Consider the following 53448-nt stretch of genomic DNA (forward strand, 5'->3'; position numbering starts at 1 on the left):
CGATTAAAGCCTCACCGACGCTGCCAACAAAGCTCACGCCTCAAACCCCGCGCCCCTCCCGCGAGCGGGTTCGTTCCCTGGCGCAACTACGCCCTCAAGCGCGGTCGCCGGTGTTGTCCGCTGTAAGGCGGTGGCACAACTAACTTTAACGGCCGACCTTGGGGCGCGTTGCAGACCGGCAGCCTCGGGGCCGATAGCGGAATGGCGGCTTTAACGTTTGAAGAAGGATTGCGGACGTTCAGCCCGACGGGACCAAGGTCTGCTCCCGGGTCTAGCCGTCCCGTCTCAATGGCGTCCCGGACCGCCCGGTGGATCTGCGTTGCCAGTGGCGGGTGGCGGGGCAGCCACAGGGTGGACATTTCGGCCTACATGGAAAATGATCATGTTGCCATGCACAACACTGCAGTGCTCTGATCTCGACGAAAAGCCTGAGCGTAGAAGCGGATCAACCGACCTCCGGGTCCAGCGAGCGAGGACGCAAATGGACACCCCAGAGAATGGGCAATTGCATCGCGACGCGGGCGGGCGACCCTGTCGATCGGCCGGCTGGCTTCCCCGCGCCGCCGTGTCGGCGGCATTCCTGCTCGGCATGGCTTTCAGCAGCACTGCGTTTGCGCAGGACCAGCAGCTACCCGTGGTGACAGCGGCCAAGCCGGTGGTCCGTGAAATCGTCGAAGACGACGAGTTCGTCGGGCGCTTCGAAGCCGTCGACCAGGTCGCCATCCGTTCGCGCGTCAGCGGCTATCTGGACAAGGTCAGCTTCCAGGACGGCGCACTGGTCAACAAGGGCGACCTGCTCTTCACCATCGACGAGCGTCCGTACCAGGCGGCTTATGATGCCGCCAAGTCGCAAGTGGACGTCGCCAAGAGTCTGCTCGAATTCTCCAAGATGCAGCTGGATCGCGCCGACGAACTCGCCAAGACCGGCAATATCTCAACCGCGACGGTCGACGACCGCCGGCGGGAATACCTTTCGGCGCAGGCGCAGATGCAGGGCGCGACGGCTGCGCTGACGACGGCCAGCCTGAACATGGAATTCACCGAGATCAAGGCGCCCTTGTCCGGCCGCATCGACCGCCGGCTGGTGTCGGTCGGCAACCTCGTGCAGCCGGATTCCACCTTGCTGACGACCATCGTTACACGCGATCCGATCGACTTCTATTTCGACGTCGATGAGCGCCTGTATTTCAGCTATGCCCGCGACGCGAAGGAGCGCGGCGGCAGCATGCAGGAAGGCGCCGGCGGGCTCGAGGTGGTGGTTCGTGTCGCCGACCGCGCGGAGGCGGTATTCAAAGGCAAGCTCGATTTTGCCGAGAACCGGATCGACAACGCGACCGGCACCATGCGGGTGCGTGCAAGGTTTCCCAACGCCGATGGCATTCTCCAGCCAGGCATGTTCGGGCGCATCAACGTGCCGGGGTCGCTGCCGCATAGCGGCGTGCTGGTGCCCGACGAGGCGATCGGCGCCGATCAGGATCGCCGCATCGTGTTCCTGGTGGATGAGGCCGGGATGGTGTCGGCGAAGCCCGTGCGCACCGGCCCGCTTCTCGACGGCTACCGGGTCATCCGCCAGGGCCTGACCGGCGACGAGACAATCATCGTCAAAGGGCTGATGCACGCCAGGCCCGGCACCAAGGTGAAGGTCGAGATGGTGACGTTGCCGCCCAAGGCCGAGACCGCCGAGTTGCAGCAATGAGGTTCGCACATTTCTTCGTCGACCGTCCGATCTTCGCATCGGTCGTTTCGATCGTCCTGCTGATCCTCGGCGGGATTGCTTATACCCAGCTGCCGGTCGCGCAATATCCCGAGATCGCGCCGCCGACCATCGTCGTTCGCGCGCAGTATCCGGGCGCCGACGCCGAGACGGTCGCAGCGACGGTGGCAACGCCGATCGAGCAGGAGATCAACGGCGTCGAGGGCATGCTCTACATGTCGTCCTATTCGTCGGGCGACGGGGCGATGGCGCTGACCATCACCTTCAAGCTGGGCACCGATCTCGACCAGGCTCAGGTGCTGGTGCAGAACCGCGTGTCGGTCGCCGAGCCGCGCCTGCCCGAAGAAGTCCGCCGCCTCGGCATCACCACCACCAAGAGCTCGCCCGACCTGATGATGGTCGTGCACATGCTGTCGCCCGACAATACCTACGACCAGCTCTACGTCTCGAACTACGCCCGCTCGCGGGTGCGCGACATACTGCTCAGACTAGACGGCGTCGGCGACCTCATCATCTTCGGCGAACGCGAATACTCGCTGCGCATCTGGCTCGATCCGGAAAAACTGTCCGCCCTGGGGATGACCTCGGGCGATGTGGTGCAGGCGCTGCGCGACCAGAACGTCCAGGTGTCGGGCGGCTCGATCGGCGCGCCGCCGACCAGCACCGGCACGGCGTTCCAGTACACGGTCACCACGCAAGGCCGCTTCAACGACGCACGCGACTTCCGATACGTGATCGTCAAATCGACCGACGACGGCCGCCTGATCTCGCTGCAGGACGTGGCGCGCATCGAGCTCGGCGCCAAGGATTACGTCACCAACTCCTATCTCAACGGCAAACCGGCGGTGGCGCTCGCCATCTTCCAGCGGCCGGGCACCAATGCGCTCGCCGCAGCCGCGGAGATCCAGGACAAGATGAAGGAGCTTTCCCGCGACTTCCCGAAGGGGTTGAGCTACGACATCGTCTACAATCCGACCGAGTTCGTCGCCGAGTCGATCCAGGAGGTCTACAAGACGATTCTCGAGGCGATGCTGCTGGTCATCATCGTCATCATCGTCTTCCTGCAATCGTGGCGCATGGCGATCGTGCCGATCGTGGCGATCCCCGTGTCGCTGATCGGCACGCTGGCGGTGCTTTACGCCGCCGGCTTCTCGCTCAACATGCTGACGCTGTTCGGCCTAGTTCTGGCGATCGGCATCGTCGTCGACGATGCGATCGTCGTGGTCGAAAACGTCGAGCGCAATATCGCCAGAGGGCTGGCGCCCAATCCGGCGTCGCACCTGACCATGGACGAAGTCGGAACGGCCGTCATCGCGATCTCGCTGGTGCTGATAGCCGTGTTCGTACCGACAGCCTTCATCCCCGGCATTTCTGGGCAGTTCTATCTGCAGTTTGCGATCACCATCGCGGTGTCGACGGCGATCTCGGCATTCAATTCGCTGACGCTTTCGCCGGCGCTGGCCGCACTGCTGTTCAAGCCGCATCACGCCGCGGCGGCGCCGCCGCGCTTTTTCCTGGCGCGGTTCGGACGGGCGCTCGCCGACGGCTTCAATCGCGGCTTCGACAGGGTCGCCCATTGGTATTCGAGCATCATCCGCGTGCTGGTCGGCTCGTGGATAACGATCGCCGCCATGCTGGCCGTTTTCGCGGCCCTCATCTACGCCACGGTCTACATGGTGCAGTCGGTGCCGCGCGGTTTCATTCCGTCGCTTGACCAGGGCTATGCGATCGTCGTCATCCAGTTGCCGGACGGCGCTTCGCTGTCGAGGACCGATGCGGTCATCCAGCAGGCGTCGCAGATCATCCAGAAAACGCCAGGCGTCGACTACGCAGTCGCCTTCGCCGGCTTCTCCGGCGCGACCTTCACCAACGCCAGCAACGCGGGCGTGATCTTCGCCAGATTCAAGCCGTTTGACGAGCGACTGAAAGCCGGCCAGTCGGCGACCCAGGTCATCGGCAATCTGTTCGGCAGCCTGCAAAGCATCAAGGAAGCCTTCATTATCGCACTGCCGCCGCCGCCGATCCGCGGCGTCGGCAATGCCGGCGGCTTCAAGCTGCAGATCCAGGAGCGCAACAGCGCCGACATGCGGCAGATCCTGGCGCTTGCCAACGAAATCGCTGGCAAGGCCAACAAGACGCCGGGGCTGACGGGCGTGTTCACCACGTTCTCCGCGTCGAGCCCGCAATTCTTCCTGGCGATCGATCGCGACAAGGCGCGCATCCTGAACGTGCCGATCCCCAACATCTTCGAGGCGCTGTCGATCAATTTGGGCACCGCCTACGTCAACGACTTCAACGCTTTCGGGCGCGTCTACCAGGTGCGGGCGCAGGCCGACCAGGCGTTCCGTCTCGATCGCGCCGACATCTTGAAACTGAAGGTGCGCTCGGCGACCGGCGCGCTGGTTCCGCTCGGCACGTTGGTCGAGATCCGCGACGTCACCGGCCCGGCGCTGGTCCAGCGCTACAACATGTACGTTTCGGTGCCGTTGCAGGGCAACGCCGCGCCCGGCGTTTCCACGGGCGACGCGCTGGCATTGATGGAAGGGATCACGGCAAAGACGCTGCCGGCCGGTACCTCCTATGAATGGACCGAGCTCGCCTATCAGGAGCGCAACACCGGCAATGCCGCTGTCTATATCTTCGGACTGTCGGTGTTGTTCGTGTTCCTGGCGCTGGCGGCGCAATATGAAAGCTGGGTGCTGCCGTTCGCCATTGTGCTGGTGGTGCCGCTCGGCGTGCTCGCGGCGTTGCTCGGCGTGTCGTTCCGAGGGCTGGACAACAACATCCTCGTGCAGATCGGCCTCATCGTGCTAATCGGGCTTGCCGCCAAGAACGCGATCCTGATCGTCGAATTCGCGCGGCAGGCGCAGGAACGCGGGCTGTCGGCCGCCGAGGCTGCCGTCGAAGCCTGCCGGCTCAGGCTGCGGCCGATCCTGATGACCGCTTTCTCGTTCATCCTCGGCGTCGTGCCGCTGATGATCGCAACGGGCCCGGGCGCAGAAATGCGCCAGTCGCTCGGCACCGCGGTATTCTCCGGCATGCTCGGCGTCACCTTCGTCGGCCTGTTCCTGACGCCGGTGTTCTACGTCACGCTCAGGTCGCTGTTTTCACGGCGCAAGCCCCGTGCCGAGGCCGAGCCTTCGGGGTCGGCAGAGGCGCCATCGGAGACGGCCGCCGAGTAGGGTTACGAATTCGCCGCGTCGGGCGCGGCTTATCACTCCAGAAAATCGGCGCGGCGCGGCAACGGCCACGATCTGCGCGACCTCGGCGTCGAGGTGCGGCGGAGACCCTGCTCGGTCTGATCCAGCCTAACAGCCGCATCCAGCTCAGCGAGACGATGCCGGGCGGCGAGGCCAATGCGATCTTCTATCTGGTCGACCGGGCGGGGCTTGAGGGCGCAACCGCGACCTCCGGAGTCCTCGCTTGCGATGTCTGCTTTCAGGACGCGGAGAAGCTGATCTCTACGGCCGAGATCGGGCGCGAAGCGGTCATCCACGATCTTCAGGTTTTGACCCAGGACGGCCTTTCCCCGGTAGTGAGCGGGAAGGGCGCGGTCGTCGAGCGAGTGTCAGCCGCCTATTTCCGCAGCCCATTAATGTGCAACTTGGGAAGCTGCTGACATCAATTCCTCCGGATTCGGCGCCTTGACGGTATTGAGGCCAGCCTCCAGAACTTCAGTGAAGCTCCAGCGTACAATACCGCCTCGGTCGATGAGAAACTGACCAACCAGCAGCTCCTTAGCGGAAGCCATCATCTGCTGATCGGCTTCCGTAATCTCATACCCCTCCTTCTTGTTGAGCAACTCGTTTATTGCGATGGGGTCCATAGGCTCGGGCAACTCACCCGGGAGATCGATACGGATCCCCATGACCTTGTCCATCCCGATCTCGCGCAAGCCGAAGGCACGGTGCGAGGCCCGCTCCGGGTCGGACGCGGCGAGAAGATCGGGTGTCGGATGGTAACGGAAATAGAGCCGTGCGCGCTCTACCGGCGTATTGACGACCGCCAGGCATTCGACGCCTTTCTCAGCCAGAGCCGGCTTGAGTTGCGCCATTGCCGCGACATTGCGCCGGCAGAACGCACAGTGCAGGCCTCGAAACAAGCCGATCAACAATGGGCTACGACCTCGAAAATCAGTGAGCGCGATTTTGCCTTCGCGGGAGATCGCATCGAGAATAATATTCGGCGCGCGGTCGCCCGGCTGCAGCGGGCGTTCGACATTACTCGTGGACATGGACAACCTCCTCGCCCCGGATAAGCACACTCAGCCATCCGGAGTTGAGTCCGTGCTGGGGGACGCCAGGGCAAAAATTGCTTTCGACCTTTGCCATATTGCCGAGGTCGAGATTACGCGCGTTGCAGGTGCATAATAACACGAAAAAAGCCTCTGCGGGTCGCCCGTTTCGCGAGCTGTCGCGAGCGCTGTGGTAAAACAGTGTATCGTCTCATCCGTGCCATGGGACGACACAGCGGCGGGACCGATTGGATCTTCACATGCTTGCGGTGTTCAAGTCTTGAAACTTGGGCGGCTTCGATGTGCCCGGACGTCAAATGCCGACCGCACAGATCGCAGATCTCTGCCCTCAGCGGAACCGAGCGCCGTGCAGCCGGTTAATCGGCATGAAGCCACCACCAATCCAAGCAGCATCATGAGCATTCTGCAAACCACGAAGAAAGCCGTCGAGCAGGTCACCGGTGCCGCCAGACCGGGCCGGCGAGAGGTCGTCGATCTTCTCCGGCCGCGCAAAGCGAATGAATTTCGGTTCTGGGATGATGGCCTTGTGCCCAACCATCCGTTCTGGCCGCTTGTCGTCTATCGCGGCGCCGTGAAGCTGCCCGAGGAATTCGATCCTGCGGCTGTCATGGAGGCGCTTTTCGAGGCAAATGGCTGGGGCGATAGCTGGCGCAACGGCATCTACGACTACGTCCACTACCATTCGCGGATACACGAGGTGCTCGGCGTCGCGCGCGGGACGGCGAAAGTCCGCTTTGGCGGCAACAAGGGACGAACGCTCCCCCTGAAGGCCGGCGACGTCGCGGTGCTTCCGGCCGGCACCGGGCACCAGCGTCTTTCCGCGTCCGACGATTTTCTGGTTGTCGGCGCCTATCCTCCATCCGGCACCTATGACCTGTGTACGACCGCCGCCGACCATGCCAAGGCAGTCGTCACGATCCCCAGGGTTGGCCGTCCGCGCAAGGACCCTGTCTATGGAAGCAACGGCCCGTTGCTCGCAGCCTGGGAAAAGGATTGAAGCCGTTCCTTTCTTGCGAGTTGGCTTCGGGGCTAAAACCGGATCCTTGACCCGCCGCTCTACGCTGCCAGCACCGCCGCATCCAGCCCGCGGATGATCTTGGCCAGTTCGACGCATTCGTCGTGGCGCACCTTGTTGCGCCGCCAGGCGAGGCAGATCGTGCGCTGCGGCATCGGTTCCTGGAACGGCACGATCTTCAAATCGGGGATAGTGCTGGCTGGCCCGGCCGCCATCTCGGGGATGAGCGTGACGCCGAGCCCATGCGCCACCATCTGTAAGAGCGTCGTCAGGCTGGTCGCGCCGTAGCTTGCCATCGCCACCGGCCGCACGCTGCCGCAGACGGCGAGCGCCTGTTCGCGCAGGCAATGGCCTTCCTCCAGCAGCATCAGCCGCTCCAGCGCCGGGCTTTCCGGCGGCACCGGCGGCGAGGCGAAGGCGGGGTCGCCGGCCGGCACGGCAAGGAAGAACCGGTCGGAGAAAAGTTCCTCGGTGACCAGGCCGGGGTAATCGAGGGGCAGTGCCGCGACGAAGGCGTCGAGCTTCCCCGAACTGGTGTCCTCGACCAGCGACGCGGTCACCGCCTCGCGCAGTTCCAGCTGCAAGGCCGGGAAATGCCGTTTCAGCTCCGGCAGCACATGCGGCAGCAGATAGGGCGCCACCGTCGGGATGATGCCGAGCCGGAAGCGGCCTTCCAGCGCCGGGCGGCCGCGCCGGGCCGTCGCCTCGACGTCGCGGACGTCGGCAAGAATGCGCTCGATGCGCGGCAGCAGGACCTGCGCTTCGTCGGTCATGCGCACCGATTTGCCGCCGCGCTCGAACAGACGGCAATTGAGCCGCAGCTCCATCTCGGCGATCTGCGCGGACAGCGCCGGCTGGCTGACGCCGGCGAGTTTTGCGGCACGGCCGAAATGCAGCGTCTGCGCCAGCGCCTCGAAATAATGCATCTGCCGGACGGTCAAACCGATCATAAGGAAAACCTATCAGAATAAACAGCAAAGGCAATTTGTCTTTATCGGCTGGGCGGGCTAGTCTGGAACCATTCCAGAATGGCGCGGCCGCTGGCCCTGCCCGGAAAATCAACAAAATCCCGGAAAATCAACAAATCGGAGGCAAAGATGGACGCGAAAACCGACGACAACAGCGCCGGCAAATGCCCGGTCCCACATGGATCGGCCAGGAGGAGCAACCGTGACTGGTGGCCGAACCAGCTCGACCTTGCCGTCCTCCATCAGCAGTCCAGCCTCTCGGACCCGATGGACGAGGACTTCGACTACGCCAAGGAATTCAAGAGCCTCGATCTCGATGCGGTGATCAGGGATCTGCACCAGGTGATGACCGATTCGCAGGATTGGTGGCCGGCCGATTTCGGCCATTACGGCCCGCTCTTCATCCGCATGGCCTGGCACAGCGCCGGTACCTATCGCATCGGCGACGGCCGTGGCGGCGCCGGCGCCGGCCAGCAGCGTTTCGCGCCGCTCAACAGCTGGCCGGACAACGCCAATCTCGACAAGGCGCGCCGGCTGCTGTGGCCGGTCAAGCAGAAATACGGCAGGAAGATCTCCTGGGCCGACCTGTTGATCCTCACCGGCAACGTCGCGCTGGAATCGATGGGCTTCAAGACCTTCGGCTTCGCCGGCGGCCGCGCCGATGTCTGGGAGCCGGAGCAGGACGTCGACTGGGGATCGGAAACCAAGTGGCTCGCCGACGAGCGCTATTCCGGCGACCGTGAACTTCACGGCCATCTCGGCGCCGTGCAGATGGGGCTGATCTACGTCAACCCGGAAGGGCCGAACGGCACGCCCGATCCATTGGCCGCGGCGCGCGACATTCGCGAGACCTTCGCTCGCATGGCCATGAACGACGAGGAAACCGTGGCGCTCATCGCCGGCGGTCACACCTTCGGCAAGACCCACGGCGCCGGTGATGCATCGCTGGTCGGGGCGGAGCCGGAAGGCGCCGGCATCGAGGCACAGGGCCTCGGCTGGTCGAGCAAGCATGCCACCGGCATTGCCGGCGACGCCATCACCTCGGGCCTCGAGGTGACCTGGACCACGACGCCGACCAAATGGAGCAACAACTTCTTCGACAATCTGTTCAACTACGAATGGGAGCTGACCAAGAGCCCGGCCGGCGCCCATCAGTGGACGCCGAAGGGCGGCGCCGGTGCAGGCACCGTGCCGGACGCGCACGATCCCTCGAAGCGCCGCGCGCCGGCGATGCTGACCACCGACCTCGTGCTGCGCGTCGACCCGGCCTACGAGAAGATCTCGCGACGGTTCCATCAGAATCCTGATCAGTTCGCCGATGCCTTCGCCCGCGCCTGGTTCAAGCTGACCCATCGCGACATGGGTCCGGCCGTCCGCTATCTCGGCCCGCTCGTGCCGAAGGAAGAGCTGATCTGGCAGGACCCGATACCGGCAATCGACCACGAGCTGGTCGCAGAACAGGACATCGCCTCGCTGAAGGCGAAGATCCTGGCCTCCGGCCTGTCCGTTTCCGAACTGGTCTCGACCGCCTGGGCCTCGGCCTCGACTTTCCGCGGCTCCGACAAGCGCGGCGGCGCCAACGGCGCCCGCATCCGCCTGGCGCCGCAGAAGGATTGGGAGGTCAACCAGCCGGCGCAGCTGGCCAAGGTGCTCGAGACACTCGAAGGCATCCAGAAGGGCTTCAATAACTCGCAGTCCGGCGGCAAGAAGATCTCGCTTGCCGACCTGATCGTTCTCGGCGGCGTCGCCGCGGTCGAGAAGGCGGCCAAGGACGGCGGCCATGACGTGCAGGTTCCTTTCACGCCGGGCCGCATGGACGCTTCGCAGGAACAGACCGACGTCCAGTCCTTCGCCGCGCTCGAGCCGAAAGTCGATGGCTTCCGCAATTATGTCAGGGGCAAGCCGCCGATGTCGGTCGAAGCGATGCTGGTCGACCGGGCGCAGCTGCTGACCTTGACGGCGCCGGAGATGACGGTGCTCGTCGGCGGGTTGCGGGTGCTCGGCGCCAACACCGGCCAGTCGAAGCACGGCGTGTTCACCGACAGGCCCGGCACGTTGACCAACGATTTCTTCGTCAACCTGCTCAGCATGAACACGGTCTGGGATCCGGCCGCCGGCTCCGATGAAGTCTACGAGGCGCGCGACCGCGAGACCAGGGCAGTCAAGTGGACCGGCACCCGCGCCGACCTGATCTTCGGCTCGCACGCGCAATTGCGTGCGCTTGCCGAGGTCTACGGATCGGTCGACGCCGGGCAGAAGTTCGTCAGGGATTTCGCCGCCGCCTGGACCAAGGTGATGAACGCCGACCGTTTTGACCTCGCGGCCTGATCCGGGCGCACGACTTCTCGATGCAACGAAAAAGGCGCGGGCCTTGACCCGCGCCTTTTCCATGAAGCCTTCGAAAGTCAGTCTTTCTCGAAGATACCGGCCTTGGCGACCACGCCGGCAATGGCGCCGCCGATCAGCGGCGCGACGATGAACAGCCACAGCTGGCCGATCGCCGCAGTTCCCGAAAACAGCGCCGGTCCGATCGAACGGGCCGGGTTGAGCGACGTGCCGGTCACCGGAATGATGGCGAAGTGCAGTCCGGCCAGCGTCAGGCCGATGACCAGGCCGGCGAAGGCCGTGGTGTGCTTGGCGTTAGTGACGCCGAGGATCACCGTGACGAAGGTGAAGGTGCCGATCAGCTCCCACAGGAAGGCCGAGCTGACGCCCCATTTCGTCACATCCCAGCCATTGGCGCCGAAGCCGCCGGTGTGGCCGCCGACCTGTCCGGAGACGATGATCCACAGCGCCAGCGACGCGATGATGGCGCCGATGACCTGCGCGATCCAATAGGGAATGACGTCCCTGGCCGGCATCCGCCCGGCGAGGAACACACCGAGCGTCACCGCCGGATTGAGATGCGCGCCGGAAATCGGGCCGATCGCATAGGCCGCCGCGATCAGGCCGATGCCGAACGCCAGACCGATGCCTTCCTGGCCAAGCGGCAGCGCGCCGCCGAAGCCGCCCGTCACCACCGAAGCCGTGCCGATGAACACCAATAGAAACGTGCCTAGAACTTCCGCCAGATAAGTTTTCATTGCCCTCTCCTCGTATCGACCCGCGGCTCCGCTTTTTCTGCGAAGCGAATCACCGCGCAAAGAGTATTCGCAACCGGAAAACTTGCAAAGCAGAGCAGTTTCGCAAGCCGCTATGCTTGTGAGCGCCGGACACGCACATTAGAAGCATGCAATATATTGATCGAATTGTTTCGTTCCGCATGCCGGCGCCCGCCTGGTGGCCGCGGCTCGCGATGCACCAACCCACATTCGTCACCCCTCGGCATGGATCGTCTCGCCGTCGGCGAAACAGAACTGTTTCAATCAGGGCACGAAAAGCTCTAAGAGCAGGGCCGGAATTAATTTGCTGAGTAATGGAAAACGACAATGAGACTGGGCGGGCGGCTGGCGGCAGCCATCGAAGTGCTTGACGACATTGGCCGGCGCCACCGTCCGGTGGCCGATGCGCTGAAGGACTGGGGCCTGTCGCACCGCTTCGCCGGTGGCGGCGACCGCGCCGCGATCGGCAACATCGTCTATGACGCGCTGCGCCGCAAGCGCTCGGCCGGCTGGCTGTTGGGCGAAGACACGCCGCGCGCCATCGGCTTCGGCGCGCTGCTGCTCGAATGGGGCCAGACGGCGCAGTCGCTGAACGAGGCGCTCGAGGGCGACAAGTTCGCGCCGCCGCTGCTTACCGCCGACGAACTGACAACGCTTGCGGCTCGCCGGCTCGCCGATGCGCCGCCGGCCGTCAGGGCAGACATCCCCGACTGGTGCATGCCGCTGTTCGAGCGCGCGTTCGGCACGGCATGGGTGGAAGAGGGTGCCGCGCTGGCGACACGCCCGCCGCTCGACCTCAGGGTCAATACGCTGAAGGCCGATCGCGGCAAGGTGCTGGCGGAACTGGCGGAGACCGGCGCCAAGCCTGCCCGGATCGCGCCGCACGGCATCCGCATCCCGCCGATCGAAGGCGACGGCAGGCACCCGAACGTGCAGGCCGAGCCGGCCTTCCAGAAAGGCTGGTTCGAGGTTCAGGACGAGGGTTCCCAGATTGCGGCCGAACTGGCCGGCGCCGAGCCTGGAATGCAGGTGCTCGACTTTTGCGCCGGCGCCGGCGGCAAGACGCTGGCGCTGTCCGCGGCGATGGACAATCGCGGCCAGATCTTCGCCCACGATGCGGAGAAGGCAAGGCTGGCGCCGATCTTCGACCGCATCCGCCGCTCGGAAAACCGCAATGTGCAGATCGTCACCAAGCCGGCCGAACTCGCGCCGCTCGGCAAGCATATGGACATCGTCCTGATCGATGCGCCCTGCACCGGCAGCGGCACCTGGCGGCGCCGGCCGGATGCCAAATGGCGGCTGACGCAAAGACAGCTCGACGCCCGCAAGGGCGAGCAGGAGACGATACTCGATGCCGCCAGGGACTTCGTCAAACCCGGCGGCCTGCTGGTCTACATCACCTGTTCGGTGTTCGACGAGGAAAATGGCGACCAGGTTTCGGCCTTCCGGGATCGCCATCCCGGTTTTGTCCCGCTCGATCACCGCCAGCTTTGGGACAGCCGTTTTGCGGGCCACGAAGCGACAGTGCGTATCGGTGCGGCAGGCGGCATTTCGCTGTCGCCGCTGCTGAGCGGCACCGACGGCTTTTACTTCTGCGCGCTGCGGCGGGCCGGCTGAATCGTTGCCATCGATACAGGGCTAAGCCGAATGCTGCAGTGCAGCATTTGCGATTGCCTGCCGCCCACCCCTCTGCGATAAATGCCTTTGCAATAAGATTTGCCGAGAAACGAAGGGCGACGGCCATGGCAGCAAAGATCGTTCCTGCTCCCGATTATGAGGACCGCGTCAGGACGTCCTTCGCGCGCCAGAACGCGATGATGACGATTGGCGCCGAGCTGACGCTGGTGACGCCCGGCATCATCGAGATCGAAATGCCCTATTCGGCGGCTCTGACGCAGCAGCATGGCTTTCTCCATGCCGGCGTCATTTCGACGGCTCTCGACTCGGCCTGCGGCTATGCGGCATTCTCGCTGATGCCGGAAAATTCCGGCGTGCTGACCATCGAGTTCAAGGTCAATCTGCTGGCGCCGGGCAGGGGCGAGCGCTTCCTGTTCCGCGGCTCGGTGACCAAGCCTGGCCGCACCATCATCGTCGCCGACGGACAAGCCTATGCGTTCGCCGTCGACGGCGAGGCCAAGCTGATCGCCACGATGACCGGAACGATGATGACGGTGCTCGGCCGCGACGGTATCGAGGGCTGAGGAGCGGGTAGGGAGGATGGACGATCATGGCCGGCAAGACACCTGGTGAGCTCACCCCGATCTCCGGCAAGTCCGTTCTCTTCGTCATGGCGGCCGAGGCCGAATACGGTCCACACCTGCAGCGGCTGTTCACGCCACTGATGACCGGCGTCGGACCAGTCGAGGCCGGTATCGGGCTCGGCGCCGAACTGTCCCGGCTGCATGCCGGGAAGGCGCTGCCGGATCTCGTCGTGTCGCTCGGGTCGGCGGGCAGCCGGACGCTGGAGCAGACGGAAATCTACCAGGCCGTTTCGGTTGGCTACCGCGACATGGACGCCTCGCCCCTTGGGTTCGAGAAGGGCGCCACGCCGTTCCTCGACCTGCCTGTCAGCGTGCCGCTGCCGTTCAGGATACCAGGCATCAGGCCGGCGGCGCTGTCGACCGGGGCGGCAATCGTCTCCGGCGCCGCCTACGACACGATCGCCGCCGACATGGTCGACATGGAAACCTTCGCCTGCCTGCGCGCCTGCCAGCTGTTCGACGTTCCGCTTATCGGCCTGCGCGGCATTTCCGACGGGGCAGCCGATCTGAGGCATGTCGGCGACTGGATCGAATATCTGCACGTCATCGACGAGAAGCTGGCCGCGGCGGTTCAGCTGCTGGAACAGGCGATCGCCTCGGGCGCGATCGACTTCAAGCTTGTTGGGGCGGCAGGTTCTTAGCGTTGCCGAACAGCACGCCGATCATCCTGAAGCGAACGGCGTTGTCGCGATTGATGTAAGTGACTGACCCGGGCTCGTGATCGAGGGTCCAGCGTCCGGTCGCGCCGGTGTCCCAGTCGGCGATATAACCGTCATCGAGCATCCGCCAGCGCCCGCTTCGCGCCTCGCCATCGTCGAGCAGCATGTGCGCGGCACCCTCGCTTTCAAAATAGACGTAAGCCTCCTTGCCGTTTCGTTCCAACACATGGGTCATGCCCGGAATGAGCATTGCAAGGGTTTCCTTCTGAAGTGCTGCCATGATTTCCTCCTGAATTGAAGTCGCCGATTGCCTTGACCGGCATCGCCACTTAGAGTGAACTAGTAGTCAAGATGCTTGACTATGTATCGGGCGAGAAGAATTTGGTCAAGGGCCTTGACGAAAAACCTGAAGCGCTGCCGGATCACATAGGTTGGCGGCTGTGGCAGGCGAGCCGCGCTTGGCAGACCGAGTTCGCCGCTGCGATGCGCGCTGCCGGCCATCACTGGTTCACCGAAGCGCGTGCCGGCCTGCTTGGACACATACCGCGCGGCGGCATGCGCCAGTCGGCGCTGATCGAGCGCTCCGCGATCTCAAAGCAGGCGATTCAGCAATTGCTCGATGGCCTGGAGACGGAAGGTGTGTTGCAGCGTCTGCCCGATCCGCAAGACGGTCGCGGCAAGCTTGTGCGCTACACCCGCAAGGGCCTGGACGCCCTGCGCGATGGCGGCCGCATCAAGCTGCAGATCGAACGGAGCTATGTTGCCCGCCTTGGTCACGAGCGTTTCGCGGCGCTGATGGACGCCTTGCGGTCACTCGATACAACGCAAACTGATGCATTGGACAAAGCCTCTGGCGTTCAGGACGACACACCGGAATCGAAGTGAAAGCGCGACCTCACAACCCATTGCGCCGACTCGTTTCTTTCTCTAAACGCTCGCCATGAAAACAGCCAATCATCCCGACACCGTCCTGATTGTCGATTTCGGCAGCCAGTTCACTCAGCTGATCGCCCGCCGCATCCGCGAGGCCGGCGTGTTTTCCGAGATCGTGCCCTTCCAGTCGGCCGAGGCGGCGTTCAAGCGCATCAATCCGAAGGCGGTGATCCTGTCCGGCGGCCCGGCCTCGACCGGCGACATCGGCAGCCCGCGCGCGCCGCAGATCGTCTTCGATGCCGGCGTGCCGGTGCTCGGCATCTGCTATGGCCAGATGGCGATGTGCGTGCAGATGGGCGGCGTCGCCGAAAGCTCCGATCATCGCGAATTCGGCCGCGCCTTCGTCGAGATCGCCAAGGACAGCCCGTTGTTCGAGGGCCTGTGGGCGCCCGGCCAGCGCCACCAGGTGTGGATGAGCCATGGAGATCGGGTCATCTCCCTGCCCAAGGGGTTCGAGGTGCTCGGAAAATCGGAGGGCTCGCCCTTCGCCATCTTCGGCAATGTCGAGCGCAAAATGTACGGCCTCATGTTCCACCCCGAAGTGGTGCATACGCCGGACGGCGCCAGGCTGCTCCGCAACTTCGTCCACAACATCGCCGGCATCGAAGGCGACTGGACGATGCGCGCCTACCGCGAGCACGCGGTCGAGACGATCCGCAAACAGGTCGGCAAGGGCAAGGTGATCTGCGCGCTGTCGGGCGGCGTCGATTCCTCGGTCGCGGCCTTGCTGATCCATGAGGCGGTCGGCGACCAGCTCACCTGCATCCTTGTCGACCACGGTCTGATGCGCAAGGACGAGGCATCAGGCGTGGTGGAGATGTTTCGCCAGCATTACAATCTGCCGCTGATCCTGGTCGACGCTTCGGACCGTTTCATCGGCGCGCTCGAGGGCGAGTCGGACCCCGAGAAGAAGCGCAAGACCATCGGGCGGCTGTTCATCGAAGTGTTCGAGGAGGAGGCCGAGAAGCTCGGCGGCGCCGATTTCCTGGCACAAGGCACCCTCTATCCCGACGTCATCGAAAGCGTCTCTTTCAGCGGCGGCCCGTCGGTGACCATCAAGTCGCATCACAATGTCGGCGGCTTGCCCGAACGCATGAACATGCAGCTGGTCGAGCCGCTGCGCGAATTGTTCAAGGACGAGGTGAGGGCGCTCGGCAAGGAGCTCGGCCTGCCCGACAGCTTCATTGGCCGGCATCCGTTCCCCGGTCCCGGTCTCGCCATCCGCTGTCCGGGCGGCATCACCCGCGAAAAGCTGGAGATCCTGCGCGAGGCCGACGCCATCTATCTCGACGAGATCCGCAAGGCCGGCCTCTACGACGCCATCTGGCAGGCCTTCGCCGTGCTGCTGCCGGTGCAGACCGTCGGCGTGATGGGCGACGGCCGCACCTACGAGTTCGTCTGCGCGCTGCGCGCCGTCACCTCGGTCGACGGCATGACGGCCGACTTCTACCATTACGACATGGCATTCCTGGGAGCAGCCGCCACCCGCATCATCAACGAGGTACGCGGCATCAACCGCGTCGTCTACGACGTGACGAGCAAACCCCCGGGTACAATCGAGTGGGAGTGAGGGAAACGGCGATGATAGGCGGCTCTAACGTAGAATTTCGCAGAAAATACAATGATTTGCGGGCAGGGCAGACTGCTAGCCAGGGCACATTATCAATGGAATTGACAAACCTATCAAGTCATTGAAATCGTTAAGTTTATCGGAGCGCCTGGCCCGGCTCGCAGCTTGTAGCAGATCACTCTGACGGTACTTTTGACGGTGCTTTTGTATCCGACAGAGCATTCTAAAAAGTACCGTCATTCCTTTTTAGGGTTTGACGGTACTTTTCTGTGTGTCAACGCTTTGAAATATATAACGAAAATTACCCGTAGCATGACATTTCCGCGCTGACGGTACTTTAGTTATCGACATACATAGTTTCAGCTTTGGCTGCGGTACCGATCGATGTTCCGGACCCGATCGCATATCGTCGGATGGCACCGTCGCATCACCTATCAAATGTTGTCCCGACTGCTGCCGGATCTGCGATGGAGAGAAGCGTCGACCGCATCCAGGCGGGAGCTTGGACCGCGGTAGATGCGAGCGTCTTTTTATCGTTGGGAGAAAGATGAGGTGCCGCGATCTGTGCAAGCTCGGCCGCGCGCGCCGGCCCAATATGACGAAGCGCCTGGACGACGGTCCCGGCCAAGCTGCCCGGAGCAATCAAATGCTTATCCGCCCGCGTGGTCGTTGCCACCGTGCGCGGCGATGAACATGGCGACGGCCGACCGGCAATAGGATTCGATTTCGTTGTCGTCCTCTGCTCTCGCCTCATCGAAGCGTGCGATAATCAGGAGATCGGATCCTTTGAAAAGCGCGGCAAACAAGCGGGCGGACCGGAGAGGATCGGGCACGTTCAGAACCGCCTTCGCGTGCAACTGACGCAACAGGGCCTCGATTTGGGCGATGACATGGGCGGGGCCGGCTTCGTAATGGAGCTTGCTTAACGACTTTTGATTCGTCTTGTCGGCCATGATCATGGCTTCGACACTGCGGACGTCCGAGCTCAACAGCGTGCGAAGCAGGGATGATCCCACCGCCATGAGCTGATCTTCGGCCGAACCGTCGACGCCTTCAAAAAGGGCCTGTGGTGCAAACTGATGGCAGCGGGTCGCGATGGCCGCGCTGAACAGCGCCTCCTTGTTCTCGAAGTGCCGATAGATGCTGAGCTTGGATATCTTCGCCCGCTGGGCGACCTTGTCCAATGTCGTCGCTTGAAAACCCAATTCCACAAAGAGTTCGCACGCGGCGTCGACTATCGTTTGGCCAAGCGCCTCGTTGGCGGGCCGGCCGCGCCGGCCCTGGCTGTTTACGGTCACGACAATTCCAGTACTTGACAGTATCCTAATTCTTGCATTACGATACCATGTAGTATCTGAAATGTGCAAGCCAATGGGTAGGTTTCAACCTGTCCTCCAAATCAAGTTTCCCGGGGCGCCCGGCGATATCGAATGCGGCATTGTCCGGCCGGTCAACACAGTGATGGGCGACTTTCTCGTCGATGCCGAAGCCCTGCTCGCTGCCCGTCTCGAGCGCGTATCGCTGGACGATATTTCGCGCCAGGCCCAGCCCAACCCCCTCCATCCACAACACGGAGCTTATCACCATGGATGACGTCATCATCATCGGCGGCAGCTTTGCCGGTCTCGCCGGCGCCCTGCAGCTCGGCCGTGCCCGCCGCAAGGTCACCGTTCTCGATACCGGCCTGCCGCGCAATCGCTTCGCCGGCCACTCGCATGGCCTGCTCGGTCACGATCACAAGCCACCGCTGGACATCCTGGCCGAGGCGCGGCAGCAGCTGGCGCGTTATCCCACGATCAGGCTGGTCAGTGCCCGGGCCGACAGCGTCTCCGGCGCCATCGACGATTTCTCCGTCCTCACTGGCGATGGCGAAAGCCTTGGGGCGCGGCGCCTGATCCTGAGCTATGGCGTCGCCGACCAGATGCCTGATGTTCCGGGCTTCGCCGAAAGCTGGGGCACGTCCATCGTACCCTGCCCCTATTGCGACGGCTTTGAAGTCGCCGGCCAGCATTGGGGCCTCGTCTGGTCGGGCCCGCAGTCGCACAATTATGTCAGGCTGTACCACGATTGGACCGACACGTTGACGCTCTTCGCCGATGGTCACGACATTCCACCCGATATCCGGGCCGATCTGGCGCGCCGCAACATACCTGTCGTCGATGGCCGGATCACCGAGATCGCCCATCACGGGGGCCATATCGCCACCGTCAATCTCGATACCGGCCGCAATGTCGCGGTCGACATCCTGTTCGCCCATCCGCGCAACAAGCCGTCCGCAAGCCTGCATGAATCACTGGGCCTCGCCACGGTCGATACGCCCCTCGGCATCGCCCTCAAGGTCGACGAGCGCCGCGAAACTAGCATTCCCGGCATCTACGCCGCCGGCGACCTCGCCAACCCCCTCATGGCCTCGGTCACCACGGCATCATCGCACGGCGCGATGGCGGGCATCTTCGCCCAGCAGTCGATGCTGGTTTGAGAGCACAGATTCCCTTCTCCGGTTGCCGCGGGCTATCATATTCTGAAGGTTGCGGGCCGGTGCCACGGAACGCGGGGCCCCTCTCCCCTGAGGGGCGTCTTTGGCCGGTCAGCCGTCTCGAAGGGGCAGTTGAGCAAAACGATTCCTAGGCTCAGGCCGGTCCGCAAACGGTCCCAAAAAGACCCACAGGCTTTCCACAGGTTATTCAACCTCCCCCGGCCCCCTCCGGGAAGAAGTTCAGCAAGTGGAGGGCGCGACATTGCACCTTGAACCGTGCTGTCGCGTCCTCGGAGCGGGTGGGTCTTGAGGTGTCCAGTTTATGCTGCCGGGAGTGTCCAGTTTGCACTGCCAGCGGTATCCAGTTCACCTACAAACGGAGAGGGGTGGCGCTTGGATGACGCTGCCGCGGCGGGTCGCGTTGTGGCGCGCTGTGCTATGAAAGTTAGTGACGGTACTTTCTTCGTTCGCTGTACCTGAGTTGCCCAAAGTGGGTCGGGAAAGGCGATCGACTTCGATAGATGCCGACACCGCACAAAAAATTTTCGTGCTATTTTTCCCTTTGAAATCAAGACTGTAACGTTTTGACGGCCCGTGGGTCGGCTTCTTGCGCGGCAACGAATAAAAAACCTAGCTATATCAATGGCCTAACTAGATTTAGAACAATCGAGTGGGAGTGAGGGGCGTACGGTAGAGTAGGTTGGAGTACTGTCGGATATATTCGGAAATTGTTGGTCAACGATAGGAGGCGATAGTTCGCGGGCGATTCTGCAAGAACAAGCAGCCGTTTTGCAGGTCGGCGATAGACCTTCGATTATGTGTAGAGATGCTCAAAGGGATCGATACACCGCGCCGTTCACAGCACATGCTTTGGATTGGGATTGGAGCGCCGATCCAATTCCTCGGACAATAGACATCATGTTCCGTGGATTTGTATCATGGTCTAAGCGGGGCGGGACCAACGAGACGAGCGCACGGCCGCCGAGCACAGCGGGGACGGCGCCGTAGCTGAATACGTTCTCGTGCCTCGCATAGTTTCAGAGTGCTCCCGCAATGCGTGGACCGTGCGCATGCCGTGCGCCAGATCCCTGTAGACTTAAGCGTGCCATGCTTCAGCAGCTTGGCCGACAGCGGACCCGAGTTGGCGAACGGAACAATTTGGTCGTCCTGCTACGCGACGAAGCGGACCACGCCACCATCCACCCGCAAAGCCGCGCCGGTGGTCGCCGAAGCCTGCTCCGAGCATGTGTAGATGATCATGTTGGCCACCTCATCGGTGGTCGCGAAACGGTGGATGAGGCTCGTCGGACGCATCGCCTGCAGGAAGCCCTGCTCGGCTTCGTGCTGCGTGATTCCATTTGCGTCAGCCTGTTTCGCCATGAAGTTGCCCAGGATCTCAGAGCGGGTAGGTCCCGGCAGGACGGCGTTGACGGTGACGCCCGTGCCCGCGACCGCCTCGGCAAGCCCGCGTGAAACCGCGAGTTGAGCGGTCTTGGTGATGCCATAGTCGAGCATTTCCTTAGGGATGTTGACTGCGGATTCGCTACTTATGAACACGACGCGGCCCCAGCCTTTCGCCACCATCCGCGGCAGGTAATGACGGCTCGCGCGCACGCCACTCATTACGTTCAACTGGAAGAGGTCAAGCCAGTCCTCATCGGGGATATTTGCGATATCCTCGACGCCGTTGTAGCTTCGGATGTGTGCTGTACCGACGTTGTTCACAAGGATATCGGCGTCCGGCGCATGCGCGATCAAGGCCTTTGCCCCCTCCGCTGTCGCAAGATCAGCGGCGATACCCGAGATGTCGCTGCCGGGGAAGGCCTGCCGCATCTGCCGCACCGCCTCATCGACCCGAGCGTTTCCACGGCCGTTGACGACGACCGATGCACCGGCACGCGCCAACCCCTCCGCCGTCGCGCGGCCGATACCGGCGGTGGATCCGGTAACAATGGCCTTGCGGCCTTTGAGTTCGATATTCATCTCATTCATCTCCAAAATTAACTAGGAAGCGCAATCAATCCACTGTCGTCTTCGCTGTTTCCGCCTCCGCTGCGTGGGCGAGGCTTTCGACCCAGTCTTGGTGATACCGGTAGAGTGCGCCGGGATGTTTGCGCCCGAGCTCATCGAGGAAGAAGGGGCCCTGCTGCGTTTCCTCGGTCAGCACATGGCAGCCATGGTCCGTAGGCGTGATGACCCAGCCATGGTATGCGCTTGAGCCGGTCTCGTCGCCATTAACTGTCGTCGCCCATGCGAGCCTGCGAAGGGGCTCGCATTCCGTCACGACCAGACTCATCGGAAATCCAACCGTCACACGGCTGTATCGCGTTCCGAGCGCCAGTTCCGGCTCCCCCGTCAGAATCTTGACCTGATCCTCGGCGGGAAAGTAGCTCGACCAATTCTCGGCTTCGACGAGCAGCTTCCAGACCGCTTCAGGCGGCGCCTTCACGTCAATGTCGTTGAGTGCGTAGATGGCCGACGTTTTCGGATCATATCGCTCGGGCCAGGTCACATGGTCGTACATCGATTACTGCTCCTTCTTGAACAAATCCTGGAAGATGAGCTGGCCCCAAGTGCGGCCGCGCGCGTGCACCAGCGCGCCACCCTCGTTGAGCTTTCCCAGCTTGACGGGTGCGAACCCGAGTTGTTTGGCCAAGGCCGCCACGGGAGCGGTCGCGTCGTCGTCGTCGCTCGACAGAAAGACGACCCGGTGCCCGCCCTCGACGATCGGATCGGCAGCCAGGGTGGCCGCAACCAGGTGATTGAAACCTTTCACGAATTTGGCGCCGGTGAACGCCTTCGCGACGAAGGCGGAGGACGGGAGGCCGTCCAGCTCTTCAGGCACTGGAAACACGTTCGTCGCGTCGATGACCGTCTTGCCTTTCCAGCTCGGCAGAGCCTTCGCAACTTCGCGGTGCTCTCCGAACGGGACTGCCAAGATGATTGTGTCGGCCTCGAGTGCATCCCGCAGCGACTTGGCGACGACCCTGGGTCCAATCGCCCGAGCCTGCGGCGCCAACGCCTCGGGCGGCCGGCGGCTCGCGACGGCCACGTCGATGTTTTTACGGGCGAAGGCGTGGGCGAGGGCCTGGCCTATCTTACCGAATCCTACAATTGCGTAGCTCATAATGCTTCTCCGATCCGTGTTGGTATTGATTCCCCGGCCTTCAACGGCGCTGGGTTATTCGTTCCGCTGTGTGGCGACCTTTGCGTGGTCGTTCCACCATGGACACGCTAGTTCCCGCCGGTCAGCCGCTTCCCGCGATCCGGCGCGATTTCAGATGGCCGAGAAGCCGCCATCGACAGACAACTCCACCCCATTCACGAAGCTCGAATCGTCGGAAGCAAGAAACAGCGCGGCCGTCGCAATTTCCTCAGGACGCCCCATCTTTCTCCGCGGGATCAGGGATTCGAACATCTGCTTCGCCTCCTCGGTGAGAACTTGGTCCTGCATCGGCGTGGCGATCGGCCCCGGGTGCAGCACGTTCACCCGGATATTCCTGCCCTTGAGTTCGTTGAGCCACCCGCGTGCGAATGCGTGCAGCGCCGCCTTGCTCGCCGCATACACGCTGTAACCAGGAAAACCTTTCACCGAAGCAACTGACCCGGTCATGAAGATCGATCCGCCATCGTTGAACAGCGGCAACGCCTTCTGAACCGTAAACAGCGTGCCGCGCGTATTCAGGCCGAAGGCCGCATCGAAGTGCTGCTCGGTAATCTCGCCCAGTGGGACGGCTTCGCCCGTGCCGGCGCTCGCGTACAGGACGTCGATCCTGCCCTTTTCCCGCTTGACTGTATCGAACAGGCGGTCGAGGTCGTCGAGATTGGCCGCGTCGCCGCGCACGCCGGTCACGTTCCGGCCGATCAGCTTGACGGCCTCGTCCAGCGCCTCCTGTCTCCGGCCCGTGATGAAAACATAGGCGCCTTCTTCAACGAACCGCTTGGCGCTCGCCAGCGCCATGCCGCTCGATCCACCCGTGATGACTGCAACCTTACCCTCAAGCTTTCCCATGACTTCTCCTTTCGTGGTGTCGGGACAGCATCTGCCTCCGAGAACCTCGAAATGGGTCCGCCGGCGTCAGTTGTTGAGTGCGGAAGCGCGCACATCGGTGGTGCGAAATCGATCCGGCTGGACGACTGACGCCAGCCGCGACGATCGGCGTCCGCCGTTCGGAATTGAGCCGCGCTCGTCGACATAGGCTATGATGACCGCCCGTACTGCTGTTCGATGTGTTAGATACGGGCTTTGGAAGGCGCACCGCGCGGTGCCGGATTGCACCATGATCGACTGGGATGACGTTCGCTACTTTCTTGCCGTCGCGCGCGGAGGCTCGGTGCGGGCCGCCGCCGAGCGCCTCGGTGTGAACCACTCGACCGTGCTGCGACGCGTCGCCCAGCTCGAGGAACGCCTCGGGGTGGAGATGTTCGAAAAGCTGCCTTCGGGCTACCGCCTGACGGCTGCGGGCGAGGAGGTCCTCGAGTTCGCGGACCAGATGGAAGTGTCGTCGCACCTGCTGGAGACGCGCGTCTTCGGGCGCGACCAGAGCGTGCGCGGGCTTCTGCGGGTGACGCTGGCACCGCCCCTCGCGACACACCTGCTCATGCCGGACTTCGCCGATTTCGCGCGTCTGCATCCGGACATCGAGATGGAAATCTTGTCGTCCGGCGAGCTGGCAAATCTGACCAACCGAGAGGCCGACGTCGCGATCCGCGTCGTCTACGACCGCAAAACCCTGCCGCTCAATCTTCATGGCCTGAAGGGACCGGAGGTGTTCGGCGGCGTCTATATGTCCTGTGATCGACTAGCCGCGTGGCGTGCGGGCGCGCCTGATCCCATCCGGTGGATCGTCATAAGCATTCATGGAATTCCGGAATGGGCCAGCGAGGGTGAGGTTCGCACCACGGGGGTTCCCTTCAGGACCACGGACGCCGAGGCGCAGATCGTTGCTGTACGGCAAGGGCTCGGGATCACGACACTGCCCTGCTTCGTCGGCGATGCCGACCCCCTACTGGTGAGGGTGCCGGGCACCGACCTGCACATGTACGGAACGCTCTGGCTTCTCACACAGGGGGAGACACGCAAGACGAAGCGCGTACGGCTCTTCACGGAGTTCGTATCCCGCAGGCTCGCCGCGTACGCGCCGCTTCTCGCGGGGCTGTCCATATCGCGCGACTGACGCCTGGCAGGTCGCCGATGGCGCTGTCTCGAGCGTACCGCTGTAGAAGGGCCATTCTCGGCGTTGAAAAACAATTGCTCTTTGAAGACTGTGGCGCGTACAGCTATTTCGAAATCCATGATTGGTATGAGAAGCTTTGCCCGAGCACCGCGCCGCACGAATGATGACGCGCAGCGCAACCAAATTGGGGAGGATTCAAAATATTGGTATGCGATGCTTGATTGTCACGGCTCATCCACTCAATCCAAGCCTTTGCCAAACGCTTTCGAACGCAGCTATCGACACCCTGATGGATGCGAAGCACCAGTGCCGACATGTTGATCTGTATCGATCTGGCTTCTTCCCGGCTCTTACACCGGCGGAGCGCGCGAGCTACTATTCCGGATTCGAGACTACAGAGGTAGCTAAAGAGATTGAGGATCTTCTCTGGGCCGAGACTATCGTCTTGATTTTTCCCACGTGGTGGTTCGGACCTCCAGCTATATTGAAGGGCTGGTTCGACAGGGTATGGGTGCCTGGTATTGCATACGATCACGCAGCCGATCTTGGTGCCATACAACCGCGACTTCGCCAGTTAAGGAAGGTGGTTGCAATAACCACTTTGGGCTCACCTTGGTGGGTCGATTGGCTGATCCTCAGGCGGCCAGTGCGGCGTGTTCTCAAGACAGCTATTCTGAATACCTGTGCTCCTCAAGCCTCGCTTACGTTCCTTTCATTTTACAAGGTTGAAAGTCTGCCTAGGCAAGGTGTCGATGCTGCGATAAATCGCATTAGATCAATGCTACAGCATCTATAGCTAAGCCCCGTCACAATGCTCCTTTTCTTTGAAGGGCGCAGGTAGAGCAATGCCCGTGGGGACAGCGCGGCTCGTGACCGCTGCCCTTATCGGTATGTACGCGCATACGCGCCGAAAGCGTCACCATCGGTAGATGGCAGCACCGCGGATATCTACCGTCACGACCTGGCATTCCTGGGCGCCGCCGCCACCGGCATCATCAACGAGGTGCGCGGCATCAACCGCGTCGTCTATGACGTGACGAGCAAACCGCCAGGCACAATCGAGTGGGAGTGACGAGGAGTACTGCGGAGTAGAAGAGGATAGAGCAGCATGTTTAAGGCGATGTTGGCTCGGCGATAATAGTCAATAGTCCCAGCCCCCGGCCACCCGGCGACGGCATAGACGAAGCATCCGGCCGATCGGCGAATGTCTGGAACGAACGTCCCACAGAGAAGGGTGGAGCAGCCTAGCCTTGCTGGGTTTGACAACCGGGGTCCGCGGCAACTGCCACCGGCGAGGCGTTGCATCTGCCGGCCACGTATCCTTTCGCTGGGTTCATCCGTCTTAGCTGTTCATGGGCACGGTCATCCTTGACATCGCCCTCCTGGACGAATTGGAGCGTGACAAATGAACAGCAAGCAGAGCCTAGCGAACAAGATACACTACGAAACGCTCGCGGAGGCTTTTCGCAGCGGTCGAGAATCGCCACAGGAAGCATCCGAGTGGTCCGTTTTGACGGCAGAACCGGGCGGCGTCGATTACGTCGAGACGACCCTCGGCGACACGACCGCGCTGTGGGTTCAGCCAAAACTGGCGGCCAAGGATCGGGTCATGCTCTACGCGCACGGCGGTGGTTATGTTGGCGGATCGATCTGGACCCATCGCAAGATGGTCGGACACCTTGCTAAGGCGATCGGCTGTTACGCTCTGCTCGCTACGTACGACTACGTTTTCCAGAGCAAGTTTCCGCGCCAGATCGAGCAGACCCTGACCGCGTTCGAATGGCTGCTCGAGCAGGGTGTCGCGCCGAAGCACACCATAGCTGCAGGCGATTCCGCTGGCGCGGGCCTGATCCTCGCGGCCTCGATTAAGCGCCGCGACGCCGGACGTCCGCTGCCGGCGGCGATCCTCAGTATCTCCGGCTGGCATGATATGTCCGCGAGCGGACTCTCCTACGAAGCGAACCGTGAGAAGGACGCCTTCTTCCAGAAGGCCAGCGTGGACATGCTCGCGTCGCAAGTCCTCGGTGAGGTCGATATCCGACATCCCTTGGCCAGCCCGATCTTTGCCGATCTCAAGGGCCTGCCGCCGATCTATTTGCAGGCGGGCGAAGAGGAAACCCTGCTCGACGACAGCCGAGCGCTCGCCGAGCGTGCAAAGGCCGCCGGCGTCGAGGTGCGCTTAGACGTATTTCCGGGGATGCTGCACTCGTTCCAGATGATGGCCGGCCGCGCTCCCGAAGCCGACGACGCGATCGCGCGGTTGGCACAATGGGTTCGCCCCAAGCTTGGTCTGGCCGCAACCGCGGCAATACGCGCTGAAGGTCAGGAGGTCGCATGACTGGCAAATTGAAACCAAGATGTGGCAGCTGAAGGACATGCCCGAGCGACCGACCGGCCTGTTCGATGCGCGATATCGCGCCTTCCTCGAGACGGTGTCAGGCGTCCGCGCCCAACTGCATCGCTACTGCGCCCGCATGACGGGCTCACGCCTCGACGGTGAGGATCTCGTGCAGGAGACGCTGTTCGAGGCCTACACGAAGATTGAGACCCTCGACGATGCCCGCCGGCTGAAGCCCTGGCTGTTTCGCATCGCTCACAATCGCTGCATCGACTTTCTGAGGCGACGCGATGTGCGCGAGCGCGCGGAGCACGCCTATTCGGACGACGTCGGCGTTGTCTCTGCAGAGCCGGCAGCGACCGATGCACGCCGCGCCATCGAACGGCTGGTTGGCCGCTTGCCGCCCAAGGAGCGCGCCTGCCTCCTCCTGAAGGACGTGTTCGACTATTCGCTGGAAGAGACCGCAGAACTCGTGGACTCGACGGTTGGGGGCGTCAAATCCGCGCTCTCCCGCGGACGGGCGAAGCTCGCCGACTTGCCCCCTGAACCTGCCGGTGAACCGAACCGTCCGCTTGATCCCGACACCGCGCGGCTCTTGCAGCGCTATGTTGACCTCTTCAACCGCCATGACTGGGATGGCGTGCGGAGCCTCACCAGCGCCGATGCTCGGTTGCGGGTCGCCGACTGCTTCGACGGCCTGCTCAGAAGTTCTCCCTATTTCGTCGAATACGAGCGAAACCCGGAGACGTGGACCATGGAGTTGGGGGCGATCGACGGACAGCCTGTCCTGATCGTGCTCTTCCAGCGAGGCGACCGGTGGCAGGTCGCGTGGCCGGTTCGTGTCCATGTCGCCGGTCGCGTCATCGATCGCATCGAAGATTATTATGCCTGCCCATGGATGTTGGAAAACGCCGCGGAATCCGACCTGAAACTCATGACTGGGCCAGCCGTTTTGGGAAGAGCATAAGGCGACGATTTCTCACTTCTGGCCTGGCGGAGCTCCGCCGGCGGCCGGGCAACGGGCAATTTGAGTTCCGGAATTTTGGCGTCGGCGGCGACTTGGCCTACAACGCGCTGCAGCGGTTGCCGGATGTGCTCGCCTGTCGTCCCGACAAGGTCATCGTCTGGGTCGGCGGGAATGATGTTCTCACGCTCGTGTCACGCAAAGTGCGGCGGTTCTTTACGTTTTGGAAGCGTCTGCCCCGCACGCCTTCGCCCGATTGGTTCCACGAGAATCTGGCCGAGATAGCACGCAGGCTGAAGCGCGAGACGGCGGCGGACATCGGCCTTTGCTCGCTCCCTCCGATAGGAGAAGCGCCGGATTCGGACGACCCGTTCCAGAGCGAGTTCAACCGGCGGATCAAGGAATATTCTGCGATCGTGGCGGCCATCGCGCACGAGGAACGCTGCGGCTATGTCCCGCTCCATGAGGCGCTCACCGAGGCGGTTCGCGCCTCGCCCTGGCCGGGCCTACACGGCGTTCAACTTTCTTCCATTCTATCGCGATGCTTTTCGCGTACTGGTGCTGCGGCAGCGTCCGGATGATGTCGCCCGCGTAAATGGCTGGCTATTTCACACCGACGGCGTGCACTTGAACAGCCGGGCAGGGCTGATCGTGGCGGATCGCCTACAGAAATTCGTTCAGGCCTGAACCCTGAGCGGCAAGGCTGTATCCGATTTGCGCACCTATCTGAATGTCTTATCGCGCAGGCTGGCGGCCGGTTTATCGACCTAGCAACATCGCCACGCGCGATGCCAAAAGTTTAACGACGAACCCTAGAGGATAACCCCGGTGGCTCGGCACGTCGTCAGGAATGACATCGCTGTCCGACTTGAACTTAGTGCAAATCCGCAGCTGCAGTGGCGGGAGTTCTCCGTGAAACCGCGCTCTGTATGCCGAGACCCAATGCGGACCTCTATCGAAGTTCATTAACATCGCTGAATTGCAGCACATGGCGATGACCCTATTCGTGGCTGAAGTTTCCTTAAGCTTGTAACCCCTCAGCAATTCGGCCCCCTTGGAGCACTCGATGCGGTCCTTTCGATAGAGGATGTATGCGGTGCCGCCATCGGGATCGCGTATGGCGCCAGCACCTGGCAAAGCTTCGATCTGATCAGCTCCCTTCCGGCAGTCGTCGCAGTAGCAGGCACTGCTCACGATCGGCCTGCCAAAGGCTTTGAGTTCGACGCCACCGCAAGAGCAAGTTGCGGTCATGATAGGTGAGTGCGTCATCTGCTGGTGATCATCATGCGATTGCCCTCGCTGTCCCGAAATTCCGCGATCGTGCGCCCCGGTTGCCATGGCGCGGGGCGCGGTTCTGCTATGATCTCGGCGCCTCGCGATTTGAGTCTCTGAACGGTGACTTCGATTTCGTTGTCAACCAGCACGAGGACGGGCCCCTCAGATGGTGTTTCGTCCTTGCGCCTTAGGAAGTGGAGGGTGGTTTCGGCACCTGGAAATCCGAGTTCGATCCATCGCCACCCATCATTGCCCATTGGCTGATCGGCGACGACGCGGCAGTTCAGGTGATCGATGCAGAACGCCTTGGCGCGTTCCTGGTCGAACACCGGAAGCTCCGCGAACTGGATGTGCATTGTCGATCTCTCCCCATTGCATCTCGGTCCAAATCAAACTAGACGGTCCAGTACCATGAGTCAATCGGCAGCGGACACGCCAGGAGCATGACCACGACGCGTTCAGCAGGTGTTTCAGAAGAACTCGAACCGCACGGCCGGTCGGCGAAAAAGCGGCGGGCCATCCTCGAGGCGGCGACAGAAGTGTTTCTGCAAAAGGGCTATCTGGCCACCAATATGGACGAGATCGCGGCGCTTGCGGCGGTGTCGAAACAGACCGTCTACAAGAATTTTCCGAACAAGGAGATGCTGTTCGTGGAGATCGTGAGCAGCGTGACCAATCGAGCCAGCGATAGGGTCCACAGTAAAATGCCCGAACTCGCCGAGGGCGAAGATATTGCCGATTATCTTCAGCGCTATGCGTACCGACAGCTTACCACTGTACTCACGCCGCGCGTCATGCAGCTGCGCCGTCTGGTGATCGGCGAGGTCGGCCGCTTCCCAGAACTGGCAAAGGCGCTCTTCGATGGCGGACCCGGGCGCGCAATTGCGGCGATGGCAGTGTTGTTCGAGCGCTTGGCTGATCGCGGCCTGCTTGCGATCGATGATCCGGCCGTCGCCGCTTCCCAGTTCAATTGGTTGATTATGGGCGAGCCATTGAACAGGGCCATGCTGTTGGGTGACGAGTCGATTCCGAAACCGGCGAAGCTTCGACGGCACGCCGCGGCCGGCGTACGGGTGTTCCTTGCGTCATACGGCAAGTGAGGCACGCCACGGCGACGAGCGAATGCCGGGCGCTACCGTGCGGACCGTTCGGCCGTGTTTGACGGTCCTTTTTTGGTCCCCAGTGGGTCGCGGCTTGTTGCGGCGCGGCTGTCGAAAATCGACCGATTGTTGTCGATAGTCGCCGAAACCGAGCCGATCCCGAATCGCCGAAATTCCCTTTTGAAATCAAGAGCGCAGATTTCTGACGGATCGCAGAGTCGGTTCTTTAGGGCGTGCAGAAAAGTTTGTGCTGCCGCGTCAACGCGTTACCATGGCTCAAAACGATCGAGTGGGAATGAGCTCAAATTCGGTCCGACGGACGTTAGGGTGTCGGGTGGGTTGTGATCAGGCGGGAACGTACGTCAACCTGATGGCGTCCTCGCCAACCCGGTCGCTGGCCACGAGACGCAGCGGTGGCCGCGGGCCGGCGAAGAATGCCTTGCCGCGACCAAGCACGATGGGACGGAAGTAGAGCCGGTACTCATCGATAAGGCCAAGCTCGGTCAGACTACCCGCAAGCTCCGGTCCGGCGACTTCGATCTCGCCCTCGTGTTCGGCTTTAAGCGCCCTAACGAACCCTTTGAGATCGTCGTCCACCAGCGTGGCGTTCGGCCCGACCGACTTCAGGGTGCGAGAGACGACCCATTTCGGCTGCGCCCGCCAGGCTGCCGCAAAGTCGCGCCCGACCTGGTCCTGTCCCGGCTGATCCTCGTCCCAATAGCGCATCACCTCGTACATGCGCCGGCCGTAGAGGCTGCCGGCGATCCCGCGCACATGGGCGTTGAAGTGGCGATGGAGCGCCTCGCCCGGCATCGGCAGCCCGGGCCTGCCCTCGGCGCCAGCGACATAGCCGTCGAGCGACTGCATCATTCCGAACACAAGCTTCGCCATGCACAGGCTCCTATCGATCGACGACGATCCGAAGGGATCGCATTCATTTATACCTCGCCCTCACTTCGTCGGTTCGTTGGCTGCACACATTCTCTGACGTGTTCACGTTGGCCGGTAAATCTGCGCCACCGCGCCCCCCGGGAAGGCTTTCGAGCTCACCAGCTTGAGAGACATCGGCGCGACCAGTTCGGAGAACAGCGGCAGGCCTTTGCCCAGCGCCACGGGGGCCACCGTCAGGGCGAGCTGGTCGACCAGTCCTTGGGCGACGAGACTCCGGGCGAAGCTCACTCCGCCGTGGGCGATGATCGGCTTGCCCTCTTGGGCTTTCAACTTCGCGACTTCCTCCGCCAAGTCACCGCTCGCCACATAGGCCTCCGCCCAACTTTCACCACCGGGCTGCAACTTTGCCGGCTGACCGGTTCCCGCGTTGACGGCGCGAGCCTCATCGAGCGCCGCCGACTTGCTCACCTCCCTCAGGATCTCCGGTCCCCGTCGTGAGAAGACGGCCTTGGGGATCTGGTTCATCGGCGCCGCGAACTGGTCGCAGGAGATCGGCCACCAGGCGGCCATGTCACGGAAGCTGCGGCTGCCCATGATGTGCAGGCTCGAGTTCCATATGAACTCTACGCCCCAGGCCTTCGCCTCTTGATCGGCGCCGAACATCCATGTGTTTCGGCCATCCAGGGCACTCACGAAGCCGTCGATCGATATGGACATCTTCAAGATCAGGTCTCTCATCGCTTCTTCCTTGCGCTGGTGAGACCCAAGGACGGGCCAGATCGGTCAGTTCCGACAATTCGTTGCGGGATAGTCCGACGACGCTTGCGCGCCGCCGAAGAAGGGATACCGAGCTTCCTTGCCTAGTCGGCGAGGGTGTCGTTGATGCCGCGCCAAATTCTGGTTCAGCGCCGTTTGTCAAAGCAGCGCACCTGAAGGTTGCGGCTGAGGCAACTGCCGTCCGCCAGGTGGCGAGAGGCATGTGAGACGAAGCTGGTGCACGCCGACTGATTTAATTCCCAAAACCGGATACGGGTCTTTCCGTAACGGCGCCAATCAGCTTATCGATTTTTCTCGGCCGGGTTCTCCTTTCGTGGCGCCGAGGCGAGTAAGCAGATTGAGCGTGATCCTGCCGACATCGTTCATGGCGCCTGCGGCTGGCAGCGCGCCGCACCAGGCAACCGAACTTGCGGAAAAGATCAAGCCGCCTGCTGCGAGCTTTCGCAGGGTCATTTCGGCGCAGCGGCGGGCGATGCGTTGCGTATCCCCGCCCTCATACCAGCGCGTCGGATCCTGGAAGAAGCTGTCGGGAAATCCCGTCGCACGCGCGATCACGACGGTGTCACCGGGAGTGCCGAGGGCTGGGTCCGTCGCATCCACTTCGTAGCCCGCGGCACCGCCCAGCACGATGCCGTCGGTGCCGAAGGTCGCATTTTCAACGCCTTCGAACAGCCATGCGCATCCTGCTTCATGGCTTTCCTCAGTGCGCGTGAAGGGGCGTGCGCCATCGAAACCCATCAATGAGATTGCACCGCCGATCAGCGAGAATTCGCCTCGGCCGCGGCAGCGGAGATAGCCGCCTAGTTCGTTGGTGATCGACAGCGCCTGATCGGCGACCGGGCCGTCCCAGGTGCGGCCGGCCTCCAGCGGCGAGCGCCGCAACTCCATCAGATCGTCCTTGAAAGCCACAGTGGCAGCAAAGCCGTTTCCGCCGAGATAGGCGATGCTGCCGCCTTCGGCTACAAACTGCCGCAGCGCCTGCTCCATCTCGATCGACATATATTCGGGATGACTGCCGGTGACGACGGCTTGATGTCGACGCAAACCGTCTATGCCGCATTCGTGCAAATCGTGATCGGTCATGACGTCAAACACGATTCCATTGTCGTGGCAGAATCGGAGGAAATGCAGATCGACCGGCAAATTGTGTGGGCAGCCGCAGAGCGGATAATCGTAATCGTCCCTGAGCGTCACTTTCGGCTTTTTGTAGGAGCAAATGGAAACACCGCTAAGGTCGGAATGGTAGTCGTAAAGGGATTTCAGATTGTTGGCGATCGCGAAGCGATGTCCGCGGTCGTCGCCTTTCCATTCATAAAGATGATCCGGGAGACATTCGTCCGCATAAGCGAGATAGGTCGCCGTCGGCACGAGATACAACAGCGGCGACGAAACCTGTGAAGAGGTGACGAAGAACACCACGCGTTCGTAGCCACCCTCCCATTCGACCTGGAACGCGTAGACGCCTGGGTGTGCGTTTTCAGGGATCGTCGTTTGGTGCGATGCCGGCCACTCAAGCGGGCCGATGTCGTCGTCGTGGCAATGGATAGCGTCGTAGTGCGACGGCACCAAGCGAGGCTCGAAGCTCGATCCGTCCCAGCGTGCCGAAGTCACGCAGAAGGCTGGCTGATTGATCACATCTAGGAGCAGCGGATCTGCTCCGCCCGACGACAGGATCGGTTGCGTTGCTAACAGCGTCGGGAAACTCCAGGCAACAGTCCCGTGTGGGGTGTCGAGCCGGATCGCAGCAAATTTCGCGTTGAGGGTAGGTTCGTGGTTGGTGGCACTTGCGCCGAAATGGATGCCGTGCGCCTGGAGGTTCCGCGCCGGGCCGCCAAAACCTTCATGGAGTTCGTAAGGCGCGAGAAGATCATGGGATTTGATGCGCAGACGCGATTGTTCCTGCCGCAGGTCCAACTCGACAGTGAGCCACACACCAGTTGGCGCCTTCTTCTCGACAGGGGTTTCGCCGCCGATTTCCACGACAAATGCGCCGTCGCGGAGGCGCAGCCCGAGGGCGCCTGCCTCCAGGATCGTGCGCGCACCTTCGTTGCGCGTGAGGAACAGCTCAAAACGTATGCCGTGGACGGCTTGTACTTTGGCCAGTTCGCCGGCTCGCACGAACAGGAACGACCCTTGGTCGAAATGCCGACGCCGTGCTTCACCTACCGTTTCGATGGGCCAGGCGAGAAATTCCGGAGCCGGCTTGTCGAGCCGGCAAATTCGTGTGGCCTTTATCGGCCGATCGCATGACAGGCTGAGCTTGATCCGCTGGCCTGTTTTGGCACTCCAGGGGGTGGTATAGCCAACCACGCTCATCGCGTCGTGGTCTACTGCGCGCTTCATCTATCCCTCCCGATGAACTCCAGATGGGCTGGGGCGAACCGCGTAGTCCGGTCCGATGTCGGCCAATGCGCTGCCGCTCTGACAAGCAAAGTTCCGCATGGCGCACTACAGCCATGATGTACATGCTTGTATAGATAAGCTGCATTCGGATAGTCTCGACGCGATCGGTCCAAGCGCGACATTACCAAGGAGGATGACATGCGCAACGCATCTCTCTTCGATCTGTCAGGCAGGAAGGCGCTTGTAACCGGCGCAAGCCGTGGCATCGGGCGCAGCATCGCCGAGGCGCTCAGCGCGGCCGGCGCCGACGTCGCGGTCACGGCGCGCAGCGTGGCCTCGCTCGAGAAGACGATGGCCGCCATCCGCACCGCCGGCGGGGTCGCGCATGCCATCGCCCTGGATGTCACCGATGTCGACCGCTGCCGGGCGGCGACAGCCGAGGCCGGCAGCCTGCTCGGAGGTCTCGATATTCTCGTCAACAATGCGGGGGTGGAAGAGGTCCGGCCTTCACTCGATGTCGACGAGGCCTTGTGGGACCGGATTGTCGATACGAATCTCAAAGGCGCCTTCTTCTGCGCCCAAGCCGCCGCGCGGCAGATGAGAGACGCCGGACGGCCCGGCGTCATTATCAATCTCTGCTCGCTGACCTCCGAGGTCGGGATTCCCACGGCGGTGCCGTACGGCTCGTCGAAATCAGGCCTCCTCGGCATGACGCGGGCGCTTGCAGCGGAGTGGGCCGATCTCGGGATCCGGGTCAACGCCATTGCGCCTGGCTATTTCAGGACAGCGATGACAGACGTGTTCTACAGCAACGAGGCATGGCAGCAATCGATGCTCGCCAAGATTCCGCAGCGCCGTTTTGGTGATCTCTCGGACCTGCACGGAATCGCGGTGTTCCTCGCTTCGGATGCGGCAGCCTACATAACCGGCCAGTCCATTCCCGTGGATGGAGGCTTTCTCGCATCGATTTGAAGGCTTCAGGGGCCGGAGACGTGTCCCAGAAGTGATCGACAAGCGCTAATCGTAATTGCGTTCTAAGAAAAGGAGCCGCCATGTCTGACGTCAGCTTCCACCGCCTGTCATCCCTCAGTGTCGATCAGCGGGCCAGTTTACTGAAACGCGCCGAAGGAGATCTGTCTTCCTTCATCGAAAAGGTCCGTCCAATCATCCAGGCCGTCAAGGATGAAGGTGACGCGGCACTGCTCCGGTTTACACGCGAACTCGACAAAGCCGATGTTGCCGACGGTGGACTGAAAGTTTCGGAAGCGGAGTTCGACGCGGCATTCGACAAGGTCGAGAAGGATGTCGTGGAGAGTATCCGGTTCGGCATCGAGAACATAAGGCATTTCCACGAGGAGCAGCGCCCGGAAACGATGTGGCTCAAGGAAGTTCGGCCGGGCGCCTATGCGGGCGACCGATACACACCGATTGCTTCCGTTGCGCTTTATGTTCCGCGCGGCAAAGGCGCCTTTCCCTCGGTGACGATGATGACCTCGGTTCCGGCGGTGATTGCCGGGGTTCCCCAGATCGCGATCGTGACGCCTGCGACTTCGGATGGTTCCGTCGACGCCGCGACGCTGGTTGCTGCCCGCCTCGCCGGCGTGGAGACCGTGTACAAGTGCGGCGGCGCCCATGCGGTCGCCGCCGTCGCCTATGGAACCGAGACCGTGAAGCCTGCCGTCAAGATCGTCGGGCCGGGGAGCCCGTGGGTGGTGGCGGCAAAGAGCGTGTTGTCCCCGATCATCAACACAGGCCTGCCCGCCGGTCCGTCCGAAGCGATCATTTTTGCCGATCACAGCGTCGACGGCGGCCTGGCTGCTCTTGATCTGTTGATCGAGGCCGAGCACGGGCCGGATTCCTCGGCCTACCTGGTGACGCACAGCCGCAAGGTCGCCGAAGCCGCGTTGATTGCGATACCGGAACACTGGTCCCGGATGAGCGAACAGCGTGTGGAGTTCTCGCGCGCGGTGCTGACTGGGAAACGCGGCGGCATCGTACTGACCGAGTCGCTGGAGGACAGCTACCGGTTCATCAACGACTATGCGCCGGAGCACCTCGAGATTCTGTCAACGGAGCCATTTGCGCATCTCGGACGTATCACGGAAGCTGCCGAGATCCTCATGGGTCCGCATACGCCGGTGACCCTCGCCAACTTCGTCCTGGGACCCAATGCGGTGCTGCCGACCAGCCGGTGGGCGCGAACCTTTGGACCGCTTTCCGTGACGGATTTCGTCAAGAGATCGTCGGTCGGCTATGTGACCTCGGCGGCCTATCCGGAACTCGCCCTGCATGCCCGCAGGCTCGCCCGCTACGAAGGGTTCAGCTCGCATGAGAACGCGGTTTCGGAGATCCGCGATCGCTATCTTGCCGGCTGAGCGGAAACGATGACGATGAGGGCGGCGCGACTCTATGGACCCGGCGACTTGCGCGTCGAGGATATCGCCGCGCCAGGCGCTCCCGAGCCAGGCTGGGTGAAGCTGAGGGTCGATGCCGCAGGCATTTGCGGTTCCGATCTTCACAACTTTCGCACGGGCCAATGGATAAGCCGGTCGCCTTCGACGGCTGGCCATGAGCTGACAGGCACGGTGATCGCCATCGGCGAGGGCGTGGACACCATCGCTGTTGGCGACCGAGTGGTCGCCGATTCCCGTTTCTGGTGTGGAGAATGCGCGCAATGCCATGCAGGCAGGCGGCATCTTTGCACGTCGCTGGGCTTTGTCGGCGAGATATGCGACGGCGGATTTGCCGAACAGGCGGTCCTGCCCGCGCGCCTCTTGCATACCGTCGATGCCGTGCTTGACGAACGGGTCGCGGCGATGGCCGAGCCGCTGGCTGTAGCGTTGCACGCAGTGCGGCGTCTGCCGAAAACGGCCGGTTCCGTTCTTGTCGGCGGCTGCGGGACCAATGGCGGGCGTGCCGCCCTGCGGCTTTGCCGGACATTGGCAGGTACCGTGCTCGTCGCCGACCGCAATCAGGGCCGCTGCGCCCGCGTGGCGCGTGTGACCGGCGCCAGCATCGTCGACTTGAACCGGGACGCCATTGCCGCCGCCACCGCGGATGCCCCCTTGCTCGCTGCCGTCGAAGCGACCGGCAGCGTCGCAGCACTCGGCCAGTTGCTCGGCGTTCTCGATGCCGGCGGCACCGTTGCGATGGTCGGCATATTCCATGGCCGCCTCGATATCGATCCCAACATTCTGGTTGAACGCGAAATAGCATTGCTGGGATGCCACGCCTTTGCCGATGAGCTTCCCGACGCCATCCGGATGCTCGGCGAATTGACCGAGCCCATGGTCGAACTGATCGACCGCGAGATTGGCCTGGATGATGTTCCCGCAGCCTATGAGCGGTTGTTGGCGGGACAGGGCGATGGTTTGAAAACAATCATCCGGATGCGGTCTGCCGGGCGCGTGTGATTTCCGAACCTTGCCGGAAAGGATTTTTGAAATGATCACTTTGCCCGACACCGCCAGCCCTCTTTACGAGAAGGTCAAGGACTACATCCTGACGAACATCGGAACGGGGCGATGGAGCAAGGACCGCAAGCTGCCGTCCGAAAATGAATTCGTGGCGACACTCGGCGTGTCTCGGATGACGGTCCATCGTGCCTTGCGGGAGTTGACCTCTGCGGGTTTTCTGATCCGGCTCCAGGGCGTCGGCACATTCATCGCGCCACCTCGACCGCAATCCGCACTGATCGAGATCAACAACATCGCGGCGGAAATTGTCGCGCGGGGAAACAGGCATCGCTCCGAGGTTATCGTCCTCGAAAAGATCATGCCGACAAAGGAGCTCGCGCTTTCGTTCGAGTTTGCAAAGCGCGTGTCGGTCTATCATTCCATCGTCGTCAACTTCGAGAACGACCTGCCTGTGCAATTGGAAGAGCGCTTCGTCAACCCGGGCCTGATACCCGACTATGACAAGCAGGATTTTTCCAGGACAGCGACCTACGACTACCTCATGCAGAAAACCCCGGTGACGGAGGTCGAGCACATCATCTCGGCGACCCCTGCCGATGCCGAGACGGCGCGGTATCTGGGCATCGACGTCGGCAGCTGCTGCCTGTTTCTGCATCGCCGGACATGGACGGGCGCCGTCGTTGCCACGATCAGCAAGCTGACTTACGTTGGCAGCCGCTACTCGCTTGGCAGTCGATATTCTCCATCCAAAAAAACCTGATCGCAGTGAAGCGAATCAGAGTCGGAAGGAGGGAGCTAACTTGTATATGCATGTATGTATTTAGCCTTGACATCCGCTGTTGCTGACGTTGAAGTGTCGTCGCACTTTCGTTGAACGGACAGCTAAGATGCCGAGGCACGGTGCCGCAAGAGCAGAAGCCCGCATTCTCACCAGGCCGGATGTTTGGTTCAAAAAAGCGGCCTGATCATCAAGGGGAACAAGATGATGCGTAACCTAGCAGGACAATTTCGGGCACTCGTTATGGCTGCTGCCGTCGGGTTTGCCCCGGCGGTCTACGCGGCCGACACGACAATTCCGGCGACGCCTGAGGCAGGAACGTTCAAGATAGGCATCGAGCCATGGCTTGGCTACGGCCAGTGGCACGTCGCCGAAGCCAAGGGTCTGTTCAAGGCAAACGGGCTGTCCGACGTGCAGATCGTGAACTTCGCCGAGGACAAGGACATCAACGCCGCCCTGGCGAGCGGCCAGCTCGATGCCGCCAACATCGCGACCCACACGGCTATGGGCATGGTAGCGGCCGGCCTGCCGGTAAAGATCGTGCTTCTGCTCGACGTCAGCATGACGGCGGACGCCATGATCGCCGGCAAGGACGTCGCCTCCGTCGCCGACCTCAAGGGCAAGCAGGTGGCTTTCGAGGAAGGCACGACGAGCGACATCCTGCTCAAATACGCGCTCGCCAAGAACGGCATGTCCATCGCCGATGTCCAGCCGGTTCCAATGCCGGCGGCGGATGCCGGCAGTGCGTTGATCGCCGGCCAGGTCCCGGTCGCGGTGACCTATGAGCCCTATCTCACCGCGGCCAGGGCACAGAACAAGGACGTCAAGCTGCTCTTCACCGCAGGCGAAGATCCCGGCCTGATCAGTGACGTGTTCGTGGTGCGCGATGAGGTGATCAAGTCGCGTCCCGGCCAGGTGCTTGCCATGATCAAGACCTGGGATGCGGCCCTGAAGGCTTACAATGCCGACACGCCCGACGGCCGGGCGATCATCTCCAAGGCGGTCGGTTCGAGCGTCGAAGACCTCAACACCGCCTTTGATGGCGTGCGATACTATACTCTCGCCGAAAACAAGGATGCGCTGACGGGCGAATTTTCCACCAAGACATTCGCCGATGTCGAGGCAGCCGCCAAGAACGCCGGGCTGCTTCAGGCGGACGTGACGCCGGAGCAGATGATCGACCCGTCATTCGTCAAGGCCGCGAAATGACGAGGGCCGGCTTGCGGTGGTGACGCAAATGTCCGAGCAGCGTGCGACCAAGCCAAGCCCGTCTCACGCAGCGCCGGGGCCGGTGATCAAACAGCCGATGCGCCGTCGCCGATCTTCCGGGATCGGCGCGCCCATCGCACGCTCGCGCTTCCTGATGATAGCAGTGGCGGTTTTTGCCGGCCTCGGTCTCGCCTGGTGGGCGGCAACGGGGCTGGGGCTGGTAAAGCCGATTTTCCTGCCCTCGCCGGGGAGCGTGGTGACCCAGCTCGGCAAGCTCTCGGGTGACGGCACGCTGTGGCTGGATGTCAGAGCCTCGATATACCGTATTTCCATTGGCTTCCTCATCGCCTCGGCATTGGCGATTCCGATTGGCGTGCTGATCGGCAGCTTCAGGACCTGGGAAGCGGCGATCGAGCCGCTTGTGGATTTTATCCGCTACATGCCGGTGGTCGCTTTCGTGCCCCTCTCCATCCTGTGGTCGGGGACCGGCGATGCCCAGAAGTTCCTGATCATCTTCATCGGCACCTTCTTTCAGCAGGTGCTGATGATCATGGACAATGTGAAGCGGGTTCCCGCTGATTTCATTGGCCTTGGCAGGACACTCGGCCTGCCGGATCGCAGGATCCTGACGCGCATCGTGGTTCCCAGCGCCTTGCCAGGCATCTGGGATACGTTACGCATCAGTCTCGGCTGGGCATGGACCTGGCTGGTGTTGGCGGAACTTGTCGCGGCGACATCAGGCCTCGGCTACCGCATCACCGTGTCCCAACGCTATTTCCAGACAAACACCATCATCGGCTACATCCTGCTACTGGGCGTGCTTGGCCTCATTACCGACCAGGTCATGAAGGCACTGGGAAAAGTGCTGTTCCGGCAGGAGGGCCACGTGCAATGAGGCCGGGCCGATGAGTTTGCCCAAATTGGGGATCAAAGGTCTCCACAAGAGCTTCGGCACGGGCGCGCGGCGCACGGAAGTGCTGCGCGATATCAATCTCGATCTTGCCGACAACGAGTTCGTCTCGCTGGTGGGCACGTCGGGTTGCGGCAAGAGCACGCTGCTGTCGATCGTTGCCGGACTGCAGGATTTCGACGCGGGAGATCTTGCCATCGATGGCGCGCCGATCCTGCAGCCGGGCCTCGACCGCGGCGTCGTCTTCCAGTCCTACACCCTGCTTCCCTGGCTGACGGCGCAGCAGAACATCGAGTTCGCGCTCAAGGCCGCGGGTCATGATCGCGCGACCTGCCGCAGGATAGCACGCGAGCATCTCGATCTGGTCAAGCTCCCGCACAGCGCCAATCGCTATCCGTCTGAGCTTTCTGGCGGCATGAAGCAACGGGTGGCCATAGCGCGTGCCCTTTCCTATCGACCCAAAATGCTTCTGATGGACGAGCCCTTTGGCGCGCTCGATGCCTTGACCAGGCATCAGATGCAGGAACTCCTGACGCAGATCTGGGAGGAGCACAGGCTCACCGTGCTCTTCGTCACCCATGATGTGGAAGAAGCCGTCTACCTGTCGGACCGCATCGTCGTGATGGGGATCGGCCCGGGACGCATCATGCAGACCTTCAATGTCGACATCGAGCGCCCGCGCCGGGAAGAGGTCATGGAAACCCCGGCCTTCATGGATTTGCAGCGCAGCGTGCACAAGGCGATCCGCGAGGCCTCAAAACGTCCCGAAATGGTTTAGGCGAGCCACTCAATTACTTACAATCGGCGACCAGCGTTGCGCCCAATCTCGATATCGCGCCATCGCGATTCCTGACCAGACGAGCCGCGATCGGCGGCTTTCTCCTCAACCTCGAAAAAAATTTGCAGGACAATGTCGATTTCCTAAACTCCGTTCGTCGTTTCGATGCCGGCCGGTGAGTCCGGCTCAACAAGGAGACAGACGATGCGTGTGATGGTGCTCGTGAAGGCTACCGAGGACAGCGAAAAGGGCTTTGTCCCCACGCCCGAGGCGAAGGAGGCGATGGAGGCGATGGGCAGGTTTAACGACGAGCTGCGCAATGCCGGCATCTTGCTCGACGCCGATGGCCTCAAGCCCTCCTCGCAGGGCAAGCGCGTTGCGTTCGATGGTCCCCGCCGGACGGTCATCGACGGGCCTTTCGCCGAGACCCGCGAACTGGTCGCCGGCTTTTGGCTCTGGGAAGTCAAGGACATGGACGAGGCGGTCGCCTGGGTGAAGCGCTGCCCCAATCCCATGCCGGGACCGAGCGAGATTGAAATCCGGCCGCTGTACGAGATGGCTGATTGGCAATGGGAATCTGACGCCGGAGGTCGCGGAAATCCATGACCGGGCGCGTGAGAAGCTCAGCGGCAACTGAACCTGTCGGCCGCAACCTGCTTTGCCTTCGTTATGGCTTTGGCCGATAAGGCAGCATGACGGCAGGCGAGACGCAGCAGGCGATCGAGGCGATTTTTCGCATTGAACGAGCCCGGCTCATCGCGGGCCTGGCCCGCATCGTGCGCAATGTCGATCTTGCAGAGGAACTGGTGCAGGACGCCCTGGTCATAGCCTTATCCGAATGGTCCAGGACCGGCGTTCCGGCCAATCCCGGCGCTTGGCTGATGACGGTCGCCAAACGCCGCGCCATCGACGCGATCCGTCACGACAAGATGCGCGAGCGCAAGCATGAGGAGATCGCGCGGGAGCTGGACGGCGAGTGCGATGGTACGGCCGAGGGAAACGAAATGGCCATGAACGACGATCTTGGCGACGAGCTGCTGGGCCTCATCTTCACAGCCTGCCACCCCATACTTTCGGCCGACGCCCGCGCGGCGCTCACGCTGCGTGTCATCGGCGGCCTGACGACAGACGAGATCGCCCGTGCTTTCCTGTCGAGCGAGGTGACGATCGCCCAGCGCATCGTCCGCGCAAAGAGGACGATCGGAAAGGCCGGGCTCAGCTTCGAGGTGCCGCGCGGCGCCGAGCGTGCGGCGCGTCTGTCCTCGGTGCTGGAGGTCATCTATCTCATCTTCAATGAAGGCTATGCTGCCACGGCAGGCGACGACCTTGTCCGGCCGAGCCTGTGCCTGGAGGCACAACGGCTGGGCCGCATGCTGGCGGGTCTGATGGCCGAGGATGCCGAGGTGTTCGGCCTGCTGGCTCTAATGGAAATCCAGGCATCGCGCCTGCCGGCACGCATCGGGCCGGACGGCGCCCTCTTGACCCTGACCGAGCAAAACCGCGCGCGCTGGGACCAGCTGCTGATCCGCCGAGGCCTTGACGCGCTGGCCCGTGCCGAAGCCCTCGGGGGCGATGGCCCCTATGGGTTGCAGGCCGCGCTTGCAGCCTGTCACGCGCGGGCGCGCAGTCCGGCCGATACCGATTGGCCCCGTATCGCAGCGCTCTACGACCGGCTGCGTGCAGTGATGCCCTCGCCGGTGGTCGATCTCAATCGCGCGGTCGCCCACAGCATGGCCTTCGGGCCCGAAGCGGGCCTGCGGCTGGTAGACGAGATTGCCGACGCCGCCGCCTTGCGCAATTATGCGCCATTGCCGGCGGCGAGGGGCGATTTTCTGTTTCGGGCCGGCCGGCTGACCGAGGCCCGCGCCGAATTCGAGGCTGCGGCCAAGCTCACCCGCAACGTGCGCGAGGCGGCCTTTCTCCTCGCCCGCGCAGACGCTTGTGGTTGACAGCATCGCTCTCCGTGCCGGACGCGCCGCTCGGCAACATCTAAAGCCGCCAGTTCGCTCTCGGCCAGCTCCCTTCAATGAGCGCGATCAGCTCGCAACGCGAAAGGGATTAACGATGCGCAGGCCTTCGTCGAGCGCGATTCCGTGCTGCATGTCCTCTGACCAGAGTGTATCGCAGCCAGCGTGAACCGCCGCGGAGGCGATCATCGCGTCATAGGTGGAAAGGCCGTACCGCTCGGCGAGCCTCAATCCTGTTTCGTGGGTCTCGAGCGTGAGCGGATGAACCGTCAACAGGCCGCGCAGCGTGGTCAGCAGCGCATGCGTGTCGTCCCATGACATTTGCATCTTCCGACGCGCGACATTGGTGAGTTCATTGAGAACCTGCACGCTGATCGCCCCGCCATCGGCGATGACCGCCTCGGCCCGATCCGCCTTCGCCGTGTCGCCTGACGCGATATAAAGAAGGACATTGGTATCGAAAAAACTAACGGGCATTTGCCTCGTCCCGATCGAATTTGAAGTCAGCGGGAAGCCGACCGCGGAAGGCGCGGAGACGCTTCAGCAACTCCTCACGCCCGGGCTTCCGCGCGACGCCAAGCTGGCGGGCGTCAGCGACATGGATTTCGATCTCATCGCCTTCCCTGAGTTCAAGCGCTTCGACCACAGCGGCGGGAAGGCGGACCGCAAGACTGTTTCCCCATTTGGCGACCTGCATGCCACTTCCTCTCTTAGATATACGCTGGAAGAAATGTATATCCACAAGTCGTCAAGGTCAAGAATTGCAGCCAATCGGTTTATTCATTTTGGAGGAGAGGGCCTCGATCATGCCAGCAACTGCGTCGGCACGCCGAGAATCGGTCCTGCCTCGGCGAGCCGCTGGTCGAGGGTCCACACCGTGGCGCCATGCTCCGATGCCGTCGCGAGGTGCAGGGCGTCGCCAGCACGAAGCCCGAGCATATGCTGATCGGCGAATTTCGCGGCGACCCGAAAATGCCCGCCCGTCACCGGCAGCACGGTGAAGCTCTCAGCGACAAGCTTATTGAACATCGCGAGCGCTGCCGCGCGTTGCTCCAGGTCGATCTGTCCGGTCCGAAGCTTGATCGCCATGGCGGAGGACATCTCGGTGATGGTCCAGTCGCTGATCACAAGTTGCGCTGGGTCCTGCTCCGCCAGCCAGCCCTGAACGCGCGCGGTCGTGGCTTCGTTGGATAGCGCCGCGATCATCAGCGAAGTATCGAGATAGGACGTCAATAGCGATCGCCATCTCGCATCGATCGCACCAGATCGGCGGCAGCCTGAGCCTGCAGAGGCATGGTTGCGGTCAGGGATTGGAGCAGGACGGCGTCGATCCGTTTGCGAGGGCGGGCCACGGCCGTGAGCCTGGCGACCGGCTTGCCACGCCGGGTTATGTCGATCGAGTCTCCAGCTTCAACCCGGTCGACGAGCTCACTCAGATGTGCCTTGGCGTCCGCCAGATTGACCGCGTCCATGTCACGCTCCTGACCATGTAGATAGTCATATAGCGCATCACACTTGACGATTCCAGCGCAGAGTACTTTGGCACACCAGGCTGCCCCCAGGTCAGCGACTGTCGCGGCGCGCGACCATTTTCTCGTTCCACTTCTTGAAGCAGACCGCTGTGTGAGCGAAGCAGGTGATCGCTCCTGCAACGAGAATTATCCGCTTCCCGCTTGACTCACACATATCCCGGTGGTTATACATCGATCAATAGCCGAAGGGTTATCGATCCCAATGCCAAACGCTCACGATGTACTCTTCAGAACGCTTGCCGATCCGACTCGGCGCGCTATTTTTGAGCGGCTGTGTCGCGAAGGAGAGCAGACGGTCGGGGCTCTGACGGCTCAGGCCGGGATCTCGCAACCGGCCGTGTCAAAACATCTCGGCGTTTTGAGGCAGGCCGGGCTCGTGCGCGACCGCCATGCAGGGCGACAGACCCATTATAGCGCGCAGCTTGCTGCGCTTGCCCCCCTGATTGACTGGACAAGCCAGATGACCGGGTTCTGGCAGAGCCGGTTCGACGACCTCGAAGACCTGCTCAAGAGGATGGACCAGTGAACGAAATGGCGACCGAAACGCTCTCCGTCATTGTCGAACGGGAAATCGCTTATCCGCCCGAGAAGATCTGGCGCGCGCTCACGCAACCACACTTGATCGAGGAGTGGCTCATGAAAAATGACTTCAAACCTGTCGCGGACCACCGTTTCAATCTTCACGCAGACTGGGGCTCTGTCGAATGTCAGGTGCAGACGGTCGAGCCGAACAGAACACTGACTTACACGTGGGATACCAAGGATCTCAAGAGTGTCGTCTCCTGGACCCTCACCCCCACGAGCACCGGAGCCCGCTTGCGCATGGAACAGTCGGGCTTCCGGCCGGATCAGCAGCCTTACTTCCGGGGTGCCAAAGTCGGCTGGCCGAGGTTCTTTGACGATCTGGAGCAGGTTCTGGCGCGGACGGACTGAGATCCGCTGGGCTGTCCAAGCAAGGGCTCTGTTACAGAGCGACATCACGAGGCGATAATGGAGGCAAGCCAATGAAGATCAAGTTGGCCAAAGTATACGTGGACGACCAGGAAAAGGCACTGGGCTTTTACACCGAAACGCTCGGCTTTACCAAGAAGGCCGATTTCAGCAATGGGCCGTTTCGCTGGCTGACCGTTGGATCACCCGACGAGCCGGACGGTGCCGAGCTGCAACTCGCGCTCAATGACAACCCCGCGGCAAAGACCTACCAGCAAGCCATTTTCCAGCAGGGCCAGCCCGCGGTCATGTTCTTCACCGATAACGTCAAGGGCGACTACGAGCGCATAAAAGCGCGCGGCGCCGAGTTCACGATGCCGCCGACCGAAGTAACCGGCTCGACCATCGCCCAGCTGAACGACAACTGCGGCAATCTCGTTCAAATCACCCAACTGGCGCGCTGGTAAAGCATGCGTTCAGTGGCGTGGCTGCCCGGCGGGAGTCGCCAAACGGGCCGCCCGATCCGCTTCGGTTCGTCTTCAGAGGAGGTCTCAATGGATTGGAACAAATGGGTTCGGCAGATCCACCGCTGGCTGTCGATTATCTTTGCGGCGGTCGTCGCCGCCATCTTCATCAGCCTGGGAGCAGGCAAGGAACCCGCCTACTGGGTATACCTCTTGCCGCTGTTTCCACTCGGCTTGCTCCTGCTTACCGGTCTGTACATGTTCGTGCTGCCTTACGCGCCCAAGTGGCGCAACGCAGGGGGCACCGGCGCATTGGAGTGAACGCATGGCCAACAAGACGTCCATCAAGTCAGCGGCGGTCGCGAAGAAGCCCGCCGCCAAGCCTGCAGCCGCCAAGCCGGTCCTCCTCGCAGGCGGCAACCCGCAGATCCCGAAGGGTGATGGTGACGCTCCTGTGCAGGCCTACATCGCGGCCATGCCGGGCTGGAAACGCGACGTCGGCCGCCGCCTCGACGCACTCATCGAGCGCAACGTTCCCAACCTGCGCAAGGCCGTCAAATGGAACTCGCCCTTCTATGGCGTAGAGGGTCAAGGCTGGTTCCTCAACTTCCATTGCTTCACAACGTACATCAAGCTGGCTTTCTTCCGCGGCACGTCGCTGCATCCTGTCCCTCCAGGCGAGTCCAAGCACAAGGACGTGCGCTACCTCGACATCCGCGAGGACGACCAGCTCGACGAAGCTCAACTCACCGACTGGGTAAAGCAAGCCAGCCAGTTGCCTGGCGAGCGAATGTGAGTGGAATGCCAGTCATTCCCGCAAACCCGGTGCCGACTAGCGGTATTCATGTGACGGGCGAGCGGCAACAACCCTAGGAAAAGCGACAATGATGATGAAGAGTGGCTCTATGGAAGGAAATGCAGAAAGCTCTCCCTCTCAGCTGATAGATGCGAGGATCAGTGAGCTGGGCGATTGGCGAGGCAAGACGCTTTCCCATATCCGCGCTCTCGTCAAGCAGGCTGACCCGGAAGTGGTCGAGGAGTGGAAGTGGCGAGGCGTTCCGGTGTGGTCGCACGCCGGAATAATCTGCACCGGCGAGACCTACAAGAACGTCGTGAAGGTGACCTTCGCAAAGGGCGCCTCCCTGCCGGATCCTTCAGGCCTGTTCAACTCCAGTCTCGAAGGCAACACCAGGCGCGCCATCGATATCCGTGAGGGCGAAGATATAGATGAGAATGCGTTCAAGGCGCTGATACGCGCTGCTGCCGCCCTGAACACGGCCCGATAGTCAGCTCCGGCCGATATGGTCGGCTAGCGGGCCGAGAGCGGCGAGCAAAGCTTCGCCGGTGGCTTGCGTCGCGTTCTCATGCGGCGCGCGCAGGTTCAGCCAGCGTCTGCCGCCGGACCGTACCGCCAGCACTGCCTTCATCGCGGAGATGAGGCCGGCGTCCTGGATGATTTTGCGGAACGCCTTGATGGCGGCATCCGCGTCAGTAATGTCCTCTCCCGCCAGTGCTGCGTCGTAGAGGGCCCGGATCGCTGCGGCATTTAGATTGACCGTCGCCGAGATGCATCCCGCAGCACCGTTGGCGAGGCCTTTCGTCAGCTGTGCTTCCGAGCTCGGGAACACCGCGACCCTTGGGGCTGCCGCAATGACCGCCGCGGTGTTGTTCCAATCGCCGGCGCTGTCCTTGTAAGCCACCACGACATCCGGAAACGCTTGGCTCAAGCGGGCGGTCAGCGGCGGGCTCACCGGTACGCCGGAATTCTGCGGGATGTGGTAGAGGATCATCCTCATCGCCGGGTTCGCCACCCGTTCGATCAGCTCGCCATAGTAGCGGGCCTGTCCGTTGTCGCCGGCGGCCGTATAGAAGAACGACGGCAGCACCATCACCCCGGCACAGCCGAGCCCGACGGCATGCGCCGTCAGCTCGACGGTCTCGGCAAGTGCTGTGACACCGGTGCCGGGCATCAGATGGCTTGGCGAAATGCCGGCCTCGACCAGCCACTCCAGCGCTTGCATGCGCTCGCGCAACGAGACGGACAAGGCCTCGCCCGTGGTACCGAACGGCGACAGGAAATGCGCTCCCTGATCCAGCACCCATTTGGCGTGGGATATCCAGAGATCGCGGGCGATCCGGCCGTCGTTTTCGAACGGCGTCAGGATCGGTGCGATGGTTCCTTGTGGGCGGATCATTTGCGTCCTTCTAAAGCCGGCATCAAAAATGTCGAGCAAGCTACATGAAGCAATGTTGCTGAGTACCGGCCGTTCGACCTCGAAAGCAAGCGGCTCGCGCATAGGCGCGCGATTGTGATCGGGCGGCGGTTCTGAGGCTCTCGAGGTATATCCTTGTCACAGGATAACGTCGTCTGGCCGAAAGGGGGGTGACAAACGAGTTCTGCTGTTTCATCAATGCCGCCTTTTGAGGAGAAGCCCATGCGGAGGATCGGTGTCGGCATTATCGGCTGCGGCAACATTTCGGATGCCTATCTGAAGGCATCGCCACAATTCCCGGTGCTCGACATTGTCGGCGTCGCCGACATCAACCGGGCGGCAGCCGAGGCGAAGGCAGCGGCCTACGGCCTGGCTGCCATGCCGGTCGACGCGCTGTTGGCCGATCCGCGCGTCGAGATCGTGCTCAATCTGACGACGCCGCAGCATCATGTGCCGGTCGGCCTGCAGGCTGTCGGGCAAGGCAAGCACGTCTATTCCGAGAAGCCGCTGGCAACGACGCTCAGCGACGCCGAGCGGCTGGTCGCGGCGGCGCGCGAACAGGGCGTGCGCGTCGGCTGCGCACCCGACACCTTTCTTGGCGGCTCCCACCAGACGGCGCGGCGGCTGGTCGATGAGGATACGGCTGGGACCATTGTCGCCGGCTCTGCCTTCATGCAGGTGCCCGGCCACGAGCTCTGGCATCCCAATCCGGATTTCTACTATCAGCCCGGCGGTGGGCCAATGCTCGACATGGGACCGTACTATCTGACCTGCCTGGTCAATCTCCTGGGTCCGGTAAAATCCGTGACCGGGCAGGCGAAGTCTTCCTACGCCACCCGCACCATCGGTTCTGGACCGCGCCAGGGCGAAACCATCCGGGTCGAGGTGCCGACCCATATTTCCGGCCTGCTCGCATTCGAGAATGGCGCCGCGGTCTCGATCACCACCAGCTTCGACGTCTGGAAGCATGAACACAATCACATCGAACTTTACGGAACCAAGGGCTCGATGATCGTCTCCGATCCCAACCAGTTTCAGGGCGACATCAGGACCAGCCAGCGCAAGGGCGACTGGACGGTGGCCGATCAGATCCATTCGTATGGCGACGGCAATTACCGGGGCCTCGGCCTTGCCGACATGGCGCAGGCGGTCGTCTCGGGCAGGCAACACCGCGCCAGTCTCGATCTTTCCCTCCATGTCCTGGAAATCATGGAATCGATCATCTCTTCAGCAGAGATAGGGCAGGGTATCGATCTCAGATATCGCTGCGCCCGGCCGGCGCCGATGCGCGCCGACCTGCCTTTCGGAATTCTGGAATAGGGAATAATGCGATGAGCAAGACGGCACTGATTTTCTGGGGCGGCTGGGAAGGTCACACCCCGGCCCGAAGCGCCGAAATCGTCAAGGAGATGCTGGCCGGCAACGGCTTCGACGTGCAGCTGGAGCAGGGGACTTCGGCACTTGCCGATCCGCAGCTGGACAAGCTCGATCTCATTGTCCCGGTGATCACCATGTCGACAATCGAAAAGCCGGAGCTGCAAAACCTGACCAGCGCCGTCGGGGCCGGCACCGGCCTTGCGGGCTTTCACGGCACTATGTGCGACAGCTTCCGCAACGAGCCGGAATACCAGTTCATGACCGGCGGCCAGTGGGTCGCCCATCCCGGCAACATCATCGACTATCACGTCGACATCACCAGGCCAGGCGATCCGGTCATGCAGGGCATCGACGGCTTCGCCTACCGTTCAGAGCAGTATTACATGCATGTCGATCCGACCAACGAGGTGCTGGCGACGACTACTTTCACCGGCGAGCATCTCGATTTCATCGCCGGCGTCGTCATGCCGGTTGTCTGGAAGCGCCGTTACGGCAGGGGCCGCGTCTTCTACAGCGCGCTCGGGCACACCGCCGACGAGTTCGCCGTGCCGCAAATGCGCACGATGTTCGAACGCGGCGCGATTTGGGCCAGCCGAAACTCGGACCTTGGATAGCCGTTCAATCTGAACGCCACGTATCGTTGTAATCTCTCATAGGGCGGCCACCCGAACGCGGACACAGGCACTGGACTGCGGCAATTGACTGCCATGGTAGCATCCAATACTTGTAGTCTCATCGAAAATTCCGTAGCTGGAGGTCGAATGAAGCAGACGTGGCGATGGTTTGGTCCGAGTGACGCGGCAACGCTTGCCCACGCAAGGCAGGCCGGCGCAACCGGCATCGTGACGGCATTGCACGACATCCCTTACGGCGAAGTCTGGCCGATCGACGCCATCAGGCAGCGCCAGGGGCTTATCGAGGCGGATCCGGCGATGGGCCTCAAATGGAGCGTCGTCGAGAGTGTGCCCGTGCACGAGGACATCAAGCTCGGCCGCGGCGATCTCGACCGGCTCTACGACAATTTCAGGCAGACCTTACGCAATCTCGGCGCCTGCGGTGTGCGCACGGTCTGCTACAACTTCATGCTGATCCTCGACTGGACCCGGACCGACCTGGCTGCGCCGCTGCCGGGCGGCGGACGGGCGCTCCGGATGAACATGCACGAGCTTGCCGCGTTCGATTGCTACATGCTGCAGCGCAAGGGATCTGAGCGCGACTATGCGTCCGATGTTCTCCAGCGGGCGAGCGAATGGTTCGAGGCGACGCCGGATGCGTCAAAAGAGCGTCTGCTTGCCAACATCATGGCCGGCCTGCCGGGCGCCTTCAAGCGCTATGACATAGCGGAATTGCGCGAAGTGGTGGCCGAGCAGTCGGGCCTGTCGCACGACCGGCTGCGCGAGAACGTCGTCCGGTTTCTCGAAAACGTGCTGCCGGCGGCCGAAGAGGCGGGCGTCACGTTGGCGATCCACCCGGACGATCCGCCGCGCGATCTCGTCGGCCTGTGCCGGATCGTCAAGAACGCCGACGACATCGCCCTTATCCTGGACGCCGTGCCATCGGCCCATAGCGGCCTCACCTTGTGCACGGGGTCGCTGGGCGCCAACCCGGCCAATGACGTGCCCGCCATCGCCAGGCGCTTTGCGCACAAGATCAACTTCGTGCATCTGCGCAACGTCAGCAAGGACCCGGACGGCTCGTTCATGGAATCCGAGCATCTGAGCGGCGATGTCGACATGGTCTCGGTGGTTTCGATCTTGCTCGACGAGCAGCAACGCCGCCGCGACGCCGGGGAACCGGCGGCGCTGCTGCCGTTTCGCCCGGATCATGGCCACGAGCTGATCGATGACGCCGCGCGGCACACCCATCCCGGCTACCCCGTGATCGGCCGTCTTCGCGGCCTTGCCGAATTGAGAGGCGTGATGACGGCGATTGCCCATCAGCGCGGCTACCGGCTGCAATGACGGCGCCCCGCCTGCTCTGCGTCGGCGCGCTCACCTACGACACGATCTTGCGCCTCGATGTCCTGCCCTCCGGCGCCGGCAAGTTCCTGCCAAGCGAGGCCGTGCAGATCGCGGCCGGCATGGCAGCAAGCGCGGCCGCGTCGGCCAGCCGCCAGGGCGGGCAGGTCTGGCTATGGGCAAGCGTCGGCGACGATGCTGTCGGCCGCGATGTCATCGCCCAGATGGAGGCGGAGCGGGTCGACTGTTCGCTGGTGCGCAGGGTTGAAGGTGGCCGCTCGGCCATTGCCACGATCCTGGTCGATGCCGCCGGCGAGCGTATGATTGTGCCCTTCTACGATGCAGTCACGCAAGCCGATCCTGACCGTCTTCCGCCCGCGGATTTTTCCCGCTTCGACGCCGTGCTGGTTGATGTCCGCTGGCCCGGAGCCGCGGCCCTGGCGCTGGCGAAGGCTCGCGAGTGCGGCATCCCGGCGATCCTTGACGCCGATGTCGCTTCGCGACCGGTGCTCGACCGGCTGCTGCCGCTCGCCTCGCATGTCGTTGCTTCGCTGCCGGCGGCACGCATCCTTTGCGGTCCGGAGATATCCGCCGGTTCTGCCGTCGCCATTCTCGGCGAACGGACCGGCGCCTTCGTGGCGGTCACCGATGGCGCGAACGGCACCGTGTTCCGCTACTCGGGCAGCAATGACGTCCGTCATCTGCCGTCGCCGCGGGTCGAAGCCGTCGACACTCTGGCGGCAGGCGACGTGTTCCACGGCACCTTCGCTCTCGGCCTGGCCGAAGGTTGGGACGAAGAGCGGGCGATAGCAGTGGCCAGCGCCGCCGCCGCCCTGAAATGCCTGCGCTTTGGCGGACGTCTTGGCGCACCGACGCGCGCGGAAACGCTGGCTTTCATGCAAGGAGCGACATGATGCCGAACACGCTTGGGCCGGCTCGGTGGAAAGAGCACGTCAAGTGGCGCCCGTCGACTACCATGGCAGTCGCTGCGCAACTGTTCGAGGGAGGATAAATGGCTGAGTTCAAAAAACGCGCACTGGTCACCGGGGCGGCCATGGGCATCGGCCGTGCTGTCGCCGAAAGACTGGCCGAGCAAGGCGTCGACCTGATCCTGTTCGACCGGGCGGGCGATCAGTTGGATGAGGTAGCGGCGCAGCTTTCGGCGAGCGGCGTGACCGTGCACACCGTGCTTGGCTCGACCGCCGACACTGAGGCCTGTGGCCGCGCCGTCGAGCTTGCCCGGTCCGCGTTCGGCGGGCTCGACATGCTCTCCCACAATGCCGGCATCCAGCGTTACGGAACGGTGGAGACCACGGACGAGGCGCTTTGGGACGAGGTGATGAACGTCAACCTCAAGGCTGCCTACCTGCTCTCCCGCGCGGCGATGCCGCTGCTGCGGCAAAGCCGCGGCGCCATCGTCCATATGAGCTCGGTGCAGGGTCTGGCCAGCCAGGAAGGGGTTCTGGCCTACAGCACGGCCAAGCACGGCCTGATCGGCCTGGTCAAATCGATGGCCGTCGACTATGCGCCGCTCGGCGTGCGCGTCAATGCCGTCGCTCCGGGTGCGGTCGACACGCCGATGCTGCGGGATGCGGTGAAACTCAACGATAAGCCCGACGAGATCCTGCGCATCCTCGACAATATGCATCCGCTCGGCCGTACCGCCCGGCCGCAAGAGATTGCCGCAGTCGTCGCCTTCCTGCTGTCCGACGATGCCTCCTTCGTCACCGGCGAGGTCGTACGCGTCGATGGCGGCCTGCTGGCGCGCATCGGCGGTTCTCCGCGCAAGGAATAACCTCGGCGCTGCTGCTTGCGCAGGCATTTCATGAACGGCTTGAAGCTGCAGAGCCTATAAGGGGTCGCCGATGGCAGGGCTTTTGGGAATGCGGACCATCACCGAGGGGCGGTTGGGCGAAACCGGCCCCGGCGTATCGGTCGCGGCGAGGACGTTCGAGGTTCTGCTCGACCAGATCCTGACCTTCCGTCTGAAGCCGCATGAAGTGATCTCGGAAAAGGCGATGTCGGAAGCCCTCGGCGTGAGCCGCACGCCGGTCAGGGAGGCGCTCGCCCGGCTGGCCGGTCTTGGCTTGATCGACATT

The 53448-nt window shown here is 62.5% G+C and carries 58 protein-coding genes and 3 pseudogenes (1 of these 61 only partly in view); 39 read left to right on the forward strand and 22 right to left on the reverse strand.

The features are described 5' to 3' along the window. Positions 1-589: 589 nt before the first annotated feature. The 3 genes from NKJ32_RS21545 (at position 590) to NKJ32_RS21555 (ending at position 5333) form a co-directional block, all read left to right on the forward strand. A complete protein-coding gene (locus tag NKJ32_RS21545) occupies positions 590-1696 on the forward strand; it encodes an efflux RND transporter periplasmic adaptor subunit (protein WP_051406143.1) in 1107 nt (368 codons plus the stop codon). Next, positions 1693-4896 carry an efflux RND transporter permease subunit gene (locus NKJ32_RS21550; RefSeq protein WP_352828885.1) on the forward strand — a complete coding sequence of 1068 codons (3204 nt, stop codon included), beginning with the start codon at positions 1693-1695 and terminating at the stop codon, positions 4894-4896. Before NKJ32_RS21545 ends, NKJ32_RS21550 begins: the two co-directional genes overlap by 4 nt. Positions 4897-5051: 155 nt before the next feature. Then, the gene (locus tag NKJ32_RS21555) at positions 5052-5333 is read left to right on the forward strand and encodes a hypothetical protein (protein WP_352828887.1); all 282 of its coding nucleotides are present in this window, start codon (positions 5052-5054) and stop codon (positions 5331-5333) included. Here NKJ32_RS21555 and NKJ32_RS21560 read toward each other — a convergent pair. Beyond that, positions 5307-5948, reverse strand: coding sequence for a peroxiredoxin-like family protein (locus NKJ32_RS21560; protein WP_352828888.1), 642 nt, complete (start codon positions 5946-5948; stop codon positions 5307-5309). The genes NKJ32_RS21555 and NKJ32_RS21560 overlap by 27 nt on opposite strands. 415 nt (positions 5949-6363) lie before the next feature. On the opposite strand from NKJ32_RS21560, the gene NKJ32_RS21565 reads away from it, so the two are divergent. Continuing rightward, complete coding sequence (locus NKJ32_RS21565) at positions 6364-6966, forward strand: cupin (RefSeq protein WP_352828890.1); 603 nt, start codon at positions 6364-6366, stop codon at positions 6964-6966. Positions 6967-7025: 59 nt separating this feature from the next. On the opposite strand, the gene NKJ32_RS21570 is transcribed toward NKJ32_RS21565, so the two are convergent. Next, on the reverse strand, positions 7026-7934 hold the full coding sequence (locus NKJ32_RS21570) for a hydrogen peroxide-inducible genes activator (protein ID WP_352691100.1): 909 nt from the start codon (positions 7932-7934) through the stop codon (positions 7026-7028). A 147-nt stretch (positions 7935-8081) separates the two neighbouring features. Here NKJ32_RS21570 and katG point away from each other — a divergent pair, with 147 nt between their 5' ends. Next, complete coding sequence (katG, locus tag NKJ32_RS21575; protein ID WP_352828891.1) at positions 8082-10280, forward strand: catalase/peroxidase HPI; 2199 nt, start codon at positions 8082-8084, stop codon at positions 10278-10280. 77 nt (positions 10281-10357) lie between these two features. Here the strand turns inward: katG and NKJ32_RS21580 are convergent, their stop codons facing one another. Continuing rightward, entirely contained in the window at positions 10358-11035 is a 678-nt protein-coding gene (locus NKJ32_RS21580) for an MIP/aquaporin family protein (protein WP_023677138.1), read from the reverse strand. 345 nt (positions 11036-11380) lie between these two features. Between NKJ32_RS21580 and NKJ32_RS21585 the strand changes: the two genes are divergently transcribed. From NKJ32_RS21585 to NKJ32_RS21595, 3 genes are all read left to right on the forward strand, one after another. Then, a complete protein-coding gene (locus tag NKJ32_RS21585; protein ID WP_352828893.1) occupies positions 11381-12670 on the forward strand; it encodes an RsmB/NOP family class I SAM-dependent RNA methyltransferase in 1290 nt (429 codons plus the stop codon). Between the two features lie 125 nt (positions 12671-12795). Next, positions 12796-13254, forward strand: coding sequence for a PaaI family thioesterase (locus tag NKJ32_RS21590; protein WP_023677140.1), 459 nt, complete (start codon positions 12796-12798; stop codon positions 13252-13254). A 26-nt stretch (positions 13255-13280) separates the two neighbouring features. After that, entirely contained in the window at positions 13281-13955 is a 675-nt protein-coding gene (locus tag NKJ32_RS21595) for a 5'-methylthioadenosine/S-adenosylhomocysteine nucleosidase (RefSeq protein WP_352828895.1), read from the forward strand. Here the strand turns inward: NKJ32_RS21595 and NKJ32_RS21600 are convergent. Next, positions 13927-14253, reverse strand: a complete 327-nt coding sequence (locus NKJ32_RS21600; RefSeq protein ID WP_352828897.1) for a hypothetical protein — start codon at positions 14251-14253, stop codon at positions 13927-13929. The genes NKJ32_RS21595 and NKJ32_RS21600 overlap by 29 nt on opposite strands. 71 nt (positions 14254-14324) lie before the next feature. Between NKJ32_RS21600 and NKJ32_RS21605 the strand changes: the two genes are divergently transcribed. After that, positions 14325-14858 carry a MarR family winged helix-turn-helix transcriptional regulator gene (locus NKJ32_RS21605; protein ID WP_352828899.1) on the forward strand — a complete coding sequence of 178 codons (534 nt, stop codon included), beginning with the start codon at positions 14325-14327 and terminating at the stop codon, positions 14856-14858. Positions 14859-14913: 55 nt separating this feature from the next. Continuing rightward, the gene (guaA, locus tag NKJ32_RS21610; protein ID WP_352457585.1) at positions 14914-16476 is read left to right on the forward strand and encodes a glutamine-hydrolyzing GMP synthase; all 1563 of its coding nucleotides are present in this window, start codon (positions 14914-14916) and stop codon (positions 16474-16476) included. A 427-nt stretch (positions 16477-16903) separates the two neighbouring features. On the opposite strand, the pseudogene NKJ32_RS21615 reads toward guaA, so the two are convergent. From NKJ32_RS21615 to NKJ32_RS21625, 3 genes and pseudogenes are all read right to left on the reverse strand, one after another. Further along, positions 16904-17131: pseudogene (locus NKJ32_RS21615) on the reverse strand (hypothetical protein); the annotation flags it as partial. Then, a complete protein-coding gene (locus tag NKJ32_RS21620) occupies positions 17127-17774 on the reverse strand; it encodes a TetR/AcrR family transcriptional regulator (protein WP_352828901.1) in 648 nt (215 codons plus the stop codon). The pseudogene NKJ32_RS21615 and the gene NKJ32_RS21620, both read right to left, overlap by 5 nt. 37 nt (positions 17775-17811) lie before the next feature. Beyond that, on the reverse strand, positions 17812-18063 hold the full coding sequence (locus NKJ32_RS21625; protein ID WP_352680305.1) for a hypothetical protein: 252 nt from the start codon (positions 18061-18063) through the stop codon (positions 17812-17814). Here NKJ32_RS21625 and NKJ32_RS21630 point away from each other — a divergent pair. Next, entirely contained in the window at positions 18062-18955 is an 894-nt protein-coding gene (locus NKJ32_RS21630) for an NAD(P)/FAD-dependent oxidoreductase (protein ID WP_352828902.1), read from the forward strand. The two genes, NKJ32_RS21625 and NKJ32_RS21630, sit on opposite strands and share 2 nt — an antisense overlap. A 1051-nt stretch (positions 18956-20006) precedes the next feature. On the opposite strand, the pseudogene NKJ32_RS21635 reads toward NKJ32_RS21630, so the two are convergent. The 5 genes and pseudogenes from NKJ32_RS21635 to NKJ32_RS21655 all read right to left on the reverse strand — a co-directional run. Beyond that, positions 20007-20119: pseudogene (locus NKJ32_RS21635) on the reverse strand (alpha/beta fold hydrolase); the annotation flags it as partial. A gap of 3 nt (positions 20120-20122) precedes the next feature. Then, the gene (locus NKJ32_RS21640) at positions 20123-20935 is read right to left on the reverse strand and encodes an SDR family NAD(P)-dependent oxidoreductase (protein ID WP_352828904.1); all 813 of its coding nucleotides are present in this window, start codon (positions 20933-20935) and stop codon (positions 20123-20125) included. Positions 20936-20969: 34 nt separating this feature from the next. Then, positions 20970-21476 carry an SRPBCC domain-containing protein gene (locus tag NKJ32_RS21645; RefSeq protein WP_352828906.1) on the reverse strand — a complete coding sequence of 169 codons (507 nt, stop codon included), beginning with the start codon at positions 21474-21476 and terminating at the stop codon, positions 20970-20972. A gap of 3 nt (positions 21477-21479) precedes the next feature. Beyond that, positions 21480-22079, reverse strand: a complete 600-nt coding sequence (locus tag NKJ32_RS21650) for an NADPH-dependent F420 reductase (RefSeq protein WP_352828908.1) — start codon at positions 22077-22079, stop codon at positions 21480-21482. 150 nt (positions 22080-22229) lie between these two features. Beyond that, a complete protein-coding gene (locus NKJ32_RS21655) occupies positions 22230-22964 on the reverse strand; it encodes an SDR family NAD(P)-dependent oxidoreductase (protein WP_352828909.1) in 735 nt (244 codons plus the stop codon). A gap of 268 nt (positions 22965-23232) precedes the next feature. On the opposite strand from NKJ32_RS21655, the gene NKJ32_RS21660 reads away from it, so the two are divergent. The 6 genes and pseudogenes from NKJ32_RS21660 (at position 23233) to NKJ32_RS21685 (ending at position 28012) form a co-directional block, all read left to right on the forward strand. Then, complete coding sequence (locus tag NKJ32_RS21660; RefSeq protein ID WP_352828911.1) at positions 23233-24129, forward strand: LysR family transcriptional regulator; 897 nt, start codon at positions 23233-23235, stop codon at positions 24127-24129. 208 nt (positions 24130-24337) lie between these two features. Further along, complete coding sequence (locus tag NKJ32_RS21665) at positions 24338-24925, forward strand: NAD(P)H-dependent oxidoreductase (protein ID WP_352451024.1); 588 nt, start codon at positions 24338-24340, stop codon at positions 24923-24925. A gap of 108 nt (positions 24926-25033) precedes the next feature. Then, positions 25034-25201, forward strand: a pseudogene (locus NKJ32_RS21670) (GMP synthase (glutamine-hydrolyzing)); the annotation flags it as partial. Positions 25202-25534: 333 nt separating this feature from the next. Next, on the forward strand, positions 25535-26467 hold the full coding sequence (locus NKJ32_RS21675) for an alpha/beta hydrolase (RefSeq protein WP_352569210.1): 933 nt from the start codon (positions 25535-25537) through the stop codon (positions 26465-26467). Between the two features lie 19 nt (positions 26468-26486). Then, a complete protein-coding gene (locus NKJ32_RS21680) occupies positions 26487-27434 on the forward strand; it encodes a sigma-70 family RNA polymerase sigma factor (protein WP_352828913.1) in 948 nt (315 codons plus the stop codon). Then, on the forward strand, positions 27362-28012 hold the full coding sequence (locus tag NKJ32_RS21685) for an SGNH/GDSL hydrolase family protein (RefSeq protein ID WP_352634590.1): 651 nt from the start codon (positions 27362-27364) through the stop codon (positions 28010-28012). Before NKJ32_RS21680 ends, NKJ32_RS21685 begins: the two co-directional genes overlap by 73 nt. A gap of 178 nt (positions 28013-28190) precedes the next feature. On the opposite strand, the gene NKJ32_RS35530 is transcribed toward NKJ32_RS21685, so the two are convergent. Both NKJ32_RS35530 and NKJ32_RS21690 read right to left on the reverse strand, forming a co-directional pair. After that, complete coding sequence (locus tag NKJ32_RS35530) at positions 28191-28769, reverse strand: GFA family protein (protein ID WP_502897618.1); 579 nt, start codon at positions 28767-28769, stop codon at positions 28191-28193. Continuing rightward, entirely contained in the window at positions 28697-29062 is a 366-nt protein-coding gene (locus tag NKJ32_RS21690; protein ID WP_352569213.1) for a VOC family protein, read from the reverse strand. Before NKJ32_RS21690 ends, NKJ32_RS35530 begins: the two co-directional genes overlap by 73 nt. 87 nt (positions 29063-29149) lie before the next feature. Between NKJ32_RS21690 and NKJ32_RS21695 the strand changes: the two genes are divergently transcribed. Next, positions 29150-29806, forward strand: coding sequence for a TetR/AcrR family transcriptional regulator (locus NKJ32_RS21695; RefSeq protein ID WP_023676206.1), 657 nt, complete (start codon positions 29150-29152; stop codon positions 29804-29806). Positions 29807-30151: 345 nt separating this feature from the next. On the opposite strand, the gene NKJ32_RS21700 is transcribed toward NKJ32_RS21695, so the two are convergent. The 3 genes from NKJ32_RS21700 to NKJ32_RS21710 form a co-directional block, all read right to left on the reverse strand. Beyond that, positions 30152-30697 carry a dihydrofolate reductase family protein gene (locus tag NKJ32_RS21700; RefSeq protein ID WP_352828914.1) on the reverse strand — a complete coding sequence of 182 codons (546 nt, stop codon included), beginning with the start codon at positions 30695-30697 and terminating at the stop codon, positions 30152-30154. A gap of 102 nt (positions 30698-30799) precedes the next feature. Continuing rightward, positions 30800-31435 carry a dihydrofolate reductase family protein gene (locus NKJ32_RS21705; protein ID WP_352828916.1) on the reverse strand — a complete coding sequence of 212 codons (636 nt, stop codon included), beginning with the start codon at positions 31433-31435 and terminating at the stop codon, positions 30800-30802. A gap of 315 nt (positions 31436-31750) precedes the next feature. Further along, entirely contained in the window at positions 31751-33817 is a 2067-nt protein-coding gene (locus NKJ32_RS21710) for a N,N-dimethylformamidase beta subunit family domain-containing protein (protein WP_352828918.1), read from the reverse strand. A 198-nt stretch (positions 33818-34015) separates the two neighbouring features. Here NKJ32_RS21710 and NKJ32_RS21715 point away from each other — a divergent pair, with 198 nt between their 5' ends. The 9 genes from NKJ32_RS21715 (at position 34016) to NKJ32_RS21755 (ending at position 42857) form a co-directional block, all read left to right on the forward strand. Further along, positions 34016-34789 carry an SDR family NAD(P)-dependent oxidoreductase gene (locus tag NKJ32_RS21715; RefSeq protein ID WP_352784049.1) on the forward strand — a complete coding sequence of 258 codons (774 nt, stop codon included), beginning with the start codon at positions 34016-34018 and terminating at the stop codon, positions 34787-34789. Between the two features lie 80 nt (positions 34790-34869). Next, the gene (gene hisD, locus NKJ32_RS21720; RefSeq protein WP_352623152.1) at positions 34870-36192 is read left to right on the forward strand and encodes a histidinol dehydrogenase; all 1323 of its coding nucleotides are present in this window, start codon (positions 34870-34872) and stop codon (positions 36190-36192) included. Positions 36193-36207: 15 nt separating this feature from the next. Continuing rightward, positions 36208-37230, forward strand: a complete 1023-nt coding sequence (locus NKJ32_RS21725) for a zinc-dependent alcohol dehydrogenase (protein ID WP_352828920.1) — start codon at positions 36208-36210, stop codon at positions 37228-37230. A 31-nt stretch (positions 37231-37261) separates the two neighbouring features. Beyond that, positions 37262-37993, forward strand: coding sequence for a histidine utilization transcriptional repressor HutC (hutC, locus tag NKJ32_RS21730; RefSeq protein WP_023676188.1), 732 nt, complete (start codon positions 37262-37264; stop codon positions 37991-37993). A gap of 225 nt (positions 37994-38218) precedes the next feature. Continuing rightward, entirely contained in the window at positions 38219-39220 is a 1002-nt protein-coding gene (locus NKJ32_RS21735) for an ABC transporter substrate-binding protein (RefSeq protein ID WP_352615287.1), read from the forward strand. Positions 39221-39317: 97 nt separating this feature from the next. Beyond that, the gene (locus NKJ32_RS21740) at positions 39318-40115 is read left to right on the forward strand and encodes an ABC transporter permease (protein WP_156937326.1); all 798 of its coding nucleotides are present in this window, start codon (positions 39318-39320) and stop codon (positions 40113-40115) included. Positions 40116-40125: 10 nt separating this feature from the next. Continuing rightward, a complete protein-coding gene (locus NKJ32_RS21745; protein WP_023676185.1) occupies positions 40126-40908 on the forward strand; it encodes an ABC transporter ATP-binding protein in 783 nt (260 codons plus the stop codon). A gap of 204 nt (positions 40909-41112) precedes the next feature. Continuing rightward, on the forward strand, positions 41113-41514 hold the full coding sequence (locus NKJ32_RS21750; protein WP_352451006.1) for a YciI family protein: 402 nt from the start codon (positions 41113-41115) through the stop codon (positions 41512-41514). 86 nt (positions 41515-41600) lie between these two features. Then, entirely contained in the window at positions 41601-42857 is a 1257-nt protein-coding gene (locus NKJ32_RS21755) for an RNA polymerase sigma factor (RefSeq protein ID WP_352828922.1), read from the forward strand. 87 nt (positions 42858-42944) lie between these two features. On the opposite strand, the gene NKJ32_RS21760 is transcribed toward NKJ32_RS21755, so the two are convergent. The 4 genes from NKJ32_RS21760 to NKJ32_RS21775 all read right to left on the reverse strand — a co-directional run bounded on the left by NKJ32_RS21760 (position 42945) and on the right by NKJ32_RS21775 (position 44347). Then, on the reverse strand, positions 42945-43352 hold the full coding sequence (locus tag NKJ32_RS21760) for a PIN domain-containing protein (protein ID WP_352623156.1): 408 nt from the start codon (positions 43350-43352) through the stop codon (positions 42945-42947). Then, positions 43342-43572 carry an AbrB/MazE/SpoVT family DNA-binding domain-containing protein gene (locus tag NKJ32_RS21765; RefSeq protein ID WP_023676182.1) on the reverse strand — a complete coding sequence of 77 codons (231 nt, stop codon included), beginning with the start codon at positions 43570-43572 and terminating at the stop codon, positions 43342-43344. The genes NKJ32_RS21760 and NKJ32_RS21765 overlap by 11 nt, the downstream gene beginning before the upstream one ends. Positions 43573-43679: 107 nt before the next feature. Continuing rightward, positions 43680-44108 carry a type II toxin-antitoxin system VapC family toxin gene (locus NKJ32_RS21770; RefSeq protein WP_352623157.1) on the reverse strand — a complete coding sequence of 143 codons (429 nt, stop codon included), beginning with the start codon at positions 44106-44108 and terminating at the stop codon, positions 43680-43682. Beyond that, on the reverse strand, positions 44105-44347 hold the full coding sequence (locus tag NKJ32_RS21775) for a type II toxin-antitoxin system Phd/YefM family antitoxin (protein WP_352468031.1): 243 nt from the start codon (positions 44345-44347) through the stop codon (positions 44105-44107). The genes NKJ32_RS21770 and NKJ32_RS21775 overlap by 4 nt, the downstream gene beginning before the upstream one ends. A gap of 262 nt (positions 44348-44609) precedes the next feature. On the opposite strand from NKJ32_RS21775, the gene NKJ32_RS21780 reads away from it, so the two are divergent. From NKJ32_RS21780 to NKJ32_RS21805, 6 genes are all read left to right on the forward strand, one after another. Further along, positions 44610-44933, forward strand: coding sequence for an ArsR/SmtB family transcription factor (locus NKJ32_RS21780; RefSeq protein WP_023716560.1), 324 nt, complete (start codon positions 44610-44612; stop codon positions 44931-44933). Further along, positions 44930-45340: an SRPBCC family protein gene (locus tag NKJ32_RS21785; protein ID WP_352623158.1), complete on the forward strand. Its 411-nt coding sequence runs from the start codon at positions 44930-44932 to the stop codon at positions 45338-45340. Before NKJ32_RS21780 ends, NKJ32_RS21785 begins: the two co-directional genes overlap by 4 nt. A gap of 71 nt (positions 45341-45411) precedes the next feature. Beyond that, entirely contained in the window at positions 45412-45804 is a 393-nt protein-coding gene (locus NKJ32_RS21790; protein ID WP_023676178.1) for a VOC family protein, read from the forward strand. An 87-nt stretch (positions 45805-45891) separates the two neighbouring features. Further along, positions 45892-46122 carry a hypothetical protein gene (locus NKJ32_RS21795; protein WP_023716563.1) on the forward strand — a complete coding sequence of 77 codons (231 nt, stop codon included), beginning with the start codon at positions 45892-45894 and terminating at the stop codon, positions 46120-46122. A gap of 4 nt (positions 46123-46126) precedes the next feature. Then, complete coding sequence (locus NKJ32_RS21800) at positions 46127-46597, forward strand: DUF1801 domain-containing protein (RefSeq protein ID WP_352623159.1); 471 nt, start codon at positions 46127-46129, stop codon at positions 46595-46597. 91 nt (positions 46598-46688) lie between these two features. Next, positions 46689-47087, forward strand: coding sequence for a DUF1801 domain-containing protein (locus tag NKJ32_RS21805; protein WP_352623196.1), 399 nt, complete (start codon positions 46689-46691; stop codon positions 47085-47087). Here the strand turns inward: NKJ32_RS21805 and NKJ32_RS21810 are convergent, their stop codons facing one another. Then, on the reverse strand, positions 47088-47996 hold the full coding sequence (locus tag NKJ32_RS21810) for a dihydrodipicolinate synthase family protein (RefSeq protein WP_352623160.1): 909 nt from the start codon (positions 47994-47996) through the stop codon (positions 47088-47090). A 240-nt stretch (positions 47997-48236) separates the two neighbouring features. Here NKJ32_RS21810 and NKJ32_RS21815 point away from each other — a divergent pair, with 240 nt between their 5' ends. From NKJ32_RS21815 to NKJ32_RS21840, 6 genes are all read left to right on the forward strand, one after another. Further along, a complete protein-coding gene (locus NKJ32_RS21815; protein ID WP_023676173.1) occupies positions 48237-49334 on the forward strand; it encodes a Gfo/Idh/MocA family protein in 1098 nt (365 codons plus the stop codon). Positions 49335-49345: 11 nt separating this feature from the next. Then, complete coding sequence (locus NKJ32_RS21820) at positions 49346-50005, forward strand: ThuA domain-containing protein (protein ID WP_023676172.1); 660 nt, start codon at positions 49346-49348, stop codon at positions 50003-50005. Positions 50006-50152: 147 nt separating this feature from the next. Then, positions 50153-51352, forward strand: coding sequence for a mannonate dehydratase (gene uxuA, locus NKJ32_RS21825; protein WP_023676171.1), 1200 nt, complete (start codon positions 50153-50155; stop codon positions 51350-51352). Next, positions 51349-52263, forward strand: coding sequence for a PfkB family carbohydrate kinase (locus tag NKJ32_RS21830; RefSeq protein ID WP_352623162.1), 915 nt, complete (start codon positions 51349-51351; stop codon positions 52261-52263). Before uxuA ends, NKJ32_RS21830 begins: the two co-directional genes overlap by 4 nt. A gap of 98 nt (positions 52264-52361) precedes the next feature. Further along, the gene (locus tag NKJ32_RS21835) at positions 52362-53144 is read left to right on the forward strand and encodes an SDR family NAD(P)-dependent oxidoreductase (RefSeq protein ID WP_352623163.1); all 783 of its coding nucleotides are present in this window, start codon (positions 52362-52364) and stop codon (positions 53142-53144) included. Between the two features lie 70 nt (positions 53145-53214). Further along, positions 53215-53448, forward strand: partial view of a GntR family transcriptional regulator gene (locus tag NKJ32_RS21840; protein ID WP_352623164.1) — the beginning only. 528 nt of this gene lie beyond the right edge of the window; only the first 234 of its 762 coding nucleotides appear in the window; the start codon lies at positions 53215-53217; its stop codon lies beyond the right edge, outside the window.

It is taken from the genome of Mesorhizobium sp. M0159 (genome assembly GCF_040322295.1).
Lineage (GTDB): Bacteria > Pseudomonadota > Alphaproteobacteria > Rhizobiales > Rhizobiaceae > Mesorhizobium.

Bases quoted from the DNA above. Each gene is read 5' to 3' on its own strand.
- NKJ32_RS21680 (WP_352828913.1), top strand. From the start codon at position 26,487: ATGTGGCAGCTGAAGGACATGCCCGAGCGACCGACCGGCCTGTTCGAT.
- NKJ32_RS21590 (WP_023677140.1), top strand. From the start codon at position 12,796: ATGGCAGCAAAGATCGTTCCTGCTCCCGATTATGAGGACCGCGTCAGG.
- NKJ32_RS21805 (WP_352623196.1), top strand. From the start codon at position 46,689: ATGATGAAGAGTGGCTCTATGGAAGGAAATGCAGAAAGCTCTCCCTCT.
- katG (WP_352828891.1), top strand. From the start codon at position 8,082: ATGGACGCGAAAACCGACGACAACAGCGCCGGCAAATGCCCGGTCCCA.
- NKJ32_RS21650 (WP_352828908.1), bottom strand. From the start codon at position 22,079: ATGAGCTACGCAATTGTAGGATTCGGTAAGATAGGCCAGGCCCTCGCC.
- NKJ32_RS21775 (WP_352468031.1), bottom strand. From the start codon at position 44,347: ATGGACGCGGTCAATCTGGCGGACGCCAAGGCACATCTGAGTGAGCTC.
- NKJ32_RS21595 (WP_352828895.1), top strand. From the start codon at position 13,281: ATGGCCGGCAAGACACCTGGTGAGCTCACCCCGATCTCCGGCAAGTCC.
- NKJ32_RS21735 (WP_352615287.1), top strand. From the start codon at position 38,219: ATGCGTAACCTAGCAGGACAATTTCGGGCACTCGTTATGGCTGCTGCC.
- NKJ32_RS21640 (WP_352828904.1), bottom strand. From the start codon at position 20,935: ATGAATATCGAACTCAAAGGCCGCAAGGCCATTGTTACCGGATCCACC.
- NKJ32_RS21795 (WP_023716563.1), top strand. From the start codon at position 45,892: ATGGATTGGAACAAATGGGTTCGGCAGATCCACCGCTGGCTGTCGATT.
- hutC (WP_023676188.1), top strand. From the start codon at position 37,262: ATGATCACTTTGCCCGACACCGCCAGCCCTCTTTACGAGAAGGTCAAG.
- NKJ32_RS21810 (WP_352623160.1), bottom strand. From the start codon at position 47,996: ATGATCCGCCCACAAGGAACCATCGCACCGATCCTGACGCCGTTCGAA.
- NKJ32_RS21725 (WP_352828920.1), top strand. From the start codon at position 36,208: ATGAGGGCGGCGCGACTCTATGGACCCGGCGACTTGCGCGTCGAGGAT.
- NKJ32_RS21710 (WP_352828918.1), bottom strand. From the start codon at position 33,817: ATGAAGCGCGCAGTAGACCACGACGCGATGAGCGTGGTTGGCTATACC.
- NKJ32_RS21655 (WP_352828909.1), bottom strand. From the start codon at position 22,964: ATGGGAAAGCTTGAGGGTAAGGTTGCAGTCATCACGGGTGGATCGAGC.
- NKJ32_RS21760 (WP_352623156.1), bottom strand. From the start codon at position 43,352: ATGCCCGTTAGTTTTTTCGATACCAATGTCCTTCTTTATATCGCGTCA.
- NKJ32_RS21550 (WP_352828885.1), top strand. From the start codon at position 1,693: ATGAGGTTCGCACATTTCTTCGTCGACCGTCCGATCTTCGCATCGGTC.
- NKJ32_RS21800 (WP_352623159.1), top strand. From the start codon at position 46,127: ATGGCCAACAAGACGTCCATCAAGTCAGCGGCGGTCGCGAAGAAGCCC.
- NKJ32_RS21745 (WP_023676185.1), top strand. From the start codon at position 40,126: ATGAGTTTGCCCAAATTGGGGATCAAAGGTCTCCACAAGAGCTTCGGC.
- NKJ32_RS21685 (WP_352634590.1), top strand. From the start codon at position 27,362: ATGGATGTTGGAAAACGCCGCGGAATCCGACCTGAAACTCATGACTGG.
- NKJ32_RS21755 (WP_352828922.1), top strand. From the start codon at position 41,601: ATGACGGCAGGCGAGACGCAGCAGGCGATCGAGGCGATTTTTCGCATT.
- NKJ32_RS21750 (WP_352451006.1), top strand. From the start codon at position 41,113: ATGCGTGTGATGGTGCTCGTGAAGGCTACCGAGGACAGCGAAAAGGGC.
- NKJ32_RS21605 (WP_352828899.1), top strand. From the start codon at position 14,325: ATGCTTGACTATGTATCGGGCGAGAAGAATTTGGTCAAGGGCCTTGAC.
- hisD (WP_352623152.1), top strand. From the start codon at position 34,870: ATGTCTGACGTCAGCTTCCACCGCCTGTCATCCCTCAGTGTCGATCAG.
- NKJ32_RS21690 (WP_352569213.1), bottom strand. From the start codon at position 29,062: ATGCACATCCAGTTCGCGGAGCTTCCGGTGTTCGACCAGGAACGCGCC.
- NKJ32_RS21565 (WP_352828890.1), top strand. From the start codon at position 6,364: ATGAGCATTCTGCAAACCACGAAGAAAGCCGTCGAGCAGGTCACCGGT.
- NKJ32_RS21740 (WP_156937326.1), top strand. From the start codon at position 39,318: ATGCGCCGTCGCCGATCTTCCGGGATCGGCGCGCCCATCGCACGCTCG.
- NKJ32_RS21790 (WP_023676178.1), top strand. From the start codon at position 45,412: ATGAAGATCAAGTTGGCCAAAGTATACGTGGACGACCAGGAAAAGGCA.
- NKJ32_RS21705 (WP_352828916.1), bottom strand. From the start codon at position 31,435: ATGAGAGACCTGATCTTGAAGATGTCCATATCGATCGACGGCTTCGTG.
- uxuA (WP_023676171.1), top strand. From the start codon at position 50,153: ATGAAGCAGACGTGGCGATGGTTTGGTCCGAGTGACGCGGCAACGCTT.
- NKJ32_RS21545 (WP_051406143.1), top strand. From the start codon at position 590: ATGGCTTTCAGCAGCACTGCGTTTGCGCAGGACCAGCAGCTACCCGTG.
- NKJ32_RS21560 (WP_352828888.1), bottom strand. From the start codon at position 5,948: ATGTCCACGAGTAATGTCGAACGCCCGCTGCAGCCGGGCGACCGCGCG.
- NKJ32_RS21645 (WP_352828906.1), bottom strand. From the start codon at position 21,476: ATGTACGACCATGTGACCTGGCCCGAGCGATATGATCCGAAAACGTCG.
- NKJ32_RS21675 (WP_352569210.1), top strand. From the start codon at position 25,535: ATGAACAGCAAGCAGAGCCTAGCGAACAAGATACACTACGAAACGCTC.
- NKJ32_RS21835 (WP_352623163.1), top strand. From the start codon at position 52,362: ATGGCTGAGTTCAAAAAACGCGCACTGGTCACCGGGGCGGCCATGGGC.
- NKJ32_RS21625 (WP_352680305.1), bottom strand. From the start codon at position 18,063: ATGGTGATAAGCTCCGTGTTGTGGATGGAGGGGGTTGGGCTGGGCCTG.
- NKJ32_RS21660 (WP_352828911.1), top strand. From the start codon at position 23,233: ATGATCGACTGGGATGACGTTCGCTACTTTCTTGCCGTCGCGCGCGGA.
- NKJ32_RS21780 (WP_023716560.1), top strand. From the start codon at position 44,610: ATGCCAAACGCTCACGATGTACTCTTCAGAACGCTTGCCGATCCGACT.
- NKJ32_RS21580 (WP_023677138.1), bottom strand. From the start codon at position 11,035: ATGAAAACTTATCTGGCGGAAGTTCTAGGCACGTTTCTATTGGTGTTC.
- NKJ32_RS21815 (WP_023676173.1), top strand. From the start codon at position 48,237: ATGCGGAGGATCGGTGTCGGCATTATCGGCTGCGGCAACATTTCGGAT.
- NKJ32_RS21600 (WP_352828897.1), bottom strand. From the start codon at position 14,253: ATGGCAGCACTTCAGAAGGAAACCCTTGCAATGCTCATTCCGGGCATG.
- NKJ32_RS21555 (WP_352828887.1), top strand. From the start codon at position 5,052: ATGCCGGGCGGCGAGGCCAATGCGATCTTCTATCTGGTCGACCGGGCG.
- NKJ32_RS21585 (WP_352828893.1), top strand. From the start codon at position 11,381: ATGAGACTGGGCGGGCGGCTGGCGGCAGCCATCGAAGTGCTTGACGAC.
- NKJ32_RS35530 (WP_502897618.1), bottom strand. From the start codon at position 28,769: ATGGCAACCGGGGCGCACGATCGCGGAATTTCGGGACAGCGAGGGCAA.
- guaA (WP_352457585.1), top strand. From the start codon at position 14,914: ATGAAAACAGCCAATCATCCCGACACCGTCCTGATTGTCGATTTCGGC.
- NKJ32_RS21630 (WP_352828902.1), top strand. From the start codon at position 18,062: ATGGATGACGTCATCATCATCGGCGGCAGCTTTGCCGGTCTCGCCGGC.
- NKJ32_RS21570 (WP_352691100.1), bottom strand. From the start codon at position 7,934: ATGATCGGTTTGACCGTCCGGCAGATGCATTATTTCGAGGCGCTGGCG.
- NKJ32_RS21820 (WP_023676172.1), top strand. From the start codon at position 49,346: ATGAGCAAGACGGCACTGATTTTCTGGGGCGGCTGGGAAGGTCACACC.
- NKJ32_RS21765 (WP_023676182.1), bottom strand. From the start codon at position 43,572: ATGCAGGTCGCCAAATGGGGAAACAGTCTTGCGGTCCGCCTTCCCGCC.
- NKJ32_RS21715 (WP_352784049.1), top strand. From the start codon at position 34,016: ATGCGCAACGCATCTCTCTTCGATCTGTCAGGCAGGAAGGCGCTTGTA.
- NKJ32_RS21830 (WP_352623162.1), top strand. From the start codon at position 51,349: ATGACGGCGCCCCGCCTGCTCTGCGTCGGCGCGCTCACCTACGACACG.
- NKJ32_RS21665 (WP_352451024.1), top strand. From the start codon at position 24,338: ATGCGATGCTTGATTGTCACGGCTCATCCACTCAATCCAAGCCTTTGC.
- NKJ32_RS21700 (WP_352828914.1), bottom strand. From the start codon at position 30,697: ATGGCGAAGCTTGTGTTCGGAATGATGCAGTCGCTCGACGGCTATGTC.
- NKJ32_RS21695 (WP_023676206.1), top strand. From the start codon at position 29,150: ATGACCACGACGCGTTCAGCAGGTGTTTCAGAAGAACTCGAACCGCAC.